Here is a 57,671-nt window from a genome sequence, read left to right on the forward strand (position 1 = left end):
AGTGGATCATTCACAAAATATTGCCTGTACTTTTCCCTAAGAACTGTGTCGTAAAGGTCACTCACACAGTAACATGGCTATCCCATGAATAAATGTTATTGTTCCCTTATCTGTTCAGGGAATGGGTTTTTAGAAATCCTCCATGGATTTAATAACTTCTACTATAATTATCTAATGGTGAGGATGGGTTGTTATATTCAGAAGTAGATAAAAGACTTGATATGGCTATTTCCATTTCAACGGAAATTAAGAGCAGTTTTCTGCCATTAATCGAGCGGGATTATGGAAAGCTCCCTGTATATATACACATTGTTGATGGAAAGATGTTTATGGACGTATATCTTGTAATAAACGGAAAGGAAAAATTCGATATAAATTCGAGCATTTATAAATCAATAATTAAGGAGCCCTATCAGATAATAAGGCTTGAACTTAAGGAAATCCCTGGGAGCGCTTTACTTACTGAAGATCTTCTCAATATTCCCTCTCTTTTATTCAGCTATATGTATATCGAAAATTCCAGACTTTGCGGAAGAATGCGTTTTCATCACTCTGATCTCAAAAACATGAACAGAATAATATCAAAGATATCAGAAAGTTCCATATCAAGGATTGATAGTCTAGGACCAAGTGATGGAGGTATAAGAGAACTAAACTGGCTAAATGAAATTCTTCCTCTCTGGGTAATATCCTACGATCAGGATCTACCTGATGAATGGAAATTCACGAGCAATATGGAAACCTATTCCGAGGTGAAACCTCAGAGGTCCATAGAAGGTAAATACCAACTCATTTTTTACGGAGGTAAGGGAGTAAAAGACATTCCAGGAAGAGTCATATCAGAAAACCCACTCATATCCCTAATCTCAGGAACATCTCCCATAGCCAATCAGTTATGGATCGAATCCAATAAAAATTTCGTGAGCAGAATTTCCGTGCTGGCCAAACAAGCTGACGGAGTTGCAAGAACGGTCATCATTATGCCGGCTGTTTTGGCTGATGAACAAATGAGAATTCTATCAAGAATTGGAAAAAATTATGCTGACACGAACTTTAGGATTAATGCCTATATGAAATATTCCAGTGAGGTTTGGAATTGGATTTAAGAAAAGGGGATTCATACGGAATCGGAATTTAACACAAAGGAATGCCCAAGGTGTGGGACAACCCTTCGTGGTGATGCCTCTCATTGTCCCATATGTCTGTATAATTTCATTAAGGGTTCAGAGTACATTAAAAAGATTCCTTCGGAATTCGCCATCTTGCTTTCTTTATCATCGTTTCTCTCATTTCTTTCTATCATCCTTGAATGGGGCAAACTCATTTCCGCTTCTCTGATCCTATATTCACTTAATGTAATGCCAATAAGCTTATTTTCGGAAATGCTACTGATTCCTGCATCCTTAGTCATGTGGAAATATTTTCAATCCCTTTCACCTGGATCAAGTTTTCAATTTTCATCTGAATCCGATGCAGCTTTGTTGAGTGCCATCCTTATTAGTATCACAATCCCATTTTCAATCCTTTTATCAACATCCTCCCCGTTCACCCTTAATAATGAAGTCATAATTTCTGTTACAAATTATTTATATCTTGGATTTATAATTCTTTTTTCCATATTTGTATATGGAATTTACAAGGTAGGAAAGATGGAATCCAAAAATACTTGCACTGTAGCAGCGATTTTCATCCTGTGTGGAACCCTAATGTCCAGGTCCTTACCATTGTTATGGTTATTTTATCCCTCATCAATCCTTTTCTTTGGCTCTATTTCAATTAGGGCTTTTACTTTCTACCTGATCTCCTCAGGTTATATTTTAACTGGGGTATTCTCCTTACTAACTCTTGGAAATATAAAATAATTTGCTTTGTGATTATCATTGTTTTAAACCCAACACACCTCTAATTATTGTAATGACCTGTTCCATTGTAATCTCCTTCATAAGTATGGAGATTCCAAGATACATCAGTAAAGATACAACTATAAGTGGCATGAGTAAAACAAATGGGTAGGGCTTTATGTACATGTCCCCAAGAAGCAGAATTAATGAAACAGGAACAATTATTATGATATGTTTGTGTAGAACTGATCCTTTCCACTCTTTGTTGTGCAGTCTGTATATGTGCTTAAAAAGTAGATAGGTAACCAACGATGAGATGGTATAGCCCAGTGCAGCTCCGAGATCACTGAGTCCAAGGAGTTTTATCCCAAAGAGGTACGGCGGAATAAATATAACATTTAATATAATGTTAATGATTATGCCCATAGTTGATATTTTTGCTATTTTACTCTGTCCATCCTTTGATATTAAAGCCTGAAGAAAGGGATATTGTATAGCTGATATATAGGAACCCACTGCCAGAACGCTGAGAGCTGCATAATATCCAAGATAAGCTTTACTGTAAATATTAAGTATATAGGGCGATAACCAAAAAAATATAAGAACGAATGGTAATGTTATTAAGGACACAATCCTTTCATATTCAATAACACTGGCATCGAATTCCAAATTACTCAGCTTTATTTTTGAAGAAAGGAGAGGTAAAATGAATATGCTTACGGAGCCTGTTAAGGATGTTACAATGATTAAAAGTCTCTGGTCTGTATAAAATGCACCAGTGGCAAGGGCACCGTAGAAAAATTGTATTATTATCTTATCAATATTTCCATTTATTGTGGCTATACTTGAAGAGAATGCCAGTGGTGCTGCAAAGACAGCATACTTCCTTATAGTTTTGAAGTCTGGTCTCTGAAAATGCCAAGGTCTCCCTCTGTTCATCGCTACCGCCAGATAGACAGAATAGGAAAGGCCATAAATTAGTGCTAGTATAACTGATATTCCAACACCAATGTTGCCTTCAAGATTGAAGAAATATACAACACCAATCATAATAAATATACCATTTCTAATCACAGATTCAATCAATCTTGGGATTGCAATATTTTTAGAGTCAATATTGGCCTGATAAAAGGAATTGGGGACGGAAATTAAGTTATAAATTGCATAATAGGGCAATATTCCAATTATCGTCCAAAATTCAATGGGGTTCTCAAATCCCTTGTGTAGTACATAAACCCAGAATAACAAAGCTCCGACAGTCAAACATACAAAAAGGATGGAAAGAACTATCTTAATAAAAAGAAATGCTGACAGGTTCTTTGTACGTTCATTCTCCTGCGTAATAAATTTAACATTTGCGCTTGAAAAACCAAGATCTGTTATTAGTGTAAATAACCCTCCAAAGGCGATGGCATAACTTAAATATCCCCAATAAACCGGACCTACATAACGATTAATGAAGAAAAGTGCTACATATCCGATAAATGATGAAACGACAGTTTGTATTACAATTATTGGAGATTTTTCAGAAAACACTCGAACCTAAAATAAAGGGAGATTAATAAAGTTTTTAAGTTCAATCGTCGCCAGATGAACCTGCTCCAGGTGAAGGAGAACTGCCCTTAGAGCCCTTTGTTGCGATAACATCATCTATCCTGAGTATCATCACAGCAGCTTCTGTAGCGGCGTCTATGGCCTGTTTTCCAACCCTGATCGGTTCGATAACCCCGGCCTTTTCCATATCCTCGATTTCTCCGGTGAATAGATTTATTCCATATTTTTTCTTTCCCGAGGCATGGGCATTTCTGAGGTTTATAAGCACGTCAATTGCATTAATTCCCGCATTCTCTGATAATGCCCTTGGAATCTCTTCTAGGGCATTGGCGAATTTTTCAATTGCCAGCTGTTGTCTTCCTCCGACTTTGTTTGCATATTCTCTCATCCTAACCGCAATTTCAACGGCAGATGACCCTCCACCGGTAACATATTTTCCATCCTCGATTGCCGCTGCAACTACATGGATTGAGTCCACAATTGACCTCTCTATCTCGTCAACAACATGCTCTGTTCCGCCCCTTACTAAGAGTGATACTGCCTTTGGATTTTTGCATCCTGTAACAAATGTAAGGTAATCGTCTCCGATCTTTATCTGTTCAACTTTTTCTGCCTTTCCAAGGTCAGAGGCACTTAGTTCATCAATGGATGATGCAATTGATGCACCGGTTGCCTTTGCAAGTTTCTCTATGTCACTCTTCTTAACCCTTCTCACAGCATAAATTCCTTCCTTTGAGAGATAGTGCTGAGCAAGGTCATCGATGCCCTTCTGCGTTATTAATACAGTTGCACCGGTATCTTTAACTTTCTTTACCATTTCTCTTAATAGGTTTTCCTCCTCTGATAGGAATTTTTGTATCATTCCCGGATCATCAATTCTTATATTGGTATCGAACTCTGGCTTCTTAATTTCCAAAGCTGCATTCAGAACTGCTATTTTTGCGTTCTTAACAACATCTGGCATTCCGGGATGCACTTTTTCCTTGTCAACGATAATACCATAAATCAGAGTCGTGTCGTCAATTTCTCCGCCCTGTTTCTTTACAATCTGGACATTATCCATATCTACTTTGTATCCATTTTCTGTCTTTTCTGCAACAGCCTTTATTGTTTCATAGGATATTTCCGCTAATTTTTCCTTGCTTGACGAGGCGGATTTGCTACTGAGAGATGTAGAGGCCATTTTCATTATAATGTCCTTATCATTTATTGAAACTTTCATTCCGGACTCATCCAGGATCTCTTTTGCCTTTTGGGCTGCCATTCTGTAACCGTCCGCAATAACGGTTGGATGAACATTCTGATTTATGAGCCCTTCCGCCTCCTGCAAAAGTGCGCCAGCAATAACCACTGCTGTCGTTGTTCCATCTCCAACCATGGAATCCTGTGTCTTAGAGACCTCTACCATCATTTTAGCAGCTGGATGCTCAACATCCATTTCCTTCAGTATTGTGACACCATCATTTGTTATCACAATATCACCAAGGGAATCCACAAGCATCTTGTCCATTCCCCTTGGTCCAAGACTGGTTCTTACCGCTGCTGCGATTCCTTTTGCAGCCTCTATGTTAGATTTCATAGCATCCTTTCCTGTTTCTCTCTTTGAACCTTCTTTTAATATGAAAACTGGTTGTCCTCCCATCATAGTTATCAGGTAGTAAAAATAAACTTCTATATAAACATTATTGTCTTTTCATATGTTTCATTTTTTTCATGTTTTTGGTAAGGGGAATGAAGTTGAAAATTTAAGAATTCGAAGCAATTTCCATTCATTTTTATTGGAATTAAGTTACTTCCGTTTAATGTTTGATATGCAGATTCTAGAAAGACTCTTTAAAGGTTCAAATTAGGATTATGGGAGTGGTTCAAATATGCAAACGTTCAAAGTGCGGAGGGCCGGATTCGAACCGGCGAACCCCTGCGGGAATGGACCCTAAATCCATCGCCTTTAACCTAGCTCGACAACCTCCGCTCCATCTCCTGATCCTTATGTGGTATATTAATCGAACTAAACTTATTCCTATAATTCCATGATATTACATTCTTTTACGTATTTTGTAATGTATGACAAAAGTAAATTCACAGGTAAGAACATTCTTTTATCATAAAGTGCATATCTGGTTAATGATGCTCATTGATTCGGTTAAAAAAATTCTCCTTTCAGGTGATTTCATTCATATATGTTTAAACAACGATGAAAGGCATTTTACTTCCTGTTTTTCAAAAATGGAATTTTTAACTGCCTACAAATACTTCAATAAATTTCTCAATGATATGAAGATTCAAAATTTTTATGTTTCGACACCATCTGCACTTTACAGGGGCAAAGACGCTGAATTTAAAGAATACGTTGAAAATAAAAGCATAATGTTTCGAACTCATTCAATTAACGAAATAGAAGCCTCTCTTTTGGCTGAATACAAGGGCTTTAAAAAAGCAGAAGGGAAGTGGATAAAAAGTATGTCCATATCTGTTTTTGATTCGAGTAACACTGAAGAGATGGAAAATTTCGGAAATAAAAGGAATATAGTATTTACAGGATTTAACACAGAACTTGAAATAATGCTTAATTGCATGGCAGCTGCCGATAATGGTTTTGTTCCAATAGTTATTTCTGACTGCATATCAAGCCAATCAGAAAGAACTCATTTCAATAGTCTTGAATGTATTTCCAAAATTGCATATGTGATCGATTCAAGGGATATAGAGTCCATGACGGGGGTAAGAATATGAGCGATAAGGTACCGATTATATTAATTGGTGGTGTTCCGGGGGTTGGTAAAACGAGCATCTCTGGTTATATTGCGCGAAATCTTGGAATTAATCTTGTGCTTTCAGGCGATTATATAAGAGAGGCAATAAGGAGTTTTGTAGATGAGGGAAGCATACTGAACACAAGTGTTTATAATAGCTGGAAATTCTTTGGAGAAAACTCTGAGGAAAATGTGATCAAAGGGTTCTATTCGCAGGGAGAGATGGTAAATAGGGCAACACGGAGGATAATAAATAGGGCTATTGATAATGGTGAACCGGTCATAATTGAAACACTTTACTTCATACCTGAACAGCTGGAGGGAATTATGGATAAAATAAAATCCGTATACATCTATATTGAAGACGAAGATCTTCACATTAAAAGGCTAAACGAGAGAGAAAAATACACTCATTTTAGTTCACCTGGAAGTAGATTATCATCTAACATAAGGAACTATAGAATAATAATGAGAAAATCCCTGGATGATGCGAGGAAAGCGGGTTCATTTACAGTTGATAATTCTGTCTATAACCAGACCAGGGATAAGATATTGCAATTTTGTAAAGAATCTTAAAGAATTACCTTTCTGTAACAATTTTGTATGGTTCGTTTTAAAGTATTTTATAATCAAATCGAAAAAGGTTTTAACTGGTCTTAACGTGAAAATTCATGAAAATAGAAACGGTCAACCCCTTTGAAATGAAAGTTGCCGGAAACTTCAGGGGGCATAGTTAGTGTAAAATAAGTGGCATATTCAATCATGTAAATAATAGACAAATGGTTCGAGAAAAAGGTTTCATAAACAGATATGATACCTTAAGAAATCCCTAATACCTACTATTAAAAGTGAAATAGATAATCTTGCCAGAGTAATTCATCTGAAATGGGCAAAATTACATTGTAAAGTAAGCTAGAAATCGATAAATGCATATACATGACACGGTATTTTTCTGGCCATGAAGTCAAATTTCTTGCAGACAACACCATTGAAACAACAGCAGATAAAAGTTTTATGGGATTTGAACTCTTAGGGGTTGTTTTTCAAGCTTCACTGGCAGTTAAAGAATTAGTTTTGAAACACGCATCAATACTTACCGACAAAGCCCATAAGATAGAATGGATATTTAATATTCCTACGTTCCGTGAATTCACTGCTGATGGATCAAGGGCGATCTCTGCCATAAAATACCTTAACGGCATTTCATTCACAGACTGAACACACTCAGGTTCACAGGTTGCCGATGAAGCCTGAATGCATATAGGGAAGAATGTGCTTAAATTTGGGTATTCTGATCCACTTGTTTTGTTGGAAGATTGTGACATTGAAAAATCTTCACTTCCGGCCAAAAATGGAAAACGTCATAACAATAGTCAGAGTTATACTCCATCAAAGAGACCTATTGTAAATTCAGATATATCCGAGCAGTTTATGGGCATTAAAATCAGACATTGAATAAGTAATTATGGAAAATCAACTTGATGATAAGACCGGCCTTGGGTCGCTTTCCTCAAAATCATAGGCAGATGCTGTAAAAGAACAGATAAAGATTATCATAAGTCCTGGAGATCTTGAAACTAATGGAGGAAGCAGGAAATATTATAGCCTGAAGGATCGCAAAAATTGTGTTATCATAAGATGAAGAAGTTTATGAATCTGTAGCTAAAACGAAAAAATTCAGCACAGTTGAGGAGGTTGTTATGATTACCAATGAAACTCAATTTGGGTTAGGGGAATCCAAAGGTAGGTACATTAAAAGTGCAGGGAAGATAATATCTAAAATAAGAACTAGGATGGTATTTGTCAACAAGATTGTGATAACCGATGCAAGGCTGCATTTCATTGTAATCTGGAATAGAAGATAGGGAGGCGAACTTTCAAAATTTGGAATCCTAAGGTTTACCAGTGTAAGGACTTTGTGGATCCAGAGAAATCTATAATCTCCTTTTTGGGATGATATTACTTATCTCAATAATAATCAAGTAAGAATAAACATTAAGTCACTTTCAAGAAAATTTAATGAATTATTGATAAATTATAAATTCTCATATATTATTACCTGGCTGTGTTGTGGGGCAATCAGATTTTCAATAAATGCGTAATAATAAGGGTTGATGACCTTTTTCCTAAGGTTATACATCTTGGTGATAACTACTATGGTTTCAATAATATTTTCCTGTTGCTGACAAGGGAAAATGGTACTTATTTGATTTACAAGAATGTAGGCCACACAATGTCTGAAGCTGAAATGGGGCGTTTTAAAAATACGCTTGATAAATGGGACAACAATTCAGTAATTTTTAAGGACAATTCCATACTTCAGATCATACTTCCAGATTCGTTCCAAGTAGTTTTAAGGAAAATAAATGATATAGTTGGAGCCAGGGTAACACCTGCTGTTTTGATTGTGGAAGGAAATATGTACATTCAAGTAGAATTTGATGAGTCTTCAAATTCTGAGGTATCCAAAAATATATTAAATATTACAGAAGCCTTAAAAAATTTTAAGATCTCAGTGGAATATTTCGGTGAACAGGATAATGAATTAAATATTCTTCTTAACATATATTTAGAAAACGAATGTGGCCAATGCAATGTTGAGGTTGTAAAAACGAAGTGGATGATCACAGAAAGGGAAAGGTATGAGGAAAATGAAGGTCTGTTTCAAAATTTTGGGATTTTTATTCCGAAATTTTTTGGGAATGAAAACATCTTAAAACTAGTGTTCCGAGGTAAAGAATCTGAAATACATGGGAATTTCAATTACAGAATCATAAACAAGGAGAAAAACCTTTTTGAGATCTCCGTCAGATCAAGTTTTATGAGTGACTTTTACATGGATGTTATAAAGCAATACTATGGAGCAACCTCCCTGAGAACGGAGGTGAAGGAAAGTGAGGTTATTTCATATTACTTAGTTGAGAAGAATCTCTTAAGTAATTTTTACAGAGGAATTGAAAAACACTGGAATGAAGCCGGACGAGAGAGACACAAAAACTATCTTGACAGCGTCTACAGCTTAAGGGAAATCCGGCTCTCAAATGATGATTCCCCTTAGATCCATCATCGGAATAAGACAGAAATTATATTTTGTCACTGAATTCCTGAATTTAAAGTATCTGAAATACTTTCAAACGAAGAAAAAATTAGCATTATAGACGATTATGAAGAAGTTCTATAATTACTCAAATTTAAGTATCTACCCAAATATTTTATAACAATGATGAAATGTCCAAAAATGGAAAATACTCAAAGTCATGCGAAATTAAGTCGGTTCCAGATTAAGAGCGTTATAGTTTCTGGAATAGGCGTTTTTTCAGATTCTTACAATCTTTATGCCATATCGCTGGTTTATTTTTCCATATTAAATTTTATGAATTTGTCCAATTCACAGTTGTCATTTATAACAGGTTCCACATATTTTGGGGCAGCGGCCGGTGGTATTTTATTCGGTGTCACAGCTGATAGAATTGGAAGAAAGCCAGCTTATGGTTTTGATCTTTTACTTATCTTTATAGGTTCTTTGGCACAGTTTTTCGTGAGTGGATTCACGTGGCTATTATTGGCCAGACTTATAATGGGCTTTGGCATTGGGGGAGACCTTGTGATGTCTCCTGTCATAATGGCAGAAAACTCAAGCAGATCAAACCGTGGTAAATTGATGGCAATTTCATTTTCTGTAATGTATCTTTTTGGAGCAGTCCTTTCCGCTTTCGTTGATCAATTAAGTTTATTGATTTTGCCTGAAGGCATCTCATGGCGCTTAGTTTTGGGTTTTGGTGCTATTCCATCACTTCTTGTAATTTACTACCGCAGAAAGATACCAGAAACATACCGGTTTTCTGCAAGAGTTAAGGGAAAAGTAAACAAGAAAGCATATGAGGGCATTATGCCGGATGATTCTAACTCTATGGGAAAGGATGGAACACGATACTGGAAAAGATTGGGAAAGGCATTACCTGTAGTCCTGGCGGGATCAACTTTGTGGGTTCTTTACGACGCATATTCCAGTACATTTACGTTCTATGGGCCCATCACAATTGCTCAAAATCTCGGTATGACCCCAATATCATTCACATATGCGGCTGTATTTCTTGCCGGTTTACCGGGAACATTATTGTCAGCATATCTTCTTGATAAGGTAGGGCGGAAGACTCTTGTAACCTTTGGATATATTGGTGTTTCCTTAGCTCTCTTGTTATATTCAATTCTCCTTTTGGACCCCCATCTATTCGGAATATCTGGAAGTACAGGAGTCGCATCAAATCTTGTGGGTATATCAGCTATTTTGGGTTTTACATTCTATATGTTTAATTATTTCTTTTCCTCAGTTGGACCTGCTACTGTAATTGGTGGGACAATTGTGGTTCCAGAGTTGATTGCAACCAAGGTGAGAGCAACAGGACAGGGATTGAACGTCTTCATCGATAGGATGGTCTATGGTCTTGCGATTGCCTCATTTCCTCAATTGTTATCTGCAATCGGTCTGGGAAAGGTATTCTTTCTCTATGCCGGAATCGCTTTTGCCTCAATAATTTTAATACAGCTGGCCATAACTGAGGCGAAGGGTAAATCACTTGAGGATCTTTCAAAGGAAAATAAAGAAATGGCAACCCCCGATCTAAGGTAATCTATAAACCATAATTTTTTACATTAAGTAAAAACTTTCATAAGTATAGTTTCTAAAGGCACTGAAATGTGATTCAATTTTTTATTGTATTATGGCAAGCAAAGGAAAACAGATTAACCAGATTTACCCGGAAATAGAAAAAATGAGAAAAATCAAGAAAATTCAAAAAAACGCTTTTGAATTCTGAACTCATGAATCAATTAATGAGGAACGCCGCGGGAGAGATTCGAACTCCCGATCCACAAGGGAACCAGATCTCAAGTCTGGCGCCGTACCACTGGGCCACCGCGGCATTAAAAAAGGACTATCTTCTGAGTCTACCGTTTGCCCTTATAGAGGGCCTGCTCTTAGCTGAGTTCTTTCTTCCGGTTCTGAGTCCCCTGCCCTTGTATCCTGCAGATGTAAGACCCCTGTAAACTCTTCCCCTGTTTTGAGGCTCTGATATCCATGAAATTCTGGGGTCCCTATATACCTCAGGTTTACTCCTGTCCACAAGGATCACTTCATAATATTTGTAAAAACCATCCTCGCCAACATAATATGAATTCAAAACCTCCATGTTTGGATACTTATCTGCAACCCTCTCTTCAGCTATCCACTGTATGCTTTTCTTTCTTGTGAGCTTGCTATATGCCATCCTTCTGGGTCTTCTTCCTCCCATAATCTTTGGTCTGTTTGAACCCCCTCTTCTAACTCTTGCCCTGACTACTACATAACCGTTCTTAGCCCTGTATCCAAGAGATCTTGCCCTATCAAGTCTCGTGGGGTAATCCAATCTCTCTATGGCACCCCCTCTTCTCCACTCCACCATTCTTTGCCTTTGAAATAACAATATTTCTGATTTCTTTGGTGAATTCCAGCTTTCAGATATCTTCCCGTAAAGATTTGAATGATTTACCATATCTTTCTACCTTTAACTAATGTAAAAGGGAGATACAATGCTATAATAAATAATTTTATGAATTCCTCAGTTTCATTTCCTTTCATCTCTAAATCATGTGAATCTTATCAATCTAGGTTTTGATAAGAGAAGATTTTAAAAGAGTTTTTCATTCCTCTCACTCATGAAATGTTCACCCTATCGCAAGAGATACATGCTTCTTGAGGGAAATCGGGAAGATCTGGACACAGCAGTGAGGGATATATTTAAAAACTTTAAGGCGAAAGAAAAATTCAAAACCGACAATTATTCCATTATTTTGGGGGATCAGTTCTCTAAGGATTACATTTCATCCTATGTAAGAAGAAAATTAAAGGGCGTTTCTGTAATAACAGTTAGTGGAACAATCAAAAAATGTAAGGAAAAAATTAAAACTTATGAGAGATAAATTTTTAGGTCATCAGGAGTAACCGGATCAAAGGATTTCCTTTTCTCTGTTAGCATTGAAAGGGCAATTTCTCTATCCGCTATATCGTTGAGATATAGAGAAAGTTCAGTATTTGGATTTTTCATCCCACTGACAATTTGCTTAAAGTATGGTCTCATTTCTATTGCATCCGTGTATGAAATATGGAAACCTATTTCCATAGCCCTACAAACTCGATCTATGGCATTCCTTATCTTTCTTGATTTGCTCATTGCCATTATATAATTTGGAAATTCATACTTTGTGTATCCTCCCCTTTTATCAGACACTGTGAATGCTGACGCCACCAGATCATCTACATATATCCAGAGTCTGAAATTTCTAGTTCTTGATGCCAGTCGGGATAGAAGGTCAGCCCTGGATACAAGATCCTCCATTTTTACAAGGGAATCCATAGTATTGCACTCTTTTACTCCGTTTGTACTTATCCATTGAACAAGAGTATCCTTATCAACATCTGCATCTCTTAGAAGTTTTAAATTTCCTGCAATATCATTTCCTTTAAGCATGGATCTTATGGTTTCAAATATCTGCTCATGGGTGTCCCTTATACTTGCACTACCATAAGTCCCTCCTCCAGAAAGGGCATAACTTTCAACATCGTTGATTGCGCTTCTAATGTCAGGTAGATTTTCTCTCACTATTTCTTCAATCGGGGTGCGCTCAGCACTTAGTCCATTTTCCTTGCAGAGGTTTAAAAGTTTCTCTGTAAGCTTTGATACGGCATTTTTATAATCCAAATCATTTCTTCTTTTATACAGAAAAACCTGAACAACATCACATCTGGATATTATTTCCTTTGCAGTTGACCTTCTCTGGAATTCCCAGAAATCGTTCATGGTAATGATTATTGGATACTTTGTTGTTTTAAGTATGTCTATTATGGTTCGATATCCTCCAATCTCATTTCCAGAGTTTTTTGAACTGCTTCCAGAACTAACCCTTTCAAATATATTGTCAGCTTCATCGATAAGTATCATTTTCATCGGTCTTACAGAACTTTCAGGTTCAGAGAACGAAGTTAGATCAGAATAAAGGGAGTACATTCCGGCAGTCTCTTTCAGGAAAGATTCGTTTCGATAATCGGAAGAGTTGACCTCCAGCATCTTCCATCCTTTTTCCTGGGATATGGCATAAGCCGTGGAAGTCTTCCCACATCCCGGTTCACCCCAGAGCAGAAGGCCATTTTTGGTAGGCTCTCCACTCTCCCAAGATCTAACCCAGTTCTCTACCTTTTCTCTTGTTTCTCTTGAAAGAAGGAGTTCTGAAAAGTTTCTTGGTCTAAGGGCCTCGGTCCAGATTTCCATATGTTTGTGAAGCCTATGGAAGTAATAAGTTTTTGGAGTATATTTCATTATTGACCTATCTTAGAGTGCCATGAAATATATCTTCGTATCATAGATTTTTTAGAATTGACAGATATTTCCTTAAGAGAGTAATCGGGGTAAGATAAATTCACAATCAGGTTAGCATTTTTCGCAGTTTTTAATGAATCTGTGAAGTGATAGGAATAAGTTACCAGCGTAATTAATCCAAGAAAATTATATTAAAATAGAAGAGCATAAGGATAGGTTATGAAAAGGATTAGCTCCTACAGCCCCCTTAGAGTAAGCTTTGCAGGGGGTGGAACTGATATTTCGCCATTTTTGGAAAAGTACGGTACAAGTGTCATTAATACTACTATTGACAGGGGTGTTTACGTAATCTATACAGAGGATTCTTCTCCATTGGAAATTACTTCCAGAGATTTCCTAAAGACAATAGTTTTCGGTTCTGAGTCTGAATCAAGTTTTCAGGAGAAAATAATGGAACTCTTTGTCAAAAATGGTATCAGCAAGGGGAGGATATACATTAACGGGGAAGTTCCACCCGGTTCTGGACTTGGTTCATCTAGTGCTATGGTAAATTCCATGATTCGAATAATTCAGGAAATTAATGAAGAGTACTCAGGCACATTAGACCTTGCAAAGAAATCATATGAGACAGAAAGACGTCACTTCAACATTACCCTCGGAATCCAGGATCCATATGCAATAGCGGAAGGTGGGTTCAAATATATGGAATCTGACGGTAGCTCCTTGTTTTTCAGGCATCTTGAAGAAACAGATATAATGAAAAAACTTGAAGAAGGCATGATTATCGCCTATACGGGTAGTACAAGGGAAAGTTCAGAGGCCCTCAAAGAGCAGGTTGTAAAATCAGAAAGAGGGGAGAAGGATGTTCTAGATAACTTAAGTCATCTAAAGCAGGTTGCAAGAGATCTGCTTGATTTTACGGAAGATTCAGATTGGGCAAATTTTTGCAAAAAGGTGAACGAAGGATGGGAAATTAAAAAATCCCTCGGTAAAAATATATCTGGGGAGAAGGTTGAAAAGATTATAAAAACAGCAATGAGTAATGGAGCAAAGGCGGCCAGATTGCTGGGTGGGGGGATGCAGGGATTTGTACTTGTCCTGGCAGAAAAAAAAGATGTATGGCATATCCAGAATCAATTAAAAATGCTTTCAGACTTTGTATTAAGGGTGTCCCCTTCCCTGAAAGGGACCCGTTTTTTCTCATTCTAATAATTCAGGTTCATCAACAATGATCGCTTTAAGGATTCTGAAGGTAAGCCCCCATATTATAATGTCATCAATTTGAAAAAATTCTCCCCGATTTTGGTCCCTTTCAAGGTGTAATTTATGTATGTCATACCATCCACCTCCTATCATTTCATCGTTAGGCTTCACCGGGAACATCTCCTGTGTTTTGAAAATAAATGGTTTAACATTCATTTCCTTAAACCTTACAGGATGAAAAAAATCCATTTCAGAAATTTCCATTAGGTGATTACGATTTATTCCCGTCTCTTCTTCAAATTCCCTCTTGGCAGCATCCCGGAAAGATTCACCCTCCTTTACAAATCCTCCGGGGAAGCTAATATCACCGGACCAAGGGTCCCCTTCCCTTTTACGCCTCTTCATTAAGATAACATTGCCATGAAAGAGGCATACTGCAACGGATGCATTAAGCCTCATAGGAGGTCAATGACCTCTTCTACCTTTTTACCCTTATGAAGTCCAATGGATTCAGCTGCAGTTGTTGTTTCTTCAATAGTGGCATTCATCATCGTTTGAAGGTCTTTTACACCTCTCACCAAGGCTCCCGCATCTCCTAGTTTTTCTGCAGTTTCAATATTCAGGTAACCGCACATCACATACCCTCTTTTTCCCCTGATGATAATTAAGGGTGCTCTGTACATTTCTATTTTAATATAATGAACATCCCTTTCCTTGTTAAGGGTCTTCTCTTCTATCATGATTGGAAAACCTTGTAGAATATATAATAAAATTGGTTTTATTACATCCTATAAATATTTTCATGTTTAAGGATCTATGATCTTCCACACCCATGGTAAAAATTTTAATCTCATCTTTCCTAATGGTAAATCACATTGAATGCAGATGACTTTGATGTTGTAATAATCGGTGCAGGAACAGCTGGGTTATCAGCCGGGGCAGAACTGGAAAAAAACGGGAAATCGTACATTATACTGGATAAAAAATCCGAGATAGGTCTACCTGTGAGATCTACAGGAGCTGTTTCACTGGAGTGGGTGAGAAAGATTGGTATGCCTGTCGATCCAAATATAATTTCTGCTGAAATTCAGAATATGAGTTTCAGGACTGAGTCTGGAAAAAGAATAGATCTTAATTTCAACAAGACTGTCGGATTCGTTTACGACTTTACAAAATATGAAAAATATCTTGCAGATGAGTTTTCGGGGAAAAAATTGAACATTAGGTTAAATACCAGAGTAAACGAGGTTTCAGGAAATGAAATAAGGACAGATTCAGAAATATTTAGAGCCAAGAACGTAATATTTGCAGCCGGTCCACAATCAAAATTTGGAGAAAAATTGGGTAAAAATGAGGTATTGGTAGCTTATGAAGAGATTAGAAGGGTACCCAGTAGAAAGGACTTTCAAATGATATTGTGGTTCAGTGATAGAGTCCCTGGGGGATACTTATGGGACTTTGCCGAGTCTGAAACATCGAGAAAGATAGGTGTATGCTTCTATCCTGGAAACGGAAAACAGCCTAAAGAAGTTTTATATGAATTTGACAAGATATACCCCGAACTTAAAGGAGAAATTATTTCCACAATGGCGCACCAGATTCCCTTGACTAAACCACTGGATACAGTGGTAAAGGGAAATTACCTTTATACAGGAGATATGGTTAATGCCGTTCTTAATACCACAGCAGGTGGTTTGCAAGGAGCATTTTGGTCTGGCAAGCTGGCAGCTCAGAGTATCGTGGCAGGAAATCCGATGCTCTATCAGCAAAATTGGGATAATGATGTGAAGCCATGGCTCATGAGGCATCACGAAATGCACAGAAAGATGAACAGAAGGGGTGAGAAGTCAGTTGGCCGCCTGATAACACTGGCAAAAATGATGCCAAGATCTGTTCAAAAGAGAGTTTTCGCGGGTTTATAAGAGAATTATCAATCCAAATAGATGGGACGATCTAATTTCATAAACATGATTAATTATCATGAATATTTTATACTCAGAAGGAATAACACTGAAATGGTGAATTTATGGTTAAAAAGATGATAATAATAGGAGGCGGTTTTGCAGGGCTTAGATTTCTGTACAATCTCAATAAGCATATGGCCGGTCAATTCGACATAACTTTGATCGACGAAAGAAAAACAAGCCTTGAAAAACCCTCTCTTCCGGAAGTTGCCATGGATGGAAAAAGTGTATCCAAGGTTCAAATTCCATTTGAAAAGATAATAAAGAGGAGAAAAGCAACATTCGTGAACCAGAGCGTCGTCAGGGTGGACCCTGAAGGTCAGAAGGTATTTCTCAAAGATGGAAGCAGTTTAAACTATGACTATCTAATGATCGCTACTGGGGCAATAAAGGATTATGACGCAATCCCAGGATTTAATGAGTATGCATATTCAGTGTGTGATGATGTTCAGGCACCAAAATTGTGGAGCAAATTGAAAGCATTTAAGGGCGGAAAAGTCGTTGTGGGGTCAGCAAAAACAGATTGGTCCCCAGAAACAGCAATACCTCTGGCCGCTCCATGTGAAGGCCCCATAGGAGAAGTTATGTTCATGGTCGACCATTTTTTGAGAGAAGAAAACCTGAGAGACAAATCTTCAATTGACGTTTTCAGCCCAGGAGAAATATTCTTCGAGGATGTTGGAGAACCAGTGCATAACGCCCTTAAGCCTCTCATAGAGAAGAGTGGAATAAATGTTCACGTAAAAAAGGAGATTAGCAGGGTAGAAAAGAATAAAGTTATTTTCAATGACGGAAGTGAATTGGAGAGTGATCTTTCTGTAATAATACCTCCCTATCGCGGGCCGGACTTCATAAGAGAGTCCAAAATAGGGGACGATTACGGCTTCATTCTGACTGATAAGGAAATGAGACATACAAAATACAGAAATATATTGGTCGCAGGAGACGTTAACAATCTCTCAATGCCTAAACTTGGGCATATTGCGATTATGCAGGCTGACATCGCCTTTTCCTCATTACAAAAAGAAATTTCTAACGGGAAAGAAGTTGAAGAATTTAAACCTGAGATATTCTGTATAATGAATAGAGGAGGTTCCCAAGCAACTCTGATTCTCTCTGATACACTGTTTGGTGGTAAAAATGATATCACAATGACCGGTCAGGTCGCTCATCTCATGAAATGGGGTTTTGATTCATACTATTACTATACCAGGGGTCATATGCCACCAGAATCCATTCAAAGCAGAATGGAAAAATTTATGAAGCGATAAGGAAAATCATTTAAAGGTTCCATAAGACCTATCACATCATTTTTGAACAAAAGTATTAGTTTTTTCAGGTGTTTAGGTATAGAGATTTACTCATTTGAGGTTTTAATTAACTTTACATGTAAAGTACGTTTTTTAAATTACCAATTAGAATGGCAGTATATGGCATCTGAAAAAGCATTTTACGCCATTATGACTGCAATCGTTGTGATTGCAGGGATTGGTATTGGAGCGGCTTATTATGAATCGGTTAGTAGTGTAAGTACAACTGCACCTGCAGCAGCACAAACTTCTCTTACACTGATTATAACACCAAACAATTGGTTCCACAACTCCACAATAAATCACAGGCAGCCTGCATATTTCATTCTGGAACCTAATGGAACACTGGGTTCTTCTGCAAATATATATCTGCCCGCGGATCAGTTGATATCTTTGACCATCATAGACTATGACAGTGGGACGAACAGTGCCCTTGGAAATGCAACCGGGAACGCATCTAACCCCACACAGAACAACAGTTTCTTCGCCAAGGTCTTTGGTACGGTAGGGGATAAGGAGTATATATATAATGGAACAAAGATAGCAGAAAACGCTACCCTTTCTGGTAATTCATCAAACAACATAAGCATAAACAAGGGTCAAGGCTGGGCAGTTTCAAGCCTTCCATGGGTGGGAAACTCAGCAGGCGGTTACTATGTGACGCACACATTTTCCATAATAAGTGGTGGAAAAGTTATAGTGAATGTGCCAACCTGGGCCGGAAATAATCCTAATGGAGGAACAGTAACTCACGCCCAGTTCTACCTTAATCAGTCCGCTGGCTCAATCCTTTCTTGGCAGTGTTATGCACCTTGTGGTACTGGTGCTGCTGGTTGGGGAGGAGCAATGGCTACGATTGGCTGGATGATGGGAAACATCCACGTTATGTAAGGGGATTTAAATGTCTGGAAAAGAAAAGGAGGATCAAACTCCTCCTGACACGTCCCGGAGAAATTTCATCAAAATAATGGGGGTTGTAGCCATAGGTGCTGGAGCCCTGGGTTTTCTCAGAGGGGGAATTCAGAATATAATTCCATCATCTGCCCCGGTTTTAAACGGCTTTCCGTCTATGAAACTTGTAGACACATCTGGAAAACCAATAAGCACTAACTCCTTAACAGTGAACAATCCAGAGATTGTTACATTTGATTACCCTCTTCTTGATGAGCCCAATTTTTTGCTCAGATTGGGGGATAGCAATAATAAGGACGTAGAAATCAAGCCAGTTAAGGTTACAATACCTCTCACTGGAGGCAGTTTTACTTCACCAGGCGGTGTAGGTCCTTACAAATCTGTGGTGGCATCAAGCGCCATATGCCAGCATCTGGGATGCGTACCACCCGAGATCAGATATCACACATTTACTTCCGCGTCCTTTGATGGCAAAATTCACTGTGACTGTCACGGCAGCACATACGATCCTTTTGAAGGTTTTAAGGTTGTAACTGGACCTACCCAGAGGCCCCTTCCAAATGTTATTCTTTCCCATGAAGGAAGCGATCCCGATAGTGATGAATACTATGTTAAGAGCCTGGTTGGTCCGGTTATATATGCACATACGAGTGACCTGTCTGGAGGTAATCCTTTACCCTCCTCAACGGAGACTACGGTTACCGTAACTAAGGGATGAGTTGATAAAATATGGAAAATAAATCAAATATGATTGAAAAAATTATGAATGAACCACAGCCCATTCCAAGAAAGGTTCCCGATTACATGCGTAAGTCTGGAGGTTTCATGTTCTGGACTGGAGCCATGGTTACTTCTGTTTTTCTATACGAGGTTGTCACAGGTCTTATTCTACTGTTCTATTATGAGCCTTCCAATGCTTATAACAGTACAGAGGCTTTTCTGAACACTGTGCCGTATGGATCAATAATTCTGACTACCCATCTTTATGGGGCTTATGCAATGATTGTTCTGGTCTATATCCACCTGCTCAGAAACCTATTTGTGGGAGCATATAAAAAACCAAGGCAGATGCAGTGGCTCTCTGGAATCTTACTCCTTCTAATGACAATCGGAGTTGGATTTTTCGGATATTCCATGAGTGGTGATGTGCTTTCCCAGGATGCAACAGATGTAGGAAGAGGTATAGCCGGGGCTACACCAATAATAGGACAGTATCTTACATCCCTGTTTTTTGGTTCAGGAACGCAACTTTCACTATTCCACAGACTACTTGCCTGGCATATAGTTTTGGCCGCACTCATAGGAATAGTGTTTCTTGCTCACTTTTTCATGGCTGAATACAATACCATAATGCCATCAGGCAAGGATTCAGGGTATAGGGCTCCTGCAATAGATCACGACGATGGATCTTACAAGCAGTGGTATCCTTACAATCTCATGTATATGATTCAAATAGCACTTTACACACTAGGAATAGTTGTGGTTGTACCTTCAATACTAGCAGCCTTGCCCAATGTTCCAGCCCTATTCTCTCCATTTCCTCAGGTAGCACCATCAAGCCCTCTGGCAATGAGTGTCCCTGCATATCCTCCATGGTTTTTGCTCTTCGTATATAAGGAGCTTGACTTCCAATTTGCAGAGGGTATTGGTCCATTCTATGCAACAGTAATATTTGCCGGGCTTCCACTGGCCTATCTGGTTCTTCTCCCATACCTGGATACAAAGACATCTCTTAAACTTGTAGACAGGCCAATAACAGTTTCCTTCGCCATTGTGGGCGTTGTATACCTTGCAATACTGTCAGCATGGGGAGCACTTGAACCTGGAGTGCCAATACCTGATACTGTAGTCGCTGCATTCTATATTGTGCCACTTGTTGTTATTACAGCAATTGTGGAATTAGTAAGCAAGGCCATAAAGACGCAAAAACTTACAAATCCATATGCTGGAGGAATAATACTTTCAGCTACCTTTGCAGGAATAAGCGCCTTTGGTTTAGGCATGATATTTGTATATGCGGCTGGGAACTATACTCCTGAAGTACTGGCTGGAATCAGTATAGTTGGTTTACTATTCGCCATATCTCTCCTGTTCACCCTCGGTCTTATCACTGGAATATATCCACCAAAGGAACACAAAGTCAACCAGTCATTGTCAAATAATACATACGTTGCTTACAGTTCTGTGCTTGGAGTTCTGGCCATCGTAATACTTATTGAAATACTTTCTATGCCCTTTGGAAACGTTTATGATCAGTCACTTTACGGTATTGGGCTTGGTTTTCTGTTAATCATAGGCGGACTTATGATTAAAATATATCGGGCACAGTATTACCACGAGTGATAAGATGAACAAGCCAAAGAAACTTTCCCTGATTTCTTTTTTTATCTCTTTTTTACTTTTTACGGAGTTTGCTATCACTGGATTTAGACTCAATCTGTTTATTGTTCACACTATGGCAATTCCCTATACTACTGCCATCGCACTTCTTCTTCTCTTATTAATGCTATTATCCATTCCCATGAACTTTCGTCCAAATGTTGCATCTTTCTATATCTCCCTTTACGTATCCCTCGCCATGTTTTTGACTCTCGTTTTCACAGTTGGTGAAGCTTCATTTTCGATTGTTCTGGTTGGCTTTGTTCTTTATCTATTATTCGTAGGGTTAAATTCCAGAAGTATTCCCGGCAAAAAAATCAGAGTAACAACATTTTTTGCCACACTCACTCTCATAGCTTTCCTTGGTGGTATAATTTCCATATATGATCAGCATTATGATGTGCCAATCACAATTGAAACGGCAAGCACTATGTTTATAGGGGTTGGGCACTCACTTCCAATCCTGGAAAAATTTGGAATATTCATAATAACAAAATATGTGGAAATTACTGTGAGTCCAATCGAATTACTCATATTTCTGGGTATTTCTTCACTTGTATCGGAAAATTACTTTCTTATAATCAGTTACATTGGAAATAAACGTTCTAAATATGGAAGAGTTGGTGCTGCACTTTATGGGGTTACTGGGGCATTAAGTTGTCAGTGTGAAAGTTACATAGCCCTGTTACCGGCAGTTAGTGCTTTTTTGCTTGACGAAGTGCTCCTTCCAACAGTCTTTTCAAGTTTGGCACTCCTAGTTTTAACATATATCTTAGTTTCAAAATATTATATGCACAATAGACACTTACATATTTTTGAACCATGGAAATGGGAAAAAGGAAATTCGAGGCAGTTTCTCTTTCTAAGCACTTCGTTGATAACCGCACCTTTGATTATAACCCTGGGTGTTTCCTTAGATCTTCAGCGAAACCCAATTTTCTTCTTCATCTCTTCAATGTATATGGTTCTGGTTGGGTACATATTTTCATATTCCATATCCCGCTTTATAAAACCTGTAAATAGGTCCAGAAAATTCAATACTTTACTTACATCCATCGGAATCATCATTCCTCTGATTTGGTATTTACCTTACTTAACTTATGCTGCTTTCAACAACGGTCTCTTTTTTGATTTAATGTCTCTGACAGGTTTTTCGGGCGGAATAATGATGGGATATGCTTTCACTCACTCCACCCGGACCGAGGGATACGCACTCAATGAATACATAACCGTAATATTCAGCATATTCCCGTTAGCCATATTCTACATGGGAAACGTTCTGGAATTAAAAATATGGAGCGTTTTTTCTCTTGAAGGGCAGATTATATACTCTCTATTGAATTGGCTTATTATGCTGCCCATTATGTGGTTTGCAACCCACGTCTCCTTACAGAATCTGGTAGAAGATAAAATGCCTGAAAACGACAAATTTCAGGATCTGGCCTTTCTGGATATGAATCCCCTGTCAATTCATTCTTGACCTCATTTTTTCATAAACTTCAAGTTTTTCAAGACCTATTTTTGTTCCAATTTCCAGATCGCTTGATGAATACTTTTGGATTTTTTTATTAATCTCATCCCTACTTACAAGACCCAAATAGGGAATTGAGTATTCAAAGAATAGGGATACAGATCCTGAATCCTTGAATTTACTACGTATAGCATTGACTATAACACCAAACAGTCGCATAATGAGTTTTCTCGATTTATGATTCAATATCAGAGAATGAAGTACAGCAGGGGTCTCCTGAGCCTTGATCTTTCCTTCAGCCAGCATATTTAAAATTCGGAGTTGTTTAGTTACAGATGTGGTATAACCAATGCCATAACATATTTTGGAATAGAGATTTGAATTTTTGGTAACTTTGAGATACCCAAGAACTTTATAGAAGCCCAGGGTGCTTCTAGAAGCTCCTATTATAATCGCGGTATGCTCATACACAGGACTCTGTTCTAACTTTGATATTTTTGCACCCATCATATCAGAATAGGTTTTATCCATTATGGCAAGGGATGTGTTGATCGAATCCCTTGAATAGAAAACGGTTGGGTCGTCATTTACCGTGAAAGATGTCTGCAACATCTTCCTGAGGACATTGGAAAATTTGGTTGACATCTGGAAGCTTCCATCGCTTATGTTAAACAATTCAAGCAGGTGATTAGGAACAATACTGAACATTGGATAGGAGTAGCTGTTTGAATTCTCACTAACAAAGTTCAGATAATCGGACAGATTAATTTCACCTTTCAGAAGAAGTAGAAATTTTGACATCTCCTCTAGAGCCAGATCCAACTGTTTCATTGTTCTTAAGTCCTTATTAAGCCCACTTCCATTAGAATCAAAGAGATAATATCCATAAACATTTCTGTTAATGGAAATTATCTGGTTTATTTCGACTTCCTCAATTTTGTTTTTCATGAGTATATCCCGATCTCCATCTTCAGTGGTGAGAAATACTGGCACTATCCAGGCGCTTTGATCCTTCCCATTTAGGAGGAATCTTTCCTGTTTAAGAATCACTTTTTTACCTCCATCACTTCTTTCAATCCTTATGATGGGGAAACCAGGTTTTTCTACCCAGTTGCTTGCAAGTTCAGGTATATCGATTTCAGAAGAAAATGCGTTAAGATAATACCATAGATCCGTAATTGTTCCATTCTCGAACTTTTTCTCATCAAGGTATTTTGATATTGCCTTTCTAAAATTTTCTTCACCAATTGCTTCCTCAATCATCCTTAAAATCGAAGCCCCCTTACCATAACTTATTTCATCAAAGATCTGTTCATACTCACTTTCTTTCACATTGGCTTTAATTGGATGGGTTGACAGGAGTGAATCCTTCAACATGGATGAAAATAGATTGTGTTCAACAAAATATCTATCTCCTCCTAATTCCGGATGGACACTGGAAACAAACTTTGACGCAATAAGGGTGGCAAAACTTTCATTTAACCAGAGATCGCCCCACTGGGATAAAGTTACTAGATTTCCAAACCATTGATGAGCCATCTCATGTGCAATAGTTTCACATATACCGATCTTTTGGTCAATATCGTCTTTGTTATCAAGGAGTAGCAGGTCATTTCTAAATGTTATGGCCCCCCAATTCTCCATTGCTCCTGGGGCAAAGTCAGGAACTGCTATAAGGTGAAGCTTACTCAAGGTATAATCTATTGAAAAATAACTTTCGTAAAAGGCAAGGCATTCGGTGGCTATTTTAAGCGCAAAGCTCGGATCTCCATTTATCTGACCAGGTGCGGCAATAACAATTTCCTTGCCTTTATACATGGTCATCCTCTCTTCCATTTTTCCAATTCCGAGGTAAAAAAGATAGGTTGACATCTTTGGAGTCTGATGGAATGTTATCTCCTTTTTTCCGTTGATAAAGACTTCGGTATCAATCGATGTGTTTGAAATAGCATTTAGGCCTGATGGGATTGATACCCTTAGTGTAAATGTCGCCTTCATTGATGGATCATCAAAACAGGGAAAGACCGACATTGCGTGCTTAGGTTCTAGATCAGTGCTTATCATCCTGCTATTTTCATTTCCGCAATGATAAATCCCATTCAAACTATTTGATATATTATTTGAAAACTTTATGTTGAGTTCAATATTGGTGTCATAGGCATTATTAACAATTATTTTTTTATTTTCTCTATCGTATTTATAATTCATCTCATGATCGTTAATCAGGACATCGATGACATCCTTAACATCGCAGTCAACAAATATGGTTTTCTCTGGATTTGAAATAGCAATTGTGACCTCACCAGAATAATCACTTTCCAAATCTTCGAATGAAATCTGGATATAATAAGACTTAATTTCCACAAAATTGGAATATTGAATACATATTAATATTTAACATTGTCATGGAAGCTGAAATTATCTTCTGTTTCTTATAACTTCTATGAGCTTCATTCTATCAAATTCCAGTGAGAATTTTATTTTCTTACTTTTTAGAATTTTGCTAATCTTTTCCGAAGCCTCTGTTACAAGTTCTGAAGGATTGTAATGAGAAATGATCATTTCCTTTCTATCCAGGGGGAATATCATTGTAAGCTCAGTTTCGTCTGAGTGAAATCCAATCGGTTTTTTATTGTTCTGTATCTCCCTCAAATTTAGCTCAAGTCTAACCTGTAATACCTGCTCCTCTTCCTGAGCAATCTTTCGGTCTCCCCTGACTACATTAAAAAGATCAACAAAGCATTTTTCCAGGCTTTTCCATTGAAAATTATCATCAAAAATGAAATGGGCACTCCAGTTCTTCACCTCTCTTTATTTCAACACTTTATAATTATTTTTCCTAATGCCCATTCAACAGTGATAAAAGACGTAATAATTGAAACATTTTAATACGAGAGTAAAATCCCCATTGGAATAGCCCTGTGGTGTAGTGGCCAAGCATTACGGGCTCTGGACCCGTCGACGGCAGTTCGAATCTGCCCGGGGCTATTTTTCGTAAATTGATCGAGTGAAATGAACTTGTAGTGATATCCTTACTAAAATTGTTAATAAGGAAATAATTATGCAAGATTATGGAAAGTGAAAGAGGAGAAGATAATAAAACTGATACCACGGAATACTGTGAACTGCTGGACAAGGAAATTGGAAATGATTCTGATTACTTCAAGTTTCAAAATCATGTAAAAATAGCTTTCGCGTCCCTAGGCCTGGCAGTTTCAACTGGAATAAGATTAAATGCGACCAGAGAAATTCTTGATATGCTCGATCAGCTCTATCAAAATATTTCAGACAGTGACGTTGTTTTGACAGATGAAAGCAGGAAGAAATTAAATCACGCTGATGAAGTCTGGCTGGATATGAAACTTAAGATGGCAGCAGGGGACATAAGAGCTGCCCATCTTCTAAATGCGAGTTCACATCTATCCATGGCACATGCCTATCTATGTTCATTAAAGAAGGATGAAGAATTCTCTGAATTGATATCTGACTACAGTCTAAAATATTTTAAAAAATTGAGTGTATTTATTTACAGAGAAGCCATAGGTCACGTTATGCTTTAGGGAGATTTTGTACATAATCTTCAAATTTTTTCTGTTCCTTGATAAATCGGATAACTGAGCTGGCCTCTCTGAAGTAATCTTCCAGAATGCGATCGAGTGTTATTTTGTCTATTTTTCCCTCCTCCACGAGCTTCTCACCAGCATGTCTGGAAAGTATACCTCCCGCCTCCTTCACTTCAGGTTTACCAGTTTTCTTTCCATAAATGTTCATGCAATCAAGGAATGTAAGTTGAGATGAAGAATTGGCGTATATTGCTCCAGTTATGTTACCGCTCTTTTTAATAGTTTCCGCAAGGTCTTCTATATGTGTTGGGCAAACTCTTCCTCCGCGAGGCAACCTGTCAACGCCTTTGTTAAACAAGCCATTTATCAAGGATATGAAACCATCATTCTCCCCTCCGAAAACGAAGGAGAGTCTAACAATCAAATGATTCTTAACCAATGCGGCATTATCTTCCCCTGTTCTTCGTGTTCTAAAATATTCGTTTTTGCCATAGTGCACATTAACCGAAGAGAAATAGATAAGGCGTTGATTTTTGTCAATTCTTTTAATCTCGGTTGCAACCGATTTGATTCCGAAGACATTAACATTCATGGCCTCTTCTTCCTTATCTGAATAGGAATTGCTAAGGTAATAGATCACGTCATAGTTTTTAATCAGAGGGACAAGTTTTTCCTTATCGGTCACATCTCCCTGGATCCAGTTAAACTTTGAGTATTTCTCTCCTTCAATCTTATGCCTTGAATAATAGTCCGTTTCTTCGTGTTCCATAAGAAGCATCAGATTTCTTCCTATGTAGCCACTTCCACCAATAAATAGAGCTTTCACGCATACCTAATTATTGTATACAACATATCTTTTTCCATTTTAAGATGTTATTGGAAGTATTTCTTCTACTCCATCTTTGCCAAATTCCGATAGAATACTGTTATCTAATCTCATAAAGAATATCAGTATTATTGAAACTATGGCAGCTGACGCTGAATCCAAAAACATAAATTCGAAATTGTTGTGTGATATAGTAAGTATAAATGAAACGCTTACTGAAGCAATTAACAATGCGGCATTGTTAAAGAAAGCTGAAAGCCCAAAGAACGATGACATTGCGGCTTCCCTATCTCCTTCCAGGGTGGTGATCAGAAATGCTCCTATTGGATATGCAGCAACTAGAAATGCGGCCCATCCTAAGCCACCAACTGCAAGGTATATGATCACAACCTCCTCTGTTCTGAAAAATACTGCTAAAAGCATAACTAATGCAAGTATTGCTAAGCCATAGACCATAATGTTCTTCTTTTTTTTATACCTTTTATAAAAAATACCCATTGGAATCGAAGCAATTAGTGTCACAGCATTGAATACGGCAAAACCGATTGCAGCAAAAACCAGCGGGCCATCTGATCCAGAGGTAAATGAGTAACCTGCACTTTGAACATAAGATACAAAATAGATGGCAATTGACTCATAGGCTATCCACGAAAACAATTGAATGGCAAAATAGATTAATATCCTTCTGTCACGGAACATGTAAAGGACCCTTTCATTTAGAGTCTTCTTTTCCCTTATTACAGCATATTTATTCTCAGGTTTCTTCTCCTTCACAATCAGTGGTGTAATAATTCCCGTGACTAAAACTATGAGACCTTCTATAAGGGCCACATTCTTGATACCTAGTTTTGTCTCAAAACCTGCAACCATAAGGAAGGCCACCAAGGATCCAATGGCCAGAAATGAATTAACATAACCGGATGCTACACCCCAGTTTTTTACCTCGAAGGTTCGGGGCATCAGGGAATTGTATGGTGTCCTCATGAAATGAGCGGCGATGTAGAGTGCAATTAACAATCCAATGAGCTCGTCCACGCTCGTAGCATATGGAATCAGGCAGAGCATAATCGCCATGACACATACCGAAATTACAATCATGATACCTCTGGTATCATGTGGGTATAAGAATCTCCTGTCAGCCAGGAATCCTGATATGGGATCTGCAAATATACCAACCAGTCCTTCCAAACCTAAAATGAGTCCCGAGAATGCGTCAGAGAGATTAAAACCATGGATCTCTATGAATGGAGTAAAGATTCTATTGAACCCCCAAGATGTATATATAGCAATGGCGGTCATAGAAAGGAAAATGTAACTTATATTTCCAGAATATATATTCTTGCCATTCTCCTCTCTATAAAGCCTTTCAAACACAAATGGCATACAATAATAATAAATTAAAACTTTCCTATATACTCATATAGAATCATTTACCCTTTTGTTGAACGTTAAGTCGTAAACCCAAAATTATCTTCGGGTTATCTGGAAAGAGTTATAACTTGAATTATTATGATCTATTGTTTTTAATTGTACATAGAATAAAAATCAATTATATTTAGATAATTTTAGATGTAACCCTTTTGTTGACAACGTAAGGATGTCATAATATATATATAAAAAACAGGAATCCTTATAAATGATTGATGTAGGGTCCCTATCAAATTTCCTGCTAATCGTTTTTGGTGGGATTATTGCAGGAATCATAGGCTCCCTAACAGGACTTGGTGGAGGTTCTGTTTTGGTTCCTGTGCTTACATTGTTTTACGGTGTGCCAATTGAGTACGCGACCGGAGCAAGTTTAATATCAACTATTGCAACATCTGCCGGTTCTGCAAGTACCTATACCAAAAAAGGAATAGCGAATATTAAAATTGGAGTTGGTCTTGAGGTAGCAACAACACTGGGTGCTATTGTGGGAGCTCTTACTTTTGCCCTGGTGGTTCACGCGAATCTTCAGTGGATTCTATTCCTTCTTTTCGGAATAGTGATTTTAACATCCATCATACCAACTGTGAAGAGAGGAAAGTATGAATACCCAGAAGAGAAGCCAGCCGATTTCACAAGCAGGCTTTTCCAATTATCAGGCAAATATCATGATGACAGGAGTAAAAAAACTGTTCAATACACCGGGGTAAGATGGTGGCTTGGAGAAATCATTATGTTCTTTGCAGGTGTCCTTTCGGGGTTGCTTGGAATAGGGAGTGGTGCACTTAAGGTACTTGGAATGGACTGGGCAATGAACCTGCCAATGAAGGTTACGACTACCACAAGCAATTTTATGATAGGAATTACGGCAGCCACAGGAAGCAGTATTTACTGGTATGAAGGATATATACAGTTCTTTCTGGCCGCGGCAACTGCAATAGGGGTACTTATTGGATCAAGAATAGGATCAGCCATACTCCTGAGGGTTTCCAACAAAGAAATAAGATGGATATTTTTTGCCATATTGACTTTTCTTGGAATTGATATGATATTCAGAGGAATAACAAAATCACACTTTTACTACATCAATCCTTTAACTGGTTTTACAGTGGCAATCTCAACCGCAGCAATTCTGATTTTATTGCTTTACGTAAAGATGAAACTGGAGGAGAGGCAGAATGCAAACTTCTGATAAACTTACCAATATCGTTAGCTGGATATTGAAAATTGCCGTGTTCCTGAGTATTGGCCTAGTCACAATAGGAGCTGCTCTGATGTTTATATTCAACGGGGCCGATGGTTATACAATATCTCAGATTGAAAGCTATAATTCCAAAATAAACATTACATCAAGCGCTTTTTCGCCAGTATTAATTCCCTCTGGGATTCTGGCTTTAAATCCAATAGCCTTCATTTCATTGGGTCTCTGGGTTCTAATCTTCACTCCGGTAACTGTATTATTCAGTTCTCTGGTAGATTATATCTATACTAAAAATAAGCTATACGTTATTTTGACATTTCTTGTTTTATTAAATTTATTTACAGCTATTCTAATAATTCCGGCCTTCGTAAAACTTTGATTTTTAAAAGCATTCTACAAAAACATTATTAATTTTACTTATATCATGATCCGTGAACTGATGCTTAAATTCGAGAGAGTCCCAATCAGAGAAGAAGACCCGTTGGAAAGATCTAAGAGTTTTAGGATCGAGCCATTAATTGGCTATTCTGATCAGGAGGCAACTACAGAAGCATCAAGGTGTATTGGATGTAATATATGTACACAGGCATGCCCTGCAAGTCTCGATATCGGTGCATATATAAATAGCACAGCCGTGGGAGATCCAGCGCAGACAGTAAGGATTGTTTTTGAAAACTTGCCTTTTCCTGCAATTATAGGAAGAGTTTGCACTCATAACTGTGAAGATATATGTGTTATGTATGACACAGGTGGACCACTGGCCATAAGGCACCTTAAGAGATACGCAGCAGACAAATTCGATGATTATTCAAAAGTCATTCATGTTAAAAGGAGAGGTTTTATCAACAAGAGGGTTGCAGTAATTGGAGCAGGGCCAGCGGGATTGAGTGCTGCATATTATCTGTCTATTCAGGGTGTAAGGGTGACGGTTTTTGAGGAGCTTCCCGTCACTGGTGGATTTATGAGAGTTGGCATACCCAGATACCGTTTGCCAGATGATGTTCTTGACAAGGAAATAGGTTACATTCAGTCACAGGGCGTGGAGATCAGACTTAACACCAGGGTTGGAAGGGATATCAGCTTTGAGGAAATAGTTTCAAGTTATGATGCAGTATTTCTTGGCGTTGGGAATCACAGCCCCAGAACAACAGGAACACCAGGAAGCGATGCTGAGAATTTTATGCATGCCACGGAGTTTCTGAAGAGGGTCGCCCTGAACGAGAAGATTCCTGTTGGCAATAGGGTGGTCATAATAGGAGGAGGTTTTACTGCAAATGATGCTGCCCGTTCTTCCTTAAGATTGGGGGCAAAGAATATCAACATCATGTATCGCAGAAGGGAAATAGACAGGCCCGGATATCCATCTATGAACGCAGACGAGGAAATGGAAGAGTCAATAGACGAACTTGTTGGCTATATGTGGGAAGTAACTCCATTTGAATATGTAAAGGAAGGAAACAGGATTGTTCAGGTGAAATACTGGAAAAATCAAATGGTTTCAGAGGGCGGAGGAAGAGCAAAACCTGTTCCGCAGAAGGAGAAAACCTACACAATGGATGTTGATTTTGTGATTGAAGCCACAGGTCAGGAGACTGATTTTTCATTTCTTGGGGATAATTATGCAAGACAATTGAGGTTGACCCCCCATGGCCAGATAATTGTGGATCAAAACGGCATGACTAGCATTCCGGGGGTATTTTCCGGTGGCGATTCGACAAATATGACAAGGGATTTAATTTCTGCTGTTCGTGATGGGGACACAGCTGTTTTGGGAATATTAAACTACCTTAATCTTATGGACCAGGTAAATGAAGAATACCTGCCTCTTCTTGACAGATGGAAGAAATTCTCACCAACATCTGCCAAAATGGCATACGCAGAAAGAATAAAATAATTTTAAAATTTTTCAATCCTTTTCAAAATATATGGAATCGAACCCTGTGTATGGTATAAGAGCCTCAGGTATCTTTATGTGATCCTTATGGGAAAAGTTCTCAATTATGGCTACAATTGTTCTTGAACTGGCCATTGCTGTCCCATTAAGGGTATGGACAAATATGTTTCCATCTGGGCCTCTGTATCTGATGTTCAGAGACCTTGCCTGATAGTCCAGATCATTGGATATGCTTGCGAGTTCACGGTATCTTCCCTGATGAGGAAACCACCCTTCAATATCGAATTTCTTAGCTGCAAGGTTTCCAAGTTCCCCTGAGCACACATTAACGACGCGATATGGAATTCCTAAACTTTGCAGAAACTCCTCTGTGTTCTTTGTAAGTTCATCAAAAAAGTCCCATGAATCTTCGGGTTTGCAGAATATAAACTGCTCTACTTTCTTAAAATAATGTACACGGAAAATTCCCTTTGTATCCTTGCCGTGGGCTCCCGCCTCCTTTCTGAAGCACGGAGAAAAGCCTCCAACTTTCATTGGAAGTTCCTTTGGTTCCACGATTTCATCCATAAGCATGGATGCAATTGGGTGTTCAGAAGTTGAAATCAGATAAAGATCTTCACCTTCGATCTTATAAATAGCATCATCAAAAGTTCCCTGATCCGTGGCCTTCCATACAGCGTTTCCTGCTATCATAGGTGGTGGCTCAACCACTGAAAATCCCTTCTGTGACAGAAAGTCAATTGCATAATTAATCAGGGCAAGCTCAAGCTTCAGCAACCTGTTCTTGCTAATATAAAATCTTGCTCCTGCAATCTTTGTGGCTCGTTCAAGGTCTACAAGGTTATACTTCTCAATAATATCGACGTGACTGTAAGTTTCCTTGACAATTTTATATTTTCCAAGGTTATTGCTCTCCTTGAGGAAAGTTTCCAGTGAATCTTCTCTGACCTTTGCCTCACCATTAACCCTGACTACAAGGTTATTCTCGTCACCTTTGCATATGGGTACTTCCCTGTCAAGCACATTTGGGATCAGGTTCACCATTTTATCTCTTTTCTCTTCCACTTCCCTTTGCCTTTCTTCAAGTTTGCCAAGTGATGCATTTATCTCCTTTACCTCTCTTTTAATTTCTTCCGCATCCCTCTTTTCCTTGACTGCCTTTGATACCTCAAGACTTCTGGCGTTTCTAATTGACCTTAATTCATTTATTTTCTTTATGTTCTCACGCCATTCCTGATCCAGTTTCAAAAATTCCTCGACAGGTGAAGGATCCAAAAATCTGTCTATCATGGCCTTTCTGTAAATTGATGGATCATCTCTCAGCAATTTGATATCAATCATTGCGTCCAACAACAACAGTAGATATATTAATTTTCACTCTTCTTTGGTTAGCAAAATTAATGTTTTTAGAGTCTGTCCATTCTGGGTTGATAATTGTCGTTGTAAGACTCGAGTTCAGCCTCATCATCATAAATTGGGCGGTTTGGAACCTCTCTGGTTCCTCTAGACATGTTGGCCTGAGGAACTGGACTTATGAAGGGAGATGGATTGTACATCCCTCTGTTCTCCTCCCTTATGGTCGTCGACATGCTTCCACCGAGAAGTGCTGTGGCATTAAATATGATCAAGCTGCTTGGCACAATGAGAGTCATTGTGGTTAGAACACCGTAAAATGACTGGGTATCTATTGCCAGCTGTGAAGAAGCGGCAAGTGGTTTTGTGGCAAAGGCAAAAATTCCATCCTTGAGATAGTAACCCACAAGACTAGCCTGCTGCACAGAAGTTGATATGAGATAGAGTGAAGTAAAGATAACAAGTGCAGTGGTGATGAGCGATATGGAAAGGGCATCCTTGGCGCTTCCAGCCTTTCTTCCTGAGATGAATCCTGCAGTAAATGGACCTATAACTGGTATCCACCATAGGAGTGCAACCCCAACTATGGCATACAAAAAGGCAATTTTGGTAGAGTATGTATTCATAAAATCAGATCTGAGACTGTTTTGGCGATAGTTTCTGCCATTTGTCTTACCAAAGCCTGACGAATGTCTCATAAACACATGACGTCAACTTTATATAAAAATGTTTGGTATATTTTTTCGGTAGTGTTTAGGCCCCATATTTTTCAAGACGATCTGTGAGTTGCATTGCAAAGGTCATAAGTCTACCACTCTCAATGGAAAATCCAGTTTTCGAGCATGCCTTCTCATTAAATCCATTCGCTTCAATTTTTCGCATACCTCCAGTGTAAAAGGTAACCGGTACTGGATCACCTGTGTGCTCTCCGGAAGTGGATGATGTTGAATGATCCCCGGTTAGTATTACGAGAGTTCGATCCTCAAGACCTATCATGTTACTCATTGCCTCATCAATTTTCTCTATAACTTCTCTTTTTTCCTCAGGTTTCATATCATGGGCGGCCGCATCCGGTGCCTTAATATTCATTAGAATAAAGTCAAATTTATTGGAATTTTCCCTGGCATAGCTAAGTTTTCCTTTATAGTTTGTATTCTTCCCTCCTGTAATTCCTGGTACATCTATTCTTTTCAGGCCAATCATCTCGGCCAGACCTTTTATCATTGGAATTCCTATTATGTACGCACCATCCATTCCATATTTTTCCTTAAATGGTTGGAGGAATGGGGCCTGACCTGCACCTCTCAGAAGAAGTTCATTTGCTGGCAGCTTTCCACTATTTATTCTGCTCCTGTTTAGGGGATGTTCATCAAGAATTTTTCTTGATCTTTCCAGAAACTCATTGATTATTCTTGCAGTTTTTTCAGATTTCTCATTCTTGGGCTCAATTCTTTTCACTTTCTTGTTTATCTCGTGTGGGTCAGAATCTGTAAGGTCACCGGATAGTCCTGAACCGTGCATTACAAGGGCCGCTCTGTGCTCAACTCCTGAGGAAACGCTGATATTGACATCCTCAATTTTCATTGATATTGCCTTACTCAACTCCTCTGTGCTTGTTTCTATTCTGCCTGCCCTCCTGTCTTTTATTATATCCCCTTCTCTTGTAGCGAAATTTGCCCTAAAGGCAACATCTCCTGGATTCACGTTCATCCCAAGTCCCATCGCCTCAAAGGGGCCTCTTCCTGTATAAACCTCTTCCGGGTTATATCCAAGTAAAGATAGGTGGGATGTATCCGAGCCACACACTATCCCCTGATGTACAGGATAAAGCAGTCCTGAAATACCATTTCTTGCCATATGATTCATGTTTGGCGTATATGCTGATTCCAGGGGAGTTCTATTGTTAAGAGACTTTGCGGGCCTGTCCCCAAGACCATCCATAACTATGAGAATAATTGATCTCTTCATCAGGTTCCCTCCGTCCAGGAGTTGGCATATTTTATCTGCTCATCTGTAGGCGTGTCAATCTCTATCCCCTGACTTTTAAGCCTTATTCTTGCAACATCCATATCCACGGACTCTGGAACAGAATATACCCCAGGCTTGAGGTTCTTGTAATTCTTTGCTAGATACTCTGCGGTCAGGGCCTGAATGGCAAAACTCATATCCATGATTTCCACAGGATGCCCCTGTCCTGAGGCAAGATTGACCAATCTTCCATCAGAAATAAGGTAGACCGTCTTACCATTATCCAATTTATAAGCTTTGACCGATTCTCTCACCTGTGTTTTCTCCACTGCCTCTTTCTCAAGTTTTTCTGTATCAATCTCATTATTGAAATGACCCGCATTTGAAAGTATTATTCCATCCTTTGCCACCTTAATGGAAGCCATATCAACAACCGATTTCATTCCTGTTGCCGTTACTACCATATCAGATTGTGCAATTGCTTTCCTTATGGGCATTACGTCATAACCCTCCATGGTTGCCTCATTGGCCTTTACAGGGTCTATTTCCGTTACGGTAACCCTTGCACCCATCCCCTTCATACGCATCGCAATTCCCTTTCCGCAATATCCGTAACCAACAACAGTCACACTTTTTCCTGCAAGAAGTATATTGGTTGCGTTCATGATTCCATCCAGCGCACTCTGCCCTGTGCCGTATCTGTTGTCAAACAGATGCTTCATGTTTGCATCATTCACATCAAACATAGGGAATCTTAGAGCTGCAGATTTCTCCATAACTCTCAAACGGTTTACACCTGTTGTTGTCTCCTCGTTTCCTCCTATTATGTTTTCAATCAAATCCATTCTGTCTGTATGAAGTATCTTTACAAGGTCTCCTCCGTCATCCACTATAATGTTTGGTTTTGAATCCAGAACCTTGTTCAAATATTCATAATATTCCTCTTCACTTTCACCCTTCCTTGCATGAACATCCATACCATAATCTTCCTTTAGGGATGACACAACAGAATCATCCGTACTCAGCGGATTGCATGATGCCATATGGACATCCGCACCACCCTCCTTCAGGAGAAGTGCGAAGATTCCAGTCTTAGCCTCAACGTGAAGAGCCATTCCAACCCTTAAATTCTTGAACGGTTTTTCCCTGAGAAATCTCTCCCTTACATAACTGCTGACCGGCATGTGGCTTCTTGCCCATTCAAGTCTTAAAAAACCTTTGTTTCTCAATTCATTCATACCCATTCACCTGGATCTATTTTCATTAATACTCCTCCATTAATAACTATAGTCCCAATAACCGCATTTCTTCCTTCATGGGTAACAGATGGCATTCTAACGCCTCCATCTGGCAATATAATGTTGGAAACAAACAGGTACATCTCATCAACCAGTTTTTCTCTAAGAAAACTTTCTGCAGTCTTCTTCCCTCCCTCCACGAGAATTTTTTTTATACCTATCTGATAGAGTTTTTCCAAGGCATTTTTGAGGTTAAAGGGTTTATGGCACTTCATATATCTTGTTAATCCCTCACTTTTTTCCATAATTTCATTGAGTACTATAGTTCTTCTACTACCATCTGTTATTCTGAATCCCTTCCCGTAAATTTTCAGTTCAGGATCGATAACAACTCTTATGGTATCCGAGTTTCCCTCAACCAACAGTTCCGGATTATCTGACATAACCGTGTTTCTACCTATAACTATGGCATCAACATTTTTTCTCATTTCCATTACTCTGACCCTATCCTCTTTTGATGATAATAGAACCCTTTTCCCTTCTGGCCCGGAAATGTATCCATTCAGACTCTGGGCCATGTTTAATGTGATATGAGGTCTCTCCACAATGCCATATGTTTTTTCATAAACTAATACTTTTTACTCTGTGTCTTTACAAAGGATAGGAATATGAAAAATTCATAACCCTTAATTAGATTTGAAATATATTGAAAAATGGACGAAATCCTCCTGAAAAAACTAACTGGAGGCCTTGAAGATAAGGGAAGCTTTCAGCTGTATCCACATCAAAGGGAGGCCATCGAAAAAATAGATCTTGGGAAAAATGTTCTCGTATCAGTTCCAACCGCTTCGGGAAAGTCACTGATTGCCTACTACGGAATTTTGCGCACGCTCAAGAGGGGAGGGAAGGCCATATATATCGCTCCCCTTAAGGCTCTGGTTAAGGAAAAATATTCTGAAATAAGAGAAATCCTGAATGGTGAATATTCAGTCGGGATAAGCATGGGAGATTTTGACTCAGGTGCTGATTTGATAAACAGATTTGATGTACTTGTATGCACATCTGAAAAGGCCGATTCCATGATGCACCACGATCCGGATTATTTCGGAAAAATATCCCTTATGGTTATTGACGAGGTACACAATATAGGGGACGAATCCAGAGGTCCGACACTGGAAGTCATAGTGTCAGTTGCAAGAATGATTAATCCTGATTTGCAGATGGTGTTCCTTTCTGCAACACTAAAAAATTATGAAGAGATAGGGGAATGGCTCAATTCGGAAATGGTTATAAGCGATTTCAGACCAGTTCCATTAAAAAAGTTCATCATTAACCGGAAGAAGATATATGATGCGGAATTCACAGAAAAGGGGAGACTGAGGAATGACATAACTGACGTCATAGAAAGCACAATTGAGAATGGTGGGCAGGTTCTCATATTCCTGAATACAAGAAAGAGGGCCGAGTCCTTTGCAAGGGATATTGGGAATCAGTTCAGATCAAGATATCTCACCAATGGTCTGGTTATGCCGCCCGATGACTCCTCACGTTTCGCCTCAATTCTGAAGGATATAGTCCCATACGGAGTGGCGTTCCATCATGCTGGTCTTTCCTATTCCTACAGGGAATTTATAGAGGAAAACTTCAAAAATGGAAATATAAAGGTTCTCACGGCAACTCCAACACTAGCGGCTGGGATAAATTTGCCAGCAAGGGTCGTTATAATAAGAGACCTTACAAGATTTTCCAATGGATATACCACTTATATTTCCAATATGGAGATAGAACAGATGCTTGGAAGGGCGGGAAGACCAAAGTATGACAGTTATGGTGAGGCATACATATACTGTCCAACTGATAATTCTCTGGATAAGGTTAAAAACTTTTTTGAGAATGGATCAGAACCCATTGAATCGGCCCTGTGCACGGAAAAAACTATGGGTTTCAACACCCTCGCCCTGATCAGTACGGGTCTCTGCAAATCGGAAGAGGAGATAATGAATTTCTATGGATCGACTCTTTACAGCAAACAGAAGGGATTTGAGAACCTGGAAACAATGGCAAAACACAGTCTAAAGATTCTTGTGGAAAATGATTTTGTGAACAGAAAGGGAGGATTGCTTCAGCCGACGGAACTTGGGAGACTTACATCCTCGCTCTATATTGATCCGAGAACTGCCATTGAGATACTTGAAATGCTAGAAATGGATGGTTTGAATGAAGCCAAGGCATTATACCATATTTGCAAAACCCCGGATGTTACTGGACTCTTCGCAAACCGGAATGACGAGGACGCACTTATGGTGTTCTTTGAGGAGATAGATGAAGAACCTGATAGTGAAGAGGATCTTTCTGCTGCAAAGACCGCTCTTCTGCTTAAGGAGTGGATAAATGAGAAACCTATCTATGAAATAGAAGAGGAGTTTAATGTTGGTTCAGGCGACATAGAATCAAAGAAATCTACAGCTGAATGGATAGCATTCTCTGCTTCCAGAATGGCAAGGCATTATCGCAGAGAATACGCAAATTTCCTCGATATGCTGAGCCTGAGAATCTCTGAAGGTATAAGGGATGAGATAATACCGTTGATTTCAATACCGGGTGTTGGAAGGGTAAGGGCCAGGATTCTCTACAATAATGGGTTCAAATCATTGGGCGAACTTGCGGAGGCGAATCCCAAGAGTATTGCTGAAATAAAGGGATTTTCCATAACAATGGCAGAAAGAATCACGTCCTATGCAAGGAGCAGGGTGAATATTAATGGTATTGATCAGGCATCTTAAGGTACCAAAGTTAGAGGGGGAAAAGGCCATACTATCTCTGAAAAAGGGGGGCATGATCGAGACGGAATATGCAATTACCTCAGATGAAAACTTCCTGTATATTCCCCTGTGCAAAATTCCTGAACATGGTGAGATAGTTGAACTGGAGAGAGAGCCGAGGGAAACCAGGGTACTTGCAACAGGTCACGCGGGTGGTTTTGACCTGATCGGTTCAATCGCAATTATCCATGAGAGGTCTGGAGGAAGGATCGAAAGCATAAAGGAATTCATTCGCAGGGTTAAGCCGAACATAAGGACAATCTATCTTGATAATGGAATTCAGGGCGAAATGAGATTAAGGGATCTGGTACTCCTTTATGGTGAAGACGATCCTGTGACCCTGTACAGAGAAAATGGATTGGTAATGAAGGTAGATGTAAAGAATACATATTTTTCACCAAGGTTATCCACAGAGAGGTACATCGTTGCAAAGGACGTAACTGAAGGAGAAAAGATTTACGACATGTTCTCTGGTATAGGCCCATTTTCACTGAATATAGGAAAACTTGTCAACTGTCATATTATTGCCTGCGATATCAATCCAGTGGCATTTGAACTGTTCCGTGAAAATATTTCCATGAACAGGCTTAAGGCTTCAATCGTTCCAAATCTTGTGGATTCCTATGCTCTTCTGGAAAAAATGGGTAAGTTCAATAGAATTATAATGAATAATCCTGTAAATAAATATAGAGATTTCCGCAGTGTTGTTTCACACCTTGAGGAAGGGGGAAGATTGAATGTTTACTTTGTTGATACTGTGGAAGAGCTGGAGACTCATATGGAGACGATTTCAAGCCTGAACATGAAATTAACGTCAAAGAGAATTGTCCACGGATATTCGAGGAATAAATTTATGTTTTCCTTAGACTATGTGAGGGAGATTCCATGAGTTTCAGTAAAAAGATAGGGGACCTGACAGAAGAAATTATGGAAAAGGTGCTCATGGAGCAGATTAAGAAAGATGGTGGGGTCCCAAACCATATTGGAATAATTACTGACGGTAATAGAAGGTTTGCCAGGGAGAATGGAATGGACCCTAATACGGGCCATGTAAAGGGGAAGGAAAAACTTGAGGAGGTGCTGGAATGGAGCATGGAAATAGGGACAAGGATAGTGACAGTATATGCATTTTCCACTGAAAACTTCCAGAGAAACAAGGATGAAGTGGATTTTCTCCTGCACCTGATAGATACCTCTCTGAGGAATCTGATAACAGATGAAAGGGTTATACGGAATAAGATAAGAGTCAAGGTGATCGGTAAACTGGATATTCTTCCAGAATACCTTTGCCAGACAATTGAGGACGTTGAGAGAGAAACTGGTGGATATAATGAATTCCGCCTTAACATAGCAGTTGGATATGGTGGCAGGGAAGAGATCATTGATGCAATAAGGAAAATTTCAAAGGATTTCAAGAATGGTGAAATAAAAGAGGAAGATATAACAGAGGAAAATTTCCGAAAATATCTTTATGATGGATCAATACCTGATCCAGATCTGATCCTGAGAACAAGCGGTGAAGAGAGAATATCAAACTTTCTTTTATGGCAGGGTGCATATTCCGAACTCTATTTTTCAGATGTTTTCTGGCCAGAATTAAGAAAGGTGGATTTTTTGAGGGCAGTCAGGGCATATCAGACCAGGCAGAGGCGGTTTGGTGTTTAGATGTGGATAGGAATCGATGATACAGACTCGAGGGAAGAGATGTGCACAACCTATATCGCTTTCCTTCTGAGCGCAAAATTTGGCCAATTTATGACATCCTTCCCAAGGCTCGTGAGATTGAATCCAAATTTACCATTCAAAACAAGGGGAAATGGAGCCATATCCCTTGAATTGAATGAAGGTAAACAAAACAAGGGAATGGTGATAGGAAGTTTTGAGGGCAGGGAGATTAAAATCGCCTCATCAAATTCAGAATTTTCCAGGGATGAGATCATGCAGGGAGCCGTAGACCTGGTTAAGAAATATGGCGTCAAGAATCAGGTGGACACTAATCCCGGTATTATCGTATCAGAAAATCAGTTTCCGGAGGAGATTTATGGTAATGCATTATCAAGAGAACTCTCCCTGGAAGAGATAAGGAAGTATCTGAGTGGAAGTGGATTCAATTACGAGGAATACAGTGAAGGTAACGGCCGTGGCATAATCGGTGCGTCGGCATCTATAGCATGGAGAAAGAGAAAAGTAACATATGAATTGATATCTTACAGTTTTCCGCACCCTGATACAATAGAAAGGAGTGTGAAGGAAAGAATCGGAGAGATTGCAGAATCATATGCAAGCACATTTAACAATGTGGATTTCGAAAACAGATCCGTAAGCCTCTTTCCAAGAGAAAGGACTCCCGTGATATATGGAATAAGGGGTTTGCGATATCAGGATCTTATGGAGATACAGAACAGTATCTCAAGGGAGTTTCCAGAATATGGAAAAAATTACATCATTTTTGAAACGAATCAGGGGACAGATGATCACATAGAATACATGCCCAAATCAATGAGCGAATATGGGTCTTATGGAATAAGGTGCAGCGTGATCTCAGTTCCAAGGCGGGAAAAAGGTGGACACTTAAAATTTGAATCACTGTACAATGGAAAAATTGTAAACATGATCGCATTCGAACCGTCGAAAAACTTCAGACGGGTCCTTCAAATGCTAAGGCCAGGTGATTTCATAGAGGTTTACGGTTCCATGGGTAAGGGGAGTCTGAAAATTGAAAAGATAAACGTTCTTGCCCTGGCCAGGATATATTCACGAACCGCACCCGAGTGTTCCATATGTGGAGAAAACACTAAGAATTATGGGAATCTCACTTTCAGGTGCCCGGAATGCGGTCATCTTGAATCCCCGTCCTATGAGGAGATTCCCAGGCAAAATATAACTGGGAAATATGAACCCCCAGTATCTGCAAGGCGCCATCTTTCCATGCCATGGAAACTAGAGGGGGCATTTTGACCATGCGAGTTGCAGTCACAGGTGTTCCTGGTACAGGAAAGTCAACACTGTGTAACATTCTTTCCAGGGAAGGTTATAGAATCGTGGATCTAAATCAGGAGGCATCCAGATACGGGTGCCTGAAAGATGAGGATGTTGATATTGACTGTCTTAGAGAAATGTTCGCCATGGATGGATTAGTAATAATGGATGCACACTATTCCCATCTGATTGACCCTTTTTGCGCAATAATAACAGAATGTAAACCTGAAATTCTCTTAAAAAGGTTGACCGAGAGGGGATATTCCATGTCAAAGATAGAGGAAAATATGGACGTTCTTCTCTCTGATGCAATTTATGATGAAGCGAATGATCTAATCCCATCAAACAGGATCATAAGAGTCAAAACAGATAAGGGGATAAATGGGAAAGATTTTAAGCGAATTATGGATTTTATTAAGGAAATGGAGAGAAAGTTCAATGGGTCTTGATTCTTACAGAAAAAATGCCACTCCGGCATTGGAAAAAATATCCGGAATATTCATGGGGTTCAATCCAAACACACTTACCATCGTATCTTTTGTTTTTGCATTGCTCTCAGGTATACTTATAGCCATATCCGGGAGATACATTTCCGTCTGGTATCTTCTGGCAGCCTTTTTTTCACTGATCTTTTCCTCGATACTTGATGCAATGGATGGATTTGTGGCAAGAAGGAAGGGCATGGGATCACCAGCGGGAGATATGCTTGATCACACCTTTGATCGATATTCCGATATGGCTCTCATATCGGGTTTCGCATTTTCCATATTCGGCAACGTATATCTTGGAATCCTGGCTCTTGGGGCGGTATTTATGACAAGTTATATGGGTACACAGGCACAGGCAATAGGTCTAAAGAGAAATTACGGAGGGGTACTCGGGAGGGCAGACAGGCTTGTAATCATGATGATAATACTCCCTGTGCAGTTGTTTCTCCCATTCAATTACAAAATATATATTGAGATAACTCCCATCAATATAATGCTGGTATGGTTTCTTCTGGCAGGGCATATTACAGCCGCCAAAAGGTTCAGGGATTCTCTGTCGGGGTTGAGAAATGAGTCTGTTAAGAAATGATCTTCTCCGCATTATCGCAGAGCCGTTTTGACATTTCCTGACTTTTCGAATGGGCAAATATTCTGATTATAGGTTCTGTTCCAGACGGTCTTACCAGTATCCAGTCATGTTCTTTACGCAGCTTTACCCCGTCAGTTTCATCTACATTCCAGTCAGGAAAGACCTTGAGGAGTTTTGTCTTTATAACGTGGAAATCTTCCCTTCTGGGAATGGTTTTTCTTGTGATGTGATATTCCGGTACCTCTTTTATTATTTCAGATAGCTTTTTGCCCTTTTTGGCCATTACGTCGAGAATTATTCCCACAGTCATTGCTCCGTCCCTGCAGTACTGGTGATCACCGTAAATTATACCACCATTCTCTTCTCCACCAAGCCTTGCTTTCTTTTCTATCATGGTTCTTGACACAACTGGAGCTCCCACTTTTGTTCTTATGACTTCCGCACCCTTTTCCTTGCATATATCATCAATGGCATCCGATGAGCTGACTGGTGTAACAACCTTTTCACCCATTTTTATGTAGTTCTGGACGAATAGAGAAAGTGTTGTGTCTCCGTCAATGAAATTGCCCTTTTCATCAACAAAAACAGCTCTGTCAGCGTCACCATCGTGCGCTATTCCAAGGGCGAATTCCCCGGTCTTTGCCAGATCAATAAGATACCTGAGGTTTGAAGGCTTTGGCTCTGATTCTCTTGACGTGAAGAGGCCATCAGGATTGGCGTTTAATGTTACCAGAGACACACCAAGTCTGGAAAGCAATTCTGGAGTGGTTTTGTAGGCTGCACCATTTCCCGCATCAAATATTACACGAAGTTTCATCTTTTTAATTGTATCCACGTCTATCCTGCTCAAAACCCCAGATATATAGAGCTCCGCCGCAGAGTTGTCCTGTATCTCTCTGCCGATATTTTCCCATGAAGCAATCTTGAAGTTATTCTTATAATAGATGCTTTCAATCTTTTCCTCCTTTGACCTTTCAAGTTCTGTTCCATCCTCGTCTATACACTTTATCCCGTTAAACCTTGGAGGATTGTGAGAGGCAGTTATTATAACTCCTGGAATCCTATTTTTCTTACAATAATACTGAACTGCGGGCGTTGGAAGGATTGATATGTTCTTTACATCTACGCCAGTGGATAAGATTCCAGAGATAACACTATCCATTATCATTGAGTTGGAGAGTCTGTTATCCGATCCGATGGCTACTGTTTTTCCAAAGAAAGTGCCTATGGCCTTTCCAATTTTCATGCAGAATTCTGGCGTGAGATCCTCATTTGGTATACCTCTGATACCATTGGTTCCAAAAAGTCTTGGTTCATTTTCGTGCATGTATACCATATCTTTTTTATTGTTATAAATTGCACTACAAGTTCCTGAAACTTTTTTCTATACATGCTATGGTTTAATTACCTTCTATGTCACCTATAGTTTATATTCCTTACCTCTCCACATGATCTTACCAGTTTTGCTTGCTATGTAAAGATTCCATGTGTAAAAGAATGGCATGATTAGCCCTGCTATATAGTAAGCAAATCCTTTATCCTTGAGCCTTGTTCCTAGCTTTATTTCAGACATTATAACAGGCAAGAACCATATGAGAAAGATATAAGAGGATAATATGGAAAGGATAATTGAACCCAATATTAGAAGGCACATAGAACCGTATAGAAGAATTCCTATCTTTAATGCAGACCTGTTTCGGCTCACAAGAAGTGACGTCTGCCTGATGGACCATTCTTTGAATGTATCCCAATTGTCCGGTGAGTATATATATGGAGTAGCCTCGGGTACATAAGCAATTTCCAGACCCTTCCCTTTGGAGATTCTTGTTACAGCCATATCATCAGAAATATCGGATGAAAACTCATCCATCCTTCCATCCAGAAGGTCCCTGCGAAATGCCATAGAGCCTCCCCACGCAAATACGGTTATGGGAGATTCCATCATCCCCTTCCCTACAAATCCCCAAACTGTCTTGAACTTCGACCAGAACTCGCCTGCACTCTTGAAATAAGGAAATGTTGTCGAGACTCCAAATTTCCCTACGGAGAGTGGTCTCAGAAGATTTGTAAGCCAGTCTTTTTTGACTCTAATATCGCTGTCAGCCACAACATAAGCATCAAAATCCCTGTACCTTTCAATGGCAGTGGATATTGCCCTTACCTTCCCACTCCCACTGGATTGGAATGTAGATACAATATAATCCAGTTTGGCTTTTATAATATGTTCAACACACTGGTCTTTTTCATCATCAACAACGCATATAATTGAATAGTTTTTATAATCCTGAAACTTGATGCTTTCCAAATTTTCCGAAAGTTCAAAGTCCACTCCTCTTATGGGAATTATAACCAGCACTTTCCCTTTATAACTACCCGAATAACTTCTCTTATACTTCCTTGGCCAGGCAAGGATAAGCTGAACAATAAATATAATGGAGAATAGAACAATAAAAAAATAGAACAAAATTATTTGGACTATGCCCATTCAAACCAGGCTTGAATCTTCAAAATCTACCTGACCAACACCTTTTACATTGGAGGCCAATTCCTCAACCATGTCTTGCTGGCCATCTTCATCTTTCACTATGACAACCATTTTTATTTTTTTTAGGCCAAATGCAATTTCCTGAGTACTCATCTCAACTATCTTGCACTTATTTTCAAGTCCACTTTTAAGATTTTTCTTAAGGGATTCCAAATCCATGGAAGGATCTTCCGGAAGAACACTGAATGTCATTGCAACATCTGCCATAATGCCACCTCATGGACCTGTAAATCCGCACTTTTCGCAAGTGTATGGAGTTGAATGCTCTCTGCAATTTCTACATCTTCCTATTATTGATTCACCACAGCTTGGACAATCGAAAATGGAAAAACCCTCATCTACCAGCCCCCTTCCGCAGGAGCTGCAAGTCTCTGTCGATCCCATTATTTTAACCTCTATATTGCACCCTTAATCAAAATACGTTAATTACATTTATGCTATTTCCGTCCCTTCGATTTTGTGCTTTAATTGGATCGGTCAGGATTTTCACCAATTGAATTTCCTCAATATGAGAAATTATTTATGTATTTTAGTCAGAATAGAGAACTATGATTTGGATAAAAATAAGACCTAAGATTGTGGAATATCACTATCCTTAATTATCAAATTAAATGGAACTCTGTTTGTATTGATGATGATGCCCATTTAGGAGCGATTCATACAAAAAGGCACACTTCTTAAATGTCTGCCATAGTTCCAAAGGTCATTAAAAGATCAGGTCATTACAGATTTAAGAACATATATTAAATGAATCAGCATCACAAAAATATGGTTGTGAAGATATCATCAACCCCAAATGGTACAATGAAGGAAGTCGATTTAAACCACCTTTTTATAGCAAGTGAAGAACCACTTTACATAGGAATAATTATAAAGCCAGAACCTGGAATATGGGAAGAACTGATGGACTCCGAATTTGCCTATATTCATACGAATGAAGATGTGAAGGAGACTAAAATCGGCTATCGTATAGAAGTTGGTGAAAATTCTATATTTTTTGTTACTCTTAACTCCGAATCTGCCGGCAATCTGATAAGGGAGATTAAGAGATGAAAAGACAAAATTTCAAGCATCATAATATAGAAATAATTAAGGATAAACTGTATACAAAGAGCAAATATTCAGAAAGTGTTTACGGTGAAAAGGTAATAAAGAGATCAGATTTCTTTCTGCATTTATGGGATTCCAAAAAGAGTAAGTTATCTGCAGCAATAAGCGATGGTTTAAGCAGATTTCCTGTGGATAGTGATACTGAAATTCTCTACCTTGGGGCATCAAGCGGGACCACCACATCTCATCTCTCTGACATCAGCGAAGAGGGAAAGATATTTGCAATAGAAGTTGCTCCTGAACCCTTTGCAAAACTTCTGTCACTTTCGGAAAAGAGAGAAAATATTTATCCCATTATGGCAAATGCTAGAACACCTAATTCTTATTCATTTTTTATAGGCCATTCTCCTGATCTAATATATCAGGATATTTCACAAAAGGATCAGACAGAAATACTTCTCAGGAACATGGAGACTTTTCCTGAGTGGAGTTATGCAATATATATGCTAAAAGCAATTTCAATAGATTCCTCAAGAAGACCTGAGGATGTACTTAATGATCAGATTTTAAAACTGAAAAAATTTCATCACATAAAAATTATAGAAACAATAAATATCTCAAACTTTCACAGGGGTCATTTCTCCATACTTTTACAGAACTTGCAATAATTATGGAAATATCCTTTCTGATAGTCTAAGGATAGTATCTGCAATGGCCAAGATAACATGTATTATTATCTAATTACAAAATCCTGTTGTGAATGCAATTAAGTTTCTCTTTCAATTTAAAAGTCTCATAAAGAATCAAAGTGAATTATAATTCAAGCCGGTACTGTATATTATCTGCAATAATCAATGTTTTTTCTGGTTCTATTCCACTATAGGGCATGATTTTTTCAGGCGATCCAAAATTATCATTAAAGCAATATTTTGATGGGAGGGATATAACAAAAAGAATCTTTATGATACCATAATTCATACGCATTTTATGAATAGTGAGAATGATATAATTCCTGAATTCGCAATTCCTTTTTTCCAGAATAACTCCTTTGAAAGGAAAAAGTGCATCAAATGTGGGATGTGGTTTTGGACTCAGGACAGCAACAGAAAGACATGTGGTGACCCTCCATGCGATGAATACGGTTTCATAGGAAATCCCGTTGGAAATAAAAAAATGTCAATAGATCAGGTGAGAGAAGCCTTCTTTAACTATTTTAAAAAGGATCATGGTCTTATTAAACCGTATCCAGTGGTACCAAGATGGAGGGAGGATGTACTACTTGTAAATGCTTCCATATATGATTTTCAGCCTCATGTAACTTCAGGTATGGTAAAACCTCCAGCAAATCCACTTGTTATGTCACAGCCATCAATAAGAATGAACGATCTTGACTCTGTTGGGATTTCGGGGAGGCATCTAACATCATTTGAGATGCTCTGCCATGATTCCTTCAACACACCCCATCATGAGGTTTATTGGGTTGAGGGAACAGTTTCGAGATGTCATGGATTTCTCACTGAAGCCATGGGAATAAATGGTAGTGAAATTTCATACAAGGAAAAACCATGGTCTGGAGGTGGGAATGCAGGAAATGCATTGGAGGTATTTGTTAGAGGCCTGGAGCTTGCAACACTTGTGTTTATGGACCTTAAGGAAGATCCCAAGGGTGAAATAGAAGTTGACGGTATTCTATACAGAAAAATGGAAATGAGGATTGTGGACACCGGCTATGGTCTTGAACGGATCAGCTGGGTAACAACCGGTGCACCAACAGTTTACGACTCAGTTTACAAAAATGTGGTTGATGAAATTCTAAGCAAGTCAGGGTTAAAAATTGATGACAGGAAATACATGGGTGAAATCACACGCATACACTCGTCAGAACCTGAAAAAACATCAGGAGAAATCGAATCAAACATGGAAAGGATGATGGCCGGGTATGGAAAAATAGATTGGGATTACGTGGAAAAGATAAGACAGGCCTACATCCTTGGGGATCATTGCCGTTCTCTGATACACTTGTTCAGAGACTATGTGATTCCAAGCAATGTTAAGGTGGGTTACCTTATGAGACTCCTTCTGAGAAGATCATTCAGAGCAATGGATTATCTAAATTTCAATGGGACACTTATGGATATACTCAAAATGCAATCTAAAAATCTTCAAGGCATAGTTAATGGATTCCCGGAAAATTTTGCGGAGATGGTGATAAGAGAAGAACTGGAAAAGTATCACAAATCAGAAGAAAGGGGAAAGGAAGAGATAGATAGAATTTTGAGAAAGAAGGGTAAGATTGATGTGGCTGATCTCGAACTGCTTTATGATTCCTATGGTATCGTCCCCGAAACCGTAGCTCAATTTGTTGCTTCTAAGGGCTTAAGCATATCCATACCACCAGATTTTCACAATAGAATAGTTAGTAAACATTCCACGAGAAAGGATGTAAATCAGTCTAGCCTAGTGGAGGAGTTTAGAAATTTGGAAACAAGAACTCTGTATTATGATGATCCCAGATTAATGGAATTTTCGGCTATCGTTCTCGCATCAAAGGATAATATGATAGTAACAAATCAGACAGCATTTTATCCAACAGGAGGAGGGCAGCCCCATGATCTTGGATATTTTAAAATTGGAGAAAAAAAGATAGAAGTTAAGGATGTATACAAGCAGGAAAAGGCCATTATACATGTACTTAGTGAGTCAATAGGAGCAGGAACACGGGTAAAGGGATTCGTAGATTACGATCGCAGGAAGCAGTTGATGATTCATCATACTTCCACTCATCTGCTCCTTGGAACAATCAGAAGTTTTATTGGTGAACAGGTGTGGCAGGCCGGGGCCCAGAAGGGAATCGATTCTTCAAGAATCGATATAACCAGCAACATAAAGATAACCAGAGAGATGGCTGAGGAAATAGAGCAGCGCGCCTTAAAGGCAATTATGGAAAATAGAAAGGTCACTGTTCGAAACCTGGAGTGGAATATGGCAATAGAAAAGTATGGTTTCAGGCTTTTCGAAGGAGGTGTGCCACTCTCTGACCATCTGAGAGTTGTGGATATTGATGGAATTGATGTGGAGGGATGTGGGGGTACTCACATTTCTTCTACGGGAGAGATAGGCTTTATCAAGATCATTTCCATAGAAAGTATACAGGAGGGGATTCAAAGGATAACATTTTGTGCAGGACCCGCAGCTCTCAAATACGTACAAAAAATAGAAGATGAATACAATTCAATCAAGGATTATGTGAGGGCCACATCAGATGTTTCTCTGAGGGTTAAGGAGTCCATGGATGAACTTTTAAAATTAAGGGAGAAGTCTAAGGAAATGGTCAAGAAGAACTCGGAGTCAATCTATTCAAGTTCCCCTCTGGTCAGCATAGAAGGTGTTAGGGTTCGTATTATGAAGGGCGACACTGAGGAATCAAGCATACTGATTCCAATGCTTATAAAAAACCACGATACTGGCATTATTCAAGGTGGGAACACGGTAACCATAATCGGAAGGGATGAAAAGGAGGCTGCAACCCTCTACAAGACACTCTATGGAAAAAATCCCCATAAGTCAGGCAGGGTTATTAGTGACGTTTTAACGACCGGAGTAAGTGAAAAGTTAATTAATTGATTTTTCAATCAGATTTTTCAGTAATACTATGGCATACACTTACAGTAACGAAGAGACACGGGAGATTGAAGTACTCCTATCACATTTTTTCAAAGTTACTTCTTCATACAGGGACGGTCCGGTAATAGTTGTAAAAATTGAGCCTTCCAGTAGTTTTGCAGATAATTTTCAGAAGGCAATAGACCTATTCGCTGCAAGAGGCTTTAACATTTATAATAATGGTGACGATGAAATAATAGTTGCCAGAAAATACAACCACAAAGGCATTGGTTATCTGAAATTTCTTCTTCTCTTTATAACAGTAATAAGTATATTTTACGCGGGATATACATACGGCTCATCCTATTATACCGGGCAGAGTGAATCAATAATAGCAGCAAAAACCCTTCTATTCTTCCTCTTCCCTGTGGGTGGAATCCTTCTATCGAGGGAGATTCCAAAATATATCATTAGAGTTAGAAACGGTCAGAAATATTCTATGCCTATTTTTGTACCTAACCCCATTTTGATGGGTACGCTGGGAATTATAAATGCCCCGGACGAACCCTACAAGTCTTCGGATCAGGAACTTTTCTCTGGTTTTTACTCTCTCATTTCTGGCCTTTTGGTATCCATGCTATTTCTTTCTCTAGGTTATTATGGAATCTCCTTATATCACGGACTAAGTTATGGTCCAAATTCATCAATAAATCTGGTGAATCTTCCAATTTTCTTTCAGGTCATTCTTGGAAGATTTTTACCGGCTCAAGGGAATCTTGATCTTTTAGCACTTGCAGGATGGTCAGGTTTGATATTCACATCATTTAATGCCTTTCCTGTTGGTTTTCTTGACGGTGCAAGTATATTTGCAGCCCTTTCTCCTTCTGTCCGAAAGAACATATCCTACGTATTTCTGACAATAATCGCATTTATTGATCTTACATATCCTGTCTGGCTAATACTACCTCTGTTCATTCTTCTGATAGGTCTGGACGTTCAGGAACCTATGAACACAAAGCTTAGAAGAGTTAATAGCAGAACCCTTGTGGTTATTGTAGTGACCCTGATGATGGCTCTTGTTGGGTTAACTCCATTTCCAGTTCACATAAGCTCTCCTTCCATAGAAGTATCAACCTCGTGGAATTCAGCGGTAATTCTGAATAATTCCACTGACCAATCATGTTTTCAGGTATCAGTTACGAATGTTGGTCAGATAGCAGTAGACCCAGGATTTTATATAAGCAACGGAATTCCATACGATGTAAGAGCAGTGGCTGGAGATATAGACCCTGGTGGAACAGAGACGTACTATCTTACCATAAATGGTTCAAGCCTTTCCGTTGGTATTAACACTGTTGATGCAAGAGTTTACGTTAATAGTATGTCACAGGAGATTAAATTTACAATTCTTAAAATAATAAAATCTTATAATTTAACCATAATCCCATCACCAGAACAAAGCGGAAAAAGTCTGAATCTTACTGTAATTAGCACATTCAACAAAAATGTATCAGAAACCATGTTCATTTCAGCCCCTGAGAATCTGAACTATTCAATTATTTATAGCATTGACAAAAACACATCGATCCCTGTGCCCATGAATGGAACCGGGCTACAAAAATTTATGATTGAAGCCGAGAAAAACTTTACTCCATGGAGTATGAACGTGGATATTTCAACATCCTCATCAAAGGAGATACCCTTACAATTTGCAATCTACGATTCATCTTATATCGGGGATTGCCTTACTCTTCCTGGTTAGATTGATTGTAGGGTTCCTTCTTAACCCTGTGGCAGGTTCGGGTATATACCATCACGTTAATGGTTCTGATAGAGTTCGAGACGATAACTGCGGTTATTCAGAGCTCAGGGCAACAGAATTCCTGGATGAACTTGACAGAGAAATTAATTTTATAACTGCTTCAGGAGCAATGGGTGAAGACATTCTAAGGGAATCTGGCTTCACCAATTTGGAAATATGCCACAGGACGAGAAATCCTTCCACCCCTGATGACACAAAGGAGTTTATTAAAGAGATAAGGGGAAAATGCCAGATACTTGTATTTGTGGGTGGTGACGGTACCGCCAGGGATGTTTTGGTGTCAAAACCTGACGTTCCAGTAATCGGGGTTCCGGCAGGCATGAAGATGTACAGTTCCGTTTTTTCATACAATCCAAGGGATGCAGCACAGAGGCTTCAATCCTTCATTGATGGATCGAACTTTTACATAACAACTGGTGTTGTGGAAGATGCAGATGAGAACGAAATGGAAAAGGGTCAACTTTCCATAAAAAAGCATGGGGAATTAAATATAGTTACAAAAGGGGAAAAATATTCGGATCCGAAGATTGTAAGAAATGAATGGTCATCTGATTCCATTCTTGAATTTCTTCTGGACGATATGGATGATTCCTATTATATTATAGGCACAGGAGGAACCTGCAAATCACTTATGGAGAAGATGGGTCTAAAGACATCCATATTTCAGATAGATCTGATCCGTAACAGGAAGTTAATTAAAGGGAATCTCTATCCTGAGGATTTTGGTAAATTTGTGGAGAAAGGCGCTTCTCTAAAGATCGTTGTTTCTCCATATGGGGGAAGCGGTTATTTTCTAGGAAGAGGAAACCGGCAGATATCATCCGAAATGATAATGCAGGCAGGCAAGTCAAATATTATAATTATTTCTTCAATCGACAAGCTTAGCACAATAAAGGTACTGAAATACGATGTTGAAGGTCTACCCAAAAATTTCTTTGGAAATTTTGTTAAGGTTCTCACAGGTTACGGAACATATACAATGGTTCCCGTAATGGGTTCTTAGAATTATTTGAAATAATTTTAAATTCGCCTGAACATTAAGGTGTCAAATGTCCAGAACTTTTGCGGACCTAAACAGATACGTAAAATTGTCATTTCCGGTCTGGAAATCAGTCACGATTATCCTTTCGCTTTTAATAATAGAATTTCTTCTGTCAAGAAGTATTATATTTTCAGTTTTTATAACCGTTGTCCCTGCAATTATTACACTAAGCCTTGATCAGTACCTTTCAAAATTATACAAATCCAGGTTGAATTTCAGAAAGAATATTTTTCTGTTCTCTATTACTCTTACAATCTTCTTTGTAATCTATGAGATTTTTAATTCTGTTACCCCATTTTTAAAACTTCAGAATATTGCCATTGCAATTTCTTTCATCTCTTTCTTTCGATTTCTGGTATTTTATGTATACTTATCTGAAAACGATCGTGTCAATTATATTTCCGCAAATATGTTTGCAGTATCATACATTCCCTTATTTGTTTTCTTTTTAAAATATACAATCGTTGTAGAGGTTATTGCATACTCTCTCATTTCCTCCTATTTGTCCCTAATCTTCGTGAGAAAATCGACCAAAACCTTCAAGGAAGAATTTCAGCAAGAGCCAAGGGACCTTATAAAATTCTTTCTATACAGTTCAACCAGCAGGAAATATTACGACTCAGGAGATCGATTCTTCAAGCGAATTTACAGCACAGAGAGGGAAGTATCTGTTGATATGATCCGCTTTGAAAATCCGGAGGGGAAAACCAAGGCGGCTCTCATATTTCCATATGTTCATCCTGGCCCATTTGGAACCATTGGCTCAAGCAATCTTCCCCAGAGGCTTTCAAAATACACTTCTGAACTTTCACAGGATCTAATGGTATTCCACACCGCTACAACAAACAACAACAACTGTGCAGGAGAAGAAGATATTGCAATAATAGGGGATGCCATAAGATCAATGTGGAATGGCGATGGTCAGACAGATAAAATGTCACGACTCATATCCTTAAAAAGTAATGGTATAAAGATTGATGCCGTTTCCTTTAACGGAAGAGCCATAGTGGCTCTAAACCCTGATCGGGTGGATTTTGATGATATACTTTATACGGAAGGGCAGCGTGCGGTTGAATATCTCAAGGAATCACTGGGAATGCACGCATCAATTGTGGATGCTCAAAACAAATTCGTTAGGGGTTCAAGGGAAATTACAGATATAGGTCCATATCTTCATGGAATTTATAAAATTGCAGGCAGATTAAAATCAAAATATCCATGCAGGATCGGCTATTACCAGAATAAGATCGAATCGAAGTCCCTTGGGCCCATGGGTATTCAGGTTATTGTTCTTGACTATGGCAATGATAAGGATACAATGATATTAACAGATTCCAATAATATAAGCCAAACACTTATGGATGGAATAAGGGAAGATCTCAGGGATCAGTTTAAAAACATAGGAATATATACAACAGATAACCACGTTGTAAATGCTGGATCCCTGGATATGAATCCTCTGGGTGAATCTGGAGATCTTTCGGAGCTGAGGGAAAAGATAAGGGAGACGGCAATGAAGGCTTTTGAAAATGTTGAAGATTCAAGGGCAATTTACGGAACCAGAAAGATCAGGGTGAAAATGGGTTCCGAAGATTCATACCAGACTCTTATGGATACGGTCTTCACATCTCTGAGCAAGGCCAAAGTTTATGCGGCCATTACAATAGGATTCACATTCATAATTCCAATTCTTATGTCAGTCACCGGGATAATTTTCAGGATACCCTTTGTGAGATGATTTCATTCTCAAATAAAGATCCAAAATACCGATTGCAGTGACGCATTTGATTACGGGCACTGCCCGGATTGCAATACATGGATCGTGCCTGCCTTTAATCCTTATTTTTTCCTCCTGATGAGTGATAAGGTTTATTGTGTCCTGTTCCATTCTTATGGATGAAGTTGGCTTCATGGCAACTCTAAATTCAACCGGATCTCCATAGGTTATGCCTCCAAGTACTCCTCCGTTTCTGTTATTTGAGGTGTAAAAGTTTTTTCCATTCCATTTGAATGGATCGTTGGTCTCACTACCTCTCATGCCTGACATAGAAAATCCAGATCCAAACTCTATGCCCTTTACACCAGGAATTGAAAATATCAGATGGGATAAAGTGGATTCAACAGAATCAAAAAATGGTTCTCCCATTCCACCAGGTACATTGCTAACCAATGTTTTGACAACACCTCCTACACTGTCCCCTTTTGAAATAAGACTCATTATCATTTCTCTTGCCGTTGCATCATAAGACGAATCGCCCATCCTGGTTTCGAGTTCATAGATTTTCTCTTCATCGGGGTTTGCATTTGTGAATTTCAAATCTCCAATCTGTTCCAGATAGGATACTATATTTATGCCCTCAGAAATCAGAACCTGCAATGCTATGGCGCCAGATGCAACAAGTGGCGCAGTCATTCTTCCCGAAAGAAATCCTCCGCCAGAGTAATTTCTGTATTCTCCGTATTTTAAATAGAGACTTAAATCTCCATGACCGGGCCTCGGTCTTTCCTTGAGTTCGTCATAGTGCTTACTAATTACATCCTCATTCTGGATCATTAGTGCAATGGAACCGCCGTCCGTATAGCCATTGTTTATTCCGCTTATTATTTTCACATTGTCTCTTTCCTTTCTCTGAGTTGTGATGGTACTTCTTCCCGGTGCTCTCCTTTCCATCCACTTTTGAATAAAATCCTGTTCAATCCTGTAACCAGCTGGAATACCATCAATCACTGCACCAACTGCCTCTCCATGGGAAGAACCAAATATGGAAATGGAAATCCTATCTTTAAAAATAAAGCTCATAAGTCCTTTTCCTCCAACTTAAAATTATTCCATTCTGGAACTTGTTTAGCCTTCCTTTGAAATTTCATAAATAATTTACCTGCTCTGGACACTCATGCACATTAAAAATATTAATAAAAGTGTATTTACAAAAAAAGTTTATCAGGTCACGGAATTATAAGTGAAAGAAGGAATACCACAAATCCTGCAATTACAAAATATTCCGTATTTGTGACATTGCTACTTACAAACTTATAATACAGACCACCCAGCTCAATAAGGAATAAACCTATAAAGAAAAGGGGATATCTCCAAGCTGATTTCATATATTTACCCATTTTCATCACAACCCGAAGAATACGATGTTTATTGGAAGACCAGCAGCAACACCTCTGATAAAGAGATCGACTAGGAAGAATGATGAAAGACTTATCCACGCCAGAAGTTCGTGGTGACTGTTTATCCTTGATACTCCATTGAAGAATGATCTTCTGAAACTCTTCTTATTTACAGGGCAACTGTAACAATCAACATTTCCACCTGTCACGTGTCTAAAGAAATGGCAGGAGAATGTGTAAAGGGTTACCCATAGGGTGTTCAGAATGAGCAGAAGTGCTCCAAGGGTGAACTGCCCTTTGTATGCAAGTGCCACATATATATCGTAATAGAAGAACGGAAGAATTGCCACCGCTGTATACCAGAAATATCTGTGCAGGTTCTCAATTCTGAAAATCCCAGTTTCCCCGGAATAAAATCTACCCTTTTTCTCTCCAGGAAGATCTCTTACAGAGTTGTTCTGAAAGTTCACTACACCACATGCCACAGGGTGTCTGAACAGATGCCTGTGGTAATCTTTTCTGTATGCGTAACATGTTGCCCTAAATCCAGCGACCAGAGGAAGTACCAGAAATGTTGGAGAATAAAATGGGTCTGTTAGCCCATCAACCGGAGATGTCATGGCAAAGACACTCATTAGATAAATAGCTATTAAGGCCAAAAAGACAAATGACCAGAACCTCAGTTCTCCAAACTCCCTTGGAAACCTTGCAATCTTTTGCATTGCGGTTTCATCTTTAACACTAAACGACACTATTACATCACCTTTTCCTTCTTTCTTCTATTCTTAATCACCATTGCTATGGGGTCGTACTTTCTATCAACGGCCCTCTCTTTCTCCTGTATAATCGCATTATCAGTTATTTTAATGTGCTCGGGACAAACCTCGGTACAGCACTTTGTAATATTACAATAACCCATACCTCCCTCATCGTTAAGCATCTTGGATCTGTCAAGACCATCAAGGGGATGCATATCCCAGGATGCTGCCTTTACAATGTGTCTTGGTCCAAAGTAGGGTGTGAAATGCTCTCTGACTACATGGCACACATCCATGCACAGGAAGCATTCTATACATCTTTTGAATTCCTTGGATCTTTCCACATCCTTTGGGTTAATTCTCCATGGCTTTTCCAGTCCTTCCTTTGGCGTCAAGAGTGGAATCTTTCTTGCGATTTCCCAGTTCTTTGATATGTCCGTCACCAGGTCCTTTACAAGTGGGAATGCTGCCATTGGTGCCACGGTTATATTTTTTCCAATCTCATCGACTCTCGTTTTGCACATAAGTGATGGATGTCCGTTAATTTCTGCAGAACATGAACCACACTTACCCGCTTTACAATTCCACCTGATGGAAATTGTTGGATCTATCTTCTCCTCAACATATCTGACGGCATCAAGTACAACCA

Annotated in this window: 54 protein-coding genes and 3 tRNA genes (1 of these 57 running past the window's edge); 32 read left to right on the forward strand and 25 right to left on the reverse strand. The window is 38.9% G+C overall.

Features of this window, described 5'->3' with window-relative positions:
• Positions 1-188 precede the first annotated feature (188 nt).
• Entirely contained in the window at positions 189-1,106 is a 918-nt protein-coding gene (locus ACNF42_RS00455) for a hypothetical protein (protein WP_443337688.1), read from the forward strand.
• Between the two features lie 771 nt (positions 1,107-1,877).
• Here ACNF42_RS00455 and ACNF42_RS00460 read toward each other — a convergent pair.
• From ACNF42_RS00460 to ACNF42_RS00470, 3 genes are all read right to left on the reverse strand, one after another.
• Complete coding sequence (locus ACNF42_RS00460; protein ID WP_443337690.1) at positions 1,878-3,377, reverse strand: oligosaccharide flippase family protein; 1,500 nt, start codon at positions 3,375-3,377, stop codon at positions 1,878-1,880.
• 40 nt (positions 3,378-3,417) lie between these two features.
• A complete protein-coding gene (gene thsB / locus ACNF42_RS00465) occupies positions 3,418-5,040 on the reverse strand; it encodes a thermosome subunit beta (RefSeq protein WP_443337692.1) in 1,623 nt (540 codons plus the stop codon).
• A gap of 242 nt (positions 5,041-5,282) precedes the next feature.
• Positions 5,283-5,367: transfer RNA gene (locus ACNF42_RS00470), tRNA-Leu, on the reverse strand.
• A 152-nt stretch (positions 5,368-5,519) separates the two neighbouring features.
• On the opposite strand from ACNF42_RS00470, the gene ACNF42_RS00475 reads away from it, so the two are divergent.
• From ACNF42_RS00475 to ACNF42_RS00500, 6 genes are all read left to right on the forward strand, one after another.
• The gene (locus tag ACNF42_RS00475; RefSeq protein WP_443337695.1) at positions 5,520-6,128 is read left to right on the forward strand and encodes an isochorismatase family protein; all 609 of its coding nucleotides are present in this window, start codon (positions 5,520-5,522) and stop codon (positions 6,126-6,128) included.
• Positions 6,125-6,724 (forward strand): AAA family ATPase, encoded by a 600-nt coding sequence (locus tag ACNF42_RS00480; RefSeq protein WP_443337698.1) that lies wholly within the window; start codon positions 6,125-6,127, stop codon positions 6,722-6,724. The genes ACNF42_RS00475 and ACNF42_RS00480 overlap by 4 nt, the downstream gene beginning before the upstream one ends.
• 360 nt (positions 6,725-7,084) lie before the next feature.
• Positions 7,085-7,366: a hypothetical protein gene (locus tag ACNF42_RS00485; protein ID WP_443337701.1), complete on the forward strand. Its 282-nt coding sequence runs from the start codon at positions 7,085-7,087 to the stop codon at positions 7,364-7,366.
• Positions 7,367-7,848: 482 nt separating this feature from the next.
• Positions 7,849-8,013, forward strand: a complete 165-nt coding sequence (locus ACNF42_RS00490) for a hypothetical protein (protein ID WP_443337704.1) — start codon at positions 7,849-7,851, stop codon at positions 8,011-8,013.
• A 200-nt stretch (positions 8,014-8,213) separates the two neighbouring features.
• Positions 8,214-9,206 (forward strand): hypothetical protein, encoded by a 993-nt coding sequence (locus tag ACNF42_RS00495; protein WP_443337707.1) that lies wholly within the window; start codon positions 8,214-8,216, stop codon positions 9,204-9,206.
• A 180-nt stretch (positions 9,207-9,386) separates the two neighbouring features.
• Positions 9,387-10,778: an MFS transporter gene (locus tag ACNF42_RS00500; protein ID WP_443337709.1), complete on the forward strand. Its 1,392-nt coding sequence runs from the start codon at positions 9,387-9,389 to the stop codon at positions 10,776-10,778.
• A 211-nt stretch (positions 10,779-10,989) separates the two neighbouring features.
• Here the strand turns inward: ACNF42_RS00500 and ACNF42_RS00505 are convergent.
• Both ACNF42_RS00505 and ACNF42_RS00510 read right to left on the reverse strand, forming a co-directional pair.
• Positions 10,990-11,070: transfer RNA gene (locus tag ACNF42_RS00505), tRNA-Ser, on the reverse strand.
• Between the two features lie 12 nt (positions 11,071-11,082).
• On the reverse strand, positions 11,083-11,679 hold the full coding sequence (locus ACNF42_RS00510; RefSeq protein WP_443337711.1) for a 50S ribosomal protein L15e: 597 nt from the start codon (positions 11,677-11,679) through the stop codon (positions 11,083-11,085).
• Positions 11,680-11,842: 163 nt separating this feature from the next.
• Here ACNF42_RS00510 and ACNF42_RS00515 point away from each other — a divergent pair, with 163 nt between their 5' ends.
• A complete protein-coding gene (locus ACNF42_RS00515) occupies positions 11,843-12,106 on the forward strand; it encodes a hypothetical protein (protein ID WP_443337714.1) in 264 nt (87 codons plus the stop codon).
• Here ACNF42_RS00515 and ACNF42_RS00520 read toward each other — a convergent pair.
• A complete protein-coding gene (locus tag ACNF42_RS00520) occupies positions 12,094-13,452 on the reverse strand; it encodes an AAA family ATPase (RefSeq protein ID WP_443337716.1) in 1,359 nt (452 codons plus the stop codon). The genes ACNF42_RS00515 and ACNF42_RS00520 overlap by 13 nt on opposite strands.
• A gap of 267 nt (positions 13,453-13,719) precedes the next feature.
• On the opposite strand from ACNF42_RS00520, the gene ACNF42_RS00525 reads away from it, so the two are divergent.
• Positions 13,720-14,709, forward strand: a complete 990-nt coding sequence (locus tag ACNF42_RS00525; protein ID WP_443337718.1) for a GHMP family kinase ATP-binding protein — start codon at positions 13,720-13,722, stop codon at positions 14,707-14,709.
• On the opposite strand, the gene ACNF42_RS00530 is transcribed toward ACNF42_RS00525, so the two are convergent.
• Together ACNF42_RS00530 and ACNF42_RS00535 are read right to left on the reverse strand one after the other, a co-directional pair.
• A complete protein-coding gene (locus ACNF42_RS00530; RefSeq protein ID WP_443337721.1) occupies positions 14,701-15,162 on the reverse strand; it encodes an NUDIX hydrolase in 462 nt (153 codons plus the stop codon). The genes ACNF42_RS00525 and ACNF42_RS00530 overlap by 9 nt on opposite strands.
• Positions 15,159-15,443, reverse strand: coding sequence for a YunC family protein (locus ACNF42_RS00535; protein WP_443337723.1), 285 nt, complete (start codon positions 15,441-15,443; stop codon positions 15,159-15,161). Before ACNF42_RS00535 ends, ACNF42_RS00530 begins: the two co-directional genes overlap by 4 nt.
• 135 nt (positions 15,444-15,578) lie before the next feature.
• Here ACNF42_RS00535 and ACNF42_RS00540 point away from each other — a divergent pair, with 135 nt between their 5' ends.
• From ACNF42_RS00540 to ACNF42_RS00565, 6 genes are all read left to right on the forward strand, one after another.
• Positions 15,579-16,625, forward strand: a complete 1,047-nt coding sequence (locus ACNF42_RS00540) for an NAD(P)/FAD-dependent oxidoreductase (RefSeq protein ID WP_443337725.1) — start codon at positions 15,579-15,581, stop codon at positions 16,623-16,625.
• A 104-nt stretch (positions 16,626-16,729) separates the two neighbouring features.
• Entirely contained in the window at positions 16,730-17,938 is a 1,209-nt protein-coding gene (locus ACNF42_RS00545; RefSeq protein ID WP_443337728.1) for an NAD(P)/FAD-dependent oxidoreductase, read from the forward strand.
• A gap of 159 nt (positions 17,939-18,097) precedes the next feature.
• Complete coding sequence (locus tag ACNF42_RS00550) at positions 18,098-18,868, forward strand: hypothetical protein (protein WP_443337730.1); 771 nt, start codon at positions 18,098-18,100, stop codon at positions 18,866-18,868.
• A gap of 10 nt (positions 18,869-18,878) precedes the next feature.
• Entirely contained in the window at positions 18,879-19,607 is a 729-nt protein-coding gene (locus tag ACNF42_RS00555) for a Rieske 2Fe-2S domain-containing protein (RefSeq protein ID WP_443337732.1), read from the forward strand.
• A 29-nt stretch (positions 19,608-19,636) separates the two neighbouring features.
• Positions 19,637-21,232 carry a cytochrome b gene (locus ACNF42_RS00560; protein ID WP_443337733.1) on the forward strand — a complete coding sequence of 532 codons (1,596 nt, stop codon included), beginning with the start codon at positions 19,637-19,639 and terminating at the stop codon, positions 21,230-21,232.
• A gap of 4 nt (positions 21,233-21,236) precedes the next feature.
• On the forward strand, positions 21,237-22,748 hold the full coding sequence (locus ACNF42_RS00565) for a hypothetical protein (protein ID WP_443337734.1): 1,512 nt from the start codon (positions 21,237-21,239) through the stop codon (positions 22,746-22,748).
• Here ACNF42_RS00565 and ACNF42_RS00570 read toward each other — a convergent pair.
• Positions 22,734-25,103, reverse strand: coding sequence for a M1 family metallopeptidase (locus ACNF42_RS00570; RefSeq protein ID WP_443337735.1), 2,370 nt, complete (start codon positions 25,101-25,103; stop codon positions 22,734-22,736). The two genes, ACNF42_RS00565 and ACNF42_RS00570, sit on opposite strands and share 15 nt — an antisense overlap.
• A 54-nt stretch (positions 25,104-25,157) precedes the next feature.
• Complete coding sequence (locus ACNF42_RS00575; RefSeq protein WP_443337736.1) at positions 25,158-25,544, reverse strand: hypothetical protein; 387 nt, start codon at positions 25,542-25,544, stop codon at positions 25,158-25,160.
• Between the two features lie 110 nt (positions 25,545-25,654).
• Between ACNF42_RS00575 and ACNF42_RS00580 the strand changes: the two genes are divergently transcribed.
• Positions 25,655-25,727 (forward strand) — tRNA-Gln (locus ACNF42_RS00580).
• Between the two features lie 83 nt (positions 25,728-25,810).
• The gene (locus ACNF42_RS00585) at positions 25,811-26,299 is read left to right on the forward strand and encodes a DUF1940 domain-containing protein (RefSeq protein WP_443337737.1); all 489 of its coding nucleotides are present in this window, start codon (positions 25,811-25,813) and stop codon (positions 26,297-26,299) included.
• Here ACNF42_RS00585 and ACNF42_RS00590 read toward each other — a convergent pair.
• Together ACNF42_RS00590 and ACNF42_RS00595 are read right to left on the reverse strand one after the other, a co-directional pair.
• The gene (locus tag ACNF42_RS00590) at positions 26,289-27,128 is read right to left on the reverse strand and encodes an NAD-dependent epimerase/dehydratase family protein (RefSeq protein WP_443337740.1); all 840 of its coding nucleotides are present in this window, start codon (positions 27,126-27,128) and stop codon (positions 26,289-26,291) included. The genes ACNF42_RS00585 and ACNF42_RS00590 overlap by 11 nt on opposite strands.
• A gap of 39 nt (positions 27,129-27,167) precedes the next feature.
• Complete coding sequence (locus ACNF42_RS00595) at positions 27,168-28,502, reverse strand: MFS transporter (protein ID WP_443337742.1); 1,335 nt, start codon at positions 28,500-28,502, stop codon at positions 27,168-27,170.
• Between the two features lie 262 nt (positions 28,503-28,764).
• On the opposite strand from ACNF42_RS00595, the gene ACNF42_RS00600 reads away from it, so the two are divergent.
• The 3 genes from ACNF42_RS00600 to ACNF42_RS00610 are packed head-to-tail and all read left to right on the forward strand — an operon-like array spanning position 28,765 to position 31,648.
• The gene (locus ACNF42_RS00600) at positions 28,765-29,745 is read left to right on the forward strand and encodes a sulfite exporter TauE/SafE family protein (protein ID WP_443337745.1); all 981 of its coding nucleotides are present in this window, start codon (positions 28,765-28,767) and stop codon (positions 29,743-29,745) included.
• Complete coding sequence (locus ACNF42_RS00605; RefSeq protein WP_443337747.1) at positions 29,732-30,133, forward strand: DUF1634 domain-containing protein; 402 nt, start codon at positions 29,732-29,734, stop codon at positions 30,131-30,133. Before ACNF42_RS00600 ends, ACNF42_RS00605 begins: the two co-directional genes overlap by 14 nt.
• A gap of 60 nt (positions 30,134-30,193) precedes the next feature.
• Positions 30,194-31,648, forward strand: a complete 1,455-nt coding sequence (locus ACNF42_RS00610; protein ID WP_443337750.1) for an NAD(P)-dependent oxidoreductase — start codon at positions 30,194-30,196, stop codon at positions 31,646-31,648.
• 12 nt (positions 31,649-31,660) lie between these two features.
• Here the strand turns inward: ACNF42_RS00610 and serS are convergent, their stop codons facing one another.
• The 5 genes from serS to ACNF42_RS00635 form a co-directional block, all read right to left on the reverse strand.
• Complete coding sequence (gene serS, locus ACNF42_RS00615; RefSeq protein ID WP_443337752.1) at positions 31,661-32,989, reverse strand: serine--tRNA ligase; 1,329 nt, start codon at positions 32,987-32,989, stop codon at positions 31,661-31,663.
• 65 nt (positions 32,990-33,054) lie between these two features.
• Positions 33,055-33,699 carry a hypothetical protein gene (locus tag ACNF42_RS00620; protein ID WP_443337754.1) on the reverse strand — a complete coding sequence of 215 codons (645 nt, stop codon included), beginning with the start codon at positions 33,697-33,699 and terminating at the stop codon, positions 33,055-33,057.
• A gap of 55 nt (positions 33,700-33,754) precedes the next feature.
• On the reverse strand, positions 33,755-34,969 hold the full coding sequence (locus tag ACNF42_RS00625; RefSeq protein WP_443337757.1) for a 2,3-bisphosphoglycerate-independent phosphoglycerate mutase: 1,215 nt from the start codon (positions 34,967-34,969) through the stop codon (positions 33,755-33,757).
• On the reverse strand, positions 34,969-36,207 hold the full coding sequence (locus ACNF42_RS00630; protein WP_443337759.1) for an adenosylhomocysteinase: 1,239 nt from the start codon (positions 36,205-36,207) through the stop codon (positions 34,969-34,971). The genes ACNF42_RS00625 and ACNF42_RS00630 overlap by 1 nt, the downstream gene beginning before the upstream one ends.
• Positions 36,204-36,812: a RibD family protein gene (locus tag ACNF42_RS00635; protein WP_443337761.1), complete on the reverse strand. Its 609-nt coding sequence runs from the start codon at positions 36,810-36,812 to the stop codon at positions 36,204-36,206. Before ACNF42_RS00635 ends, ACNF42_RS00630 begins: the two co-directional genes overlap by 4 nt.
• A 108-nt stretch (positions 36,813-36,920) precedes the next feature.
• Here ACNF42_RS00635 and ACNF42_RS00640 point away from each other — a divergent pair, with 108 nt between their 5' ends.
• From ACNF42_RS00640 to ACNF42_RS00665, 6 genes are read left to right on the forward strand one after another with little or no spacing between them, the layout of a single operon-like run.
• Entirely contained in the window at positions 36,921-38,990 is a 2,070-nt protein-coding gene (locus tag ACNF42_RS00640) for a DEAD/DEAH box helicase (protein WP_443337763.1), read from the forward strand.
• Complete coding sequence (locus tag ACNF42_RS00645; RefSeq protein ID WP_443337765.1) at positions 38,968-39,918, forward strand: class I SAM-dependent methyltransferase; 951 nt, start codon at positions 38,968-38,970, stop codon at positions 39,916-39,918. Before ACNF42_RS00640 ends, ACNF42_RS00645 begins: the two co-directional genes overlap by 23 nt.
• Positions 39,915-40,694 carry a polyprenyl diphosphate synthase gene (uppS, locus tag ACNF42_RS00650; protein ID WP_443337767.1) on the forward strand — a complete coding sequence of 260 codons (780 nt, stop codon included), beginning with the start codon at positions 39,915-39,917 and terminating at the stop codon, positions 40,692-40,694. Before ACNF42_RS00645 ends, uppS begins: the two co-directional genes overlap by 4 nt.
• A complete protein-coding gene (locus ACNF42_RS00655) occupies positions 40,695-41,987 on the forward strand; it encodes a TiaS agmantine-binding domain-containing protein (protein ID WP_443337769.1) in 1,293 nt (430 codons plus the stop codon).
• 2 nt (positions 41,988-41,989) lie between these two features.
• Positions 41,990-42,457: an AAA family ATPase gene (locus ACNF42_RS00660; RefSeq protein ID WP_443337824.1), complete on the forward strand. Its 468-nt coding sequence runs from the start codon at positions 41,990-41,992 to the stop codon at positions 42,455-42,457.
• Positions 42,447-43,085 carry a CDP-alcohol phosphatidyltransferase family protein gene (locus tag ACNF42_RS00665; RefSeq protein ID WP_443337771.1) on the forward strand — a complete coding sequence of 213 codons (639 nt, stop codon included), beginning with the start codon at positions 42,447-42,449 and terminating at the stop codon, positions 43,083-43,085. Before ACNF42_RS00660 ends, ACNF42_RS00665 begins: the two co-directional genes overlap by 11 nt.
• On the opposite strand, the gene glmM is transcribed toward ACNF42_RS00665, so the two are convergent.
• The 4 genes from glmM to ACNF42_RS00685 form a co-directional block, all read right to left on the reverse strand.
• Positions 43,075-44,412, reverse strand: a complete 1,338-nt coding sequence (glmM, locus tag ACNF42_RS00670; protein ID WP_443337773.1) for a phosphoglucosamine mutase — start codon at positions 44,410-44,412, stop codon at positions 43,075-43,077. The genes ACNF42_RS00665 and glmM overlap by 11 nt on opposite strands.
• 93 nt (positions 44,413-44,505) lie before the next feature.
• Entirely contained in the window at positions 44,506-45,570 is a 1,065-nt protein-coding gene (locus ACNF42_RS00675; RefSeq protein WP_443337775.1) for a glycosyltransferase family 2 protein, read from the reverse strand.
• A complete protein-coding gene (locus ACNF42_RS00680) occupies positions 45,571-45,837 on the reverse strand; it encodes an elongation factor 1-beta (protein WP_443337777.1) in 267 nt (88 codons plus the stop codon). It lies immediately after the preceding gene.
• A gap of 9 nt (positions 45,838-45,846) precedes the next feature.
• Positions 45,847-46,014, reverse strand: a complete 168-nt coding sequence (locus ACNF42_RS00685; RefSeq protein ID WP_443337780.1) for a zinc finger domain-containing protein — start codon at positions 46,012-46,014, stop codon at positions 45,847-45,849.
• A 384-nt stretch (positions 46,015-46,398) separates the two neighbouring features.
• Between ACNF42_RS00685 and ACNF42_RS00690 the strand changes: the two genes are divergently transcribed.
• The 6 genes from ACNF42_RS00690 (at position 46,399) to ACNF42_RS00715 (ending at position 54,885) form a co-directional block, all read left to right on the forward strand.
• The gene (locus ACNF42_RS00690; protein ID WP_443337782.1) at positions 46,399-46,683 is read left to right on the forward strand and encodes a hypothetical protein; all 285 of its coding nucleotides are present in this window, start codon (positions 46,399-46,401) and stop codon (positions 46,681-46,683) included.
• Positions 46,680-47,348 carry a fibrillarin-like rRNA/tRNA 2'-O-methyltransferase gene (locus ACNF42_RS00695; protein WP_443337784.1) on the forward strand — a complete coding sequence of 223 codons (669 nt, stop codon included), beginning with the start codon at positions 46,680-46,682 and terminating at the stop codon, positions 47,346-47,348. Before ACNF42_RS00690 ends, ACNF42_RS00695 begins: the two co-directional genes overlap by 4 nt.
• Positions 47,349-47,667: 319 nt before the next feature.
• Complete coding sequence (alaS, locus tag ACNF42_RS00700; protein WP_443337787.1) at positions 47,668-50,304, forward strand: alanine--tRNA ligase; 2,637 nt, start codon at positions 47,668-47,670, stop codon at positions 50,302-50,304.
• A gap of 28 nt (positions 50,305-50,332) precedes the next feature.
• The gene (locus ACNF42_RS00705) at positions 50,333-52,045 is read left to right on the forward strand and encodes a zinc metalloprotease (protein WP_443337789.1); all 1,713 of its coding nucleotides are present in this window, start codon (positions 50,333-50,335) and stop codon (positions 52,043-52,045) included.
• Positions 51,993-53,108 carry an ATP-NAD kinase family protein gene (locus ACNF42_RS00710; protein ID WP_443337791.1) on the forward strand — a complete coding sequence of 372 codons (1,116 nt, stop codon included), beginning with the start codon at positions 51,993-51,995 and terminating at the stop codon, positions 53,106-53,108. The genes ACNF42_RS00705 and ACNF42_RS00710 overlap by 53 nt, the downstream gene beginning before the upstream one ends.
• A 46-nt stretch (positions 53,109-53,154) precedes the next feature.
• Complete coding sequence (locus tag ACNF42_RS00715) at positions 53,155-54,885, forward strand: DUF2070 family protein (protein WP_443337793.1); 1,731 nt, start codon at positions 53,155-53,157, stop codon at positions 54,883-54,885.
• Here the strand turns inward: ACNF42_RS00715 and aroC are convergent.
• From aroC to ACNF42_RS00735, 4 genes are all read right to left on the reverse strand, one after another.
• A complete protein-coding gene (gene aroC, locus ACNF42_RS00720; RefSeq protein ID WP_443337795.1) occupies positions 54,844-55,947 on the reverse strand; it encodes a chorismate synthase in 1,104 nt (367 codons plus the stop codon). The two genes, ACNF42_RS00715 and aroC, sit on opposite strands and share 42 nt — an antisense overlap.
• A gap of 146 nt (positions 55,948-56,093) precedes the next feature.
• Positions 56,094-56,252, reverse strand: coding sequence for a hypothetical protein (locus tag ACNF42_RS00725; protein WP_443337798.1), 159 nt, complete (start codon positions 56,250-56,252; stop codon positions 56,094-56,096).
• 17 nt (positions 56,253-56,269) lie between these two features.
• Entirely contained in the window at positions 56,270-57,016 is a 747-nt protein-coding gene (sdhC, locus tag ACNF42_RS00730; RefSeq protein ID WP_443337800.1) for a succinate dehydrogenase subunit SdhC, read from the reverse strand.
• Positions 57,017-57,018: 2 nt separating this feature from the next.
• Positions 57,019-57,671: the 3' portion of a succinate dehydrogenase/fumarate reductase iron-sulfur subunit gene (locus ACNF42_RS00735; protein ID WP_443337802.1), read on the reverse strand. It continues 97 nt past the right edge of the window; 653 of the gene's 750 nt are visible here — the last part of the coding sequence; its start codon lies off the right edge, out of view; it ends in the stop codon at positions 57,019-57,021.

It is taken from the genome of Cuniculiplasma thermophilum (genome assembly GCF_052315355.1).
GTDB lineage: Archaea > Thermoplasmatota > Thermoplasmata > Thermoplasmatales > Thermoplasmataceae > Cuniculiplasma.

Coding starts and splice junctions, on each gene's coding strand:
- alaS (WP_443337787.1), top strand. CDS start 47,668: ATGAATAGTGAGAATGATATAATTCCTGAATTCGCAATTCCTTTTTTC.
- thsB (WP_443337692.1), bottom strand. CDS start 5,040: ATGATGGGAGGACAACCAGTTTTCATATTAAAAGAAGGTTCAAAGAGA.
- ACNF42_RS00610 (WP_443337750.1), top strand. CDS start 30,194: ATGCTTAAATTCGAGAGAGTCCCAATCAGAGAAGAAGACCCGTTGGAA.
- ACNF42_RS00715 (WP_443337793.1), top strand. CDS start 53,155: ATGTCCAGAACTTTTGCGGACCTAAACAGATACGTAAAATTGTCATTT.
- ACNF42_RS00645 (WP_443337765.1), top strand. CDS start 38,968: ATGGTATTGATCAGGCATCTTAAGGTACCAAAGTTAGAGGGGGAAAAG.
- ACNF42_RS00655 (WP_443337769.1), top strand. CDS start 40,695: ATGTGGATAGGAATCGATGATACAGACTCGAGGGAAGAGATGTGCACA.
- ACNF42_RS00500 (WP_443337709.1), top strand. CDS start 9,387: ATGGAAAATACTCAAAGTCATGCGAAATTAAGTCGGTTCCAGATTAAG.
- glmM (WP_443337773.1), bottom strand. CDS start 44,412: ATGCACGAAAATGAACCAAGACTTTTTGGAACCAATGGTATCAGAGGT.
- ACNF42_RS00690 (WP_443337782.1), top strand. CDS start 46,399: ATGGTTGTGAAGATATCATCAACCCCAAATGGTACAATGAAGGAAGTC.
- ACNF42_RS00640 (WP_443337763.1), top strand. CDS start 36,921: ATGGACGAAATCCTCCTGAAAAAACTAACTGGAGGCCTTGAAGATAAG.
- ACNF42_RS00555 (WP_443337732.1), top strand. CDS start 18,879: ATGTCTGGAAAAGAAAAGGAGGATCAAACTCCTCCTGACACGTCCCGG.
- ACNF42_RS00475 (WP_443337695.1), top strand. CDS start 5,520: ATGATGCTCATTGATTCGGTTAAAAAAATTCTCCTTTCAGGTGATTTC.
- aroC (WP_443337795.1), bottom strand. CDS start 55,947: ATGAGCTTTATTTTTAAAGATAGGATTTCCATTTCCATATTTGGTTCT.
- ACNF42_RS00600 (WP_443337745.1), top strand. CDS start 28,765: ATGATTGATGTAGGGTCCCTATCAAATTTCCTGCTAATCGTTTTTGGT.
- ACNF42_RS00545 (WP_443337728.1), top strand. CDS start 16,730: ATGGTTAAAAAGATGATAATAATAGGAGGCGGTTTTGCAGGGCTTAGA.
- ACNF42_RS00530 (WP_443337721.1), bottom strand. CDS start 15,162: ATGAGGCTTAATGCATCCGTTGCAGTATGCCTCTTTCATGGCAATGTT.
- ACNF42_RS00695 (WP_443337784.1), top strand. CDS start 46,680: ATGAAAAGACAAAATTTCAAGCATCATAATATAGAAATAATTAAGGAT.
- ACNF42_RS00685 (WP_443337780.1), bottom strand. CDS start 46,014: ATGGGATCGACAGAGACTTGCAGCTCCTGCGGAAGGGGGCTGGTAGAT.
- ACNF42_RS00510 (WP_443337711.1), bottom strand. CDS start 11,679: ATGGTAAATCATTCAAATCTTTACGGGAAGATATCTGAAAGCTGGAAT.
- ACNF42_RS00535 (WP_443337723.1), bottom strand. CDS start 15,443: ATGATAGAAGAGAAGACCCTTAACAAGGAAAGGGATGTTCATTATATT.
- ACNF42_RS00680 (WP_443337777.1), bottom strand. CDS start 45,837: ATGGCAGATGTTGCAATGACATTCAGTGTTCTTCCGGAAGATCCTTCC.
- ACNF42_RS00620 (WP_443337754.1), bottom strand. CDS start 33,699: ATGAGACATTCGTCAGGCTTTGGTAAGACAAATGGCAGAAACTATCGC.
- ACNF42_RS00605 (WP_443337747.1), top strand. CDS start 29,732: ATGCAAACTTCTGATAAACTTACCAATATCGTTAGCTGGATATTGAAA.
- ACNF42_RS00525 (WP_443337718.1), top strand. CDS start 13,720: ATGAAAAGGATTAGCTCCTACAGCCCCCTTAGAGTAAGCTTTGCAGGG.
- ACNF42_RS00675 (WP_443337775.1), bottom strand. CDS start 45,570: ATGGGCATAGTCCAAATAATTTTGTTCTATTTTTTTATTGTTCTATTC.
- ACNF42_RS00550 (WP_443337730.1), top strand. CDS start 18,098: ATGGCATCTGAAAAAGCATTTTACGCCATTATGACTGCAATCGTTGTG.
- ACNF42_RS00480 (WP_443337698.1), top strand. CDS start 6,125: ATGAGCGATAAGGTACCGATTATATTAATTGGTGGTGTTCCGGGGGTT.
- serS (WP_443337752.1), bottom strand. CDS start 32,989: ATGATTGATATCAAATTGCTGAGAGATGATCCATCAATTTACAGAAAG.
- ACNF42_RS00630 (WP_443337759.1), bottom strand. CDS start 36,207: ATGAATGAATTGAGAAACAAAGGTTTTTTAAGACTTGAATGGGCAAGA.
- ACNF42_RS00560 (WP_443337733.1), top strand. CDS start 19,637: ATGATTGAAAAAATTATGAATGAACCACAGCCCATTCCAAGAAAGGTT.
- ACNF42_RS00705 (WP_443337789.1), top strand. CDS start 50,333: ATGGCATACACTTACAGTAACGAAGAGACACGGGAGATTGAAGTACTC.
- ACNF42_RS00665 (WP_443337771.1), top strand. CDS start 42,447: ATGGGTCTTGATTCTTACAGAAAAAATGCCACTCCGGCATTGGAAAAA.
- ACNF42_RS00520 (WP_443337716.1), bottom strand. CDS start 13,452: ATGGAAATCTGGACCGAGGCCCTTAGACCAAGAAACTTTTCAGAACTC.
- ACNF42_RS00485 (WP_443337701.1), top strand. CDS start 7,085: ATGACACGGTATTTTTCTGGCCATGAAGTCAAATTTCTTGCAGACAAC.
- ACNF42_RS00660 (WP_443337824.1), top strand. CDS start 41,990: ATGCGAGTTGCAGTCACAGGTGTTCCTGGTACAGGAAAGTCAACACTG.
- ACNF42_RS00585 (WP_443337737.1), top strand. CDS start 25,811: ATGGAAAGTGAAAGAGGAGAAGATAATAAAACTGATACCACGGAATAC.
- uppS (WP_443337767.1), top strand. CDS start 39,915: ATGAGTTTCAGTAAAAAGATAGGGGACCTGACAGAAGAAATTATGGAA.
- ACNF42_RS00515 (WP_443337714.1), top strand. CDS start 11,843: ATGAAATGTTCACCCTATCGCAAGAGATACATGCTTCTTGAGGGAAAT.
- ACNF42_RS00565 (WP_443337734.1), top strand. CDS start 21,237: ATGAACAAGCCAAAGAAACTTTCCCTGATTTCTTTTTTTATCTCTTTT.
- ACNF42_RS00725 (WP_443337798.1), bottom strand. CDS start 56,252: ATGAAATCAGCTTGGAGATATCCCCTTTTCTTTATAGGTTTATTCCTT.
- ACNF42_RS00625 (WP_443337757.1), bottom strand. CDS start 34,969: ATGAAGAGATCAATTATTCTCATAGTTATGGATGGTCTTGGGGACAGG.
- ACNF42_RS00490 (WP_443337704.1), top strand. CDS start 7,849: ATGATTACCAATGAAACTCAATTTGGGTTAGGGGAATCCAAAGGTAGG.